We start from the raw sequence: 57671 nt of genomic DNA on the forward strand, positions 1-57671 counted from the left end.
GGACTCATGGGCGCCCACCGGGTTAAAATAACGCAGCGCGATAATGGAAAATTGCGGCTCAGCTTTGGCGAAATCCGCCAACACCTGCTCCACCATCACCTTGGAGGTACCATAAGGACTGGTTGTCCCCCCGATGGGCGAAGTCTCCACGTAGGGCACCGTCGCATTGACGCCATACACGGTGGCGGAAGAGCTGAAAATAAAACGGTGCACGCCGGCGCGGCGCATCTCTTCCAGCAGCACCAGGGTGCCGCTGACGTTGTTTTGATAATACTCCAGCGGCTTGTGGGCGGATTCCCCCACCGCCTTCAGGCCGGCGAAATGAATCACCGCCGTAATATCATGATCGTCGAAAATACGCTGCAGACAATCCGGATCCCGCACATCGCCCTGATAAAAAACAATATCTTTATCTGTTAATTCGGACACCCGGTCAAGGGAGACATCAGACGCGTTGCAAAGATTATCCAGCACCACTACCTCATCGCCCCGCTCCAGCAGCGATAAAACCGTATGCGAACCGATATACCCGGCCCCGCCGGTGACAAGAATCGCCATAAGAACTCCTGAAGTTATTTAGCGCAACCCTATTTATCACAACAGAGAGCTATGCTACAGAAGGCTTTTGATCTTCTCACGGAAATCTTTGCCGAATTTTTCATTTCTCAGGCCATAGGTCACAAATGCCTGCATATAACCCAGTTTGCGGCCGCAGTTAAAGCTTTTACCGGTGAGATACAGCGCATCCACCGGCTGATGGTTCACCAGCGACGCGATGGCATCCGTGAGCTGGATACGGCCCCAGGCGCCCGGCTCGGTTTTTTCCAGCAATGGCCAGATATCCGCCGACAGGACATAACGCCCCACCGCCGCCAGATCGGAATCGATATTGGTCAGGTCTTGGGGTTTTTCGATAAACGACTGAATCAACGCGCTGTCGCCGGGCTTGGAAACATCCTCATTGCAGCTGATCACCGAATACTCCGGCAAATGTTCCCGCGGCATGGACTGCACCAAGACCTGGCTATGGCCCGTTTCATGGTAACTCTTCACCATCGCCGCCAGGTTTTCGCTGCGATTATTATAGGTGGAATCATCAAGCAGGATATCGGGCAGAACCACCACAAACGGCGAGTTGCCCAGCATCGGTTTGGCGCACAGAATGGCATGTCCCAGCCCCAGCGCTTCACCCTGGCGAACATTCATGATGGTAAGGCCCTTCGGGCAAATGGCCTGCACTTCCTTCAGCAGGGTATTTTTAACCCGTGCTTCCAGCAGGGCTTCCAGTTCAAACGAGGTATCAAAATGGTTTTCAATGGCATTTTTGGACGCGTGCGTCACCAGCACAATCTCTTTGATGCCGGCGGCTGCGCACTCTTCAACCAGATACTGGATCATCGGCTTATCAACGATGGGCAGCATTTCTTTCGGTATGGCTTTGGTGGCCGGCAGAAGATGCATGCCCAGGCCGGCAACGGGGATCACAGCTTTTAAAATTTTCATTCAGTAAGCACCAAATTGGTTAAAAAAAGACATGTATTTATAAACCTAGTTACAATAATAGCACCGGGACAAGCGATATGATTACTCGCTTCTTAACAAATCCAGCAGGGCTGCTGTTTTTTCATGCATAAGAGTGGGATTCGCCTTGCTCTCAACGTTTAAACGCACCACAGGCTCGGTGTTGGAACTGCGCAGGTTGAAACGCCAATCATGAAATTCCAGACTAATCCCATCGGTTTGCGCCTCCATGTCACGCCTTTTCAGATTAGTTCAAATTACTCGTCCTTAAAAAGGATAAAGTATAAATACGTTAAAAATCGCATTTGCAATAAGATATATTGCCAGTAATTCCTGAGAATTAAACCCTTAATAAATAATTTTTGTCAAGGCATACATAAAATGACTTACAATGAATTTTTATGCTAATTTCGATATACAAGTAATAAGCGCTGTTGCCCAATCCGACGGGTAAATTCCATAAGACTCAATTTTATTACAATCCAGTGTTGAATATGCTGGACGATGTGCAGCAGTAGGATATTCTGATGTGCTTATCCCTTTTATTTGAGGACGACGCGGAATTAATTTTTGCGTTTCGGCAATAGTGATGATTTCTTCTGTAAATTCCTTCCACGATACTTCACGGTCCCCACAGAAATGATAGATACCTCCTGTGGTTTTTTGACAGTAGAGTTGGATGATCGCCTGAGCGATATCGCCGGCATAGGTGGGACAGCCACGTTGATCATTAACAATACTCAGGCTTTCTCGCTCACGAGCCAAACGCAACATGGTTTTGACAAAATTATTGCCATATTCGCTGAATACCCAAGCCGTACGAATAATTATAGCCTGTGGATAAATGCCCAGAACTGCCCTTTCTCCCTCGAGCTTTGTCAATCCATATACGCTAAGAGGATGGGTAGCAGCAGCTTCATTATACGGTAAGGAAGAAGATCCATCAAAGACATAATCAGTTGATACATGGACGAAAAATGCATTGACTCGCTTAGTTACAATGGCGAGATTTTCCGGACCTATGGCATTTATCAGACGGGCAAGTTGTGGTTCATTCTCAGCTTTGTCTACCGCAGTGTACGCAGCAGCATTAACGACTAAATCAGGCTTAAATTCAGTTATAACTTTTTCGACCTGGCTAATATCTGTTATATCAAGTGAATCGCTGTCAGTGGCCTTTACTTGCCAATCTGCAGGAATGCGATCTTGAAAACAACGCCCAAGCTGACCTTTGGCTCCGGTAAGTAATATCTTCATATTTATAGATCCTTCAAAAACTTGCCCAACTTATCTTTTTCAGATAACAGAGGGTTTGTTACAGGCCAATTAATTCCCACATCAGGATCATTCCATAATAAGCACCCCTCATGTTGAGGGTTATAATAATCAGTACATTTATATTCGAAATCAGCAACATCTGACAGCACGATAAAACCATGCGCCAAACCAGGAGGAATCCAAAATTGCATCTTATTTTCCTCCGATAGGATTATCCCTTCCCATATGCCATAGGTAGGAGAATTTCGTCGAATGTCCACTGCAACATCATATACTTCTCCCCGAACTACCCTGACCAGCTTACCTTGAGGATTAATTTTTTGAAAATGTAAACCTCGTAACACATTTTTTGAGGATCTTGAATGATTATCTTGAACAAAATCCAGCTCAATACCTAATAGCGATCTATAACGTTCTTTTTCAAATGTTTCTAAAAAAAAACCTCGCGCATCTCCAAAAACTTTTGGCTCGATGATTTTTACACCATCAATTTTCGTGTCATGCACTTTCATTGAGCTTTTTCCCCAGCAATTTGGATCAAATACTGACCATATTCTGTCTTACTCATCAAATTTGCTTCTTCTATCACTTGTTGTTTATTCAGCCAGCCTCTATTGAAAGCGATTTCCTCCAAACAAGCGACTTTAAAACCCTGTCGTTTCTCAATGGTATGAATAAATACTGAGGCTTCAATCAAACTCTCATGAGTGCCCGTATCTAACCAGGCAAAGCCACGGCCCAGCAACTCAACATTTAACTGATTTTGTTTTAAGTACATTTCATTAAGCGTGGTAATTTCTAATTCCCCACGTGGGGAGGGTCGTACTTGTTTAGCCATTTCCACAACCTGCTCATCATAAAAATAGAGCCCGGTGACCGCCCATTCGGATTTAGGCCTGAGTGGCTTTTCTTCAAGAGATAACACACGGAATTGCTCATCAAATTCAACCACGCCGAAACGCTGAGGATCGACTACATGATAGCCGAAAACAGTGGCCCCGGTAATTCGCGAAGCAACATTCTCTAATTTGGCGCCGAAGCTTTGGCCAAAATAGACATTATCGCCCAGGACCAATGCACAGCGATCACCATCAATAAACTTTTCGCCGATAAGAAATGCCTGTGCAAGTCCATCAGGACTTGGTTGAATAGCATAGCTAAAATTAACGCCAAAACGGCTACCGTCCCCGAGCAGGCGCTGAAAAGAAGGCATATCCTCCGGAGTGGAAATAATCAATATATCGCGAATACCAGAAAGCATTAATACCGAGATAGGATAATAAATCATCGGTTTGTCATACAGCGGCAATAGTTGTTTAGATACTCCACGGGTAATAGGATATAAACGCGTACCCGTGCCGCCAGCCAATACTATGCCTTTCATATTTATCTTTTCCTGTATGTATTATTTTAAACCAAGGCGCTCGCCGGAATAAGAACCGTCCTGAACACGTTGCCACCAACTTTGGTTGTTTAAATACCATTCAACTGTTTTAAGTATTCCACTCTCAAAGGTTTCAAGGGGTTGCCAGCCAAGTTCACGCTTGATCTTTGCTCCATCAATGGCATATCGAAGATCATGGCCTGGACGATCCGTTACATAAGTGATGAGTTCTTCGTAATGACTTATACCTTGGGGTTTATCAGGGACTAGCTTATCCAACAATCTGCAGATAGTAAGCACCACATCGATATTCTTGCGTTCGTTATGGCCACCTATATTGTAGGTTTCACCAATGAGGCCGCTAGTAACAACCGTATAGAGCGCGCGCGCATGATCTTCAACATACAGCCAATCGCGAATTTGCGCACCGTTGCCATATACAGGCAAAGGCTTGCCGCCGATAGCATTTAGAATAGTTAAAGGGATTAGTTTTTCTGGGAAATGGTAAGGGCCATAGTTATTGGAGCAATTGGTGACCAGTGTCGGTAAACCATAAGTCCGGTGCCATGCACGGACTAGATGATCACTTGAAGCCTTAGATGCCGAGTAGGGACTGCTTGGTGCGTAAGGGGTGTTTTCTGTGAAAAGGTCAACTGTGTTGTGCAGGTCGCCATAGACTTCATCGGTTGAGATATGATGAAAACGAAATGCCGTTTTGCGCACGGCATCAAGACCAAGCCAATATTTACGTGCAGCCTCAAGCAACGTATATGTGCCAACAATATTAGTCTCAATAAAGGCTAATGGCCCATCAATGGAACGATCAACATGGCTTTCAGCAGCTAGATGCATTACCGCATCAGGCTGATGTTGCTGAAAGACACGATCCAAATCTGCACGATCACATATATTGACTTTTTCAAAGCTGAAGCGAGGGTTATATTTTACTTCTGCTAACGATTCCAAATTGCCTGCGTACGTAAGGCAATCCATTACCAGAACATCGTCTTCAGTCTCTCTGATAATATATCGCACTACAGCCGAGCCAATAAAGCCAGCACCGCCGGTAACTAATATTTTCATATGAAAGTATTACCTTAATTAATATGTAGATGAATGCATTACACAAACGCGCATTCTTAAGAAGTCGAGGAAATATAGTAAGTCAAAAGGATTAATTTTTAAAAGATAAAATTTTTCACTTCTGTTTAATATATAAATACTAGTGCTCCATTTTAAAATACACTTTAGTGTTCTTCTCGAGTAATTTGTTCTAGATCAACGGATAATAAATATTTATTATTTTAGTAACCATCGAGTCAAGCCTACATTCAAACCACTATGCGTAAAAATGCACTTCAAGAAGCTCAACATTTAAGTCATACAAATTTATTCATGTTTTTATTTTAATAATCTAGTTTTATATTAACATAATGCCATTGTTACATAATGTTTAAAAATCGCATTCGATATAACCACAAGGAATATAAAATTATCTTTTTATAAAAAAATTCAAAAATATAGGCCCATTAAAATTAGATTAAAATTATCTATAGGAATATTCCATCAAATCATTTAGAATGATCAATACCCTAAAACTAAATAATAGATATTTATGATAATTTCAATCCAAATGCTCAGGGCAATAGCATCTATGATGGTTGTGATTTATCACATTACGATCAAGGCAGGTCAATATAACAATAGTGCCTTCCAATGGGTACATATCGGACAATATGGTGTAGATTTGTTCTTTATCATATCTGGTTACATTATGTGTTTTACCACCTCAGACAAAAATATTCATTTTGGTGAATTTTTAATGCTCCGCATTAAGCGAATTATCCCTTTATATTGGGCCATGACAACTGTTGCTCTTATTATTTATATCATCGTCCCATCGCTAGTAAACAGTTCTGGTGGTCAAACAAGCATTATTGCATCCTATACACTCATACCAAATGGACAGAAGCTGCTTGTACAAAATGGCTGGACTTTAAGTTATGAATTTTTATTTTATATAATTTTCGGTCTAAGCCTAAATTTCAAAAAAACAGGCTTATTAAAATTTAATGTCTTCGTAATATCACTAATGATTTTTATAGGATCTATTTATAAATTTCAAAATGTAATTATTTTATTTTTGACAGATCCGATACTGAGTGAATTTTTATACGGAATGTTGGCGTACAGAATGTTATCATCATATAAAACGCCTATCATTATTTGTATAATTTCGTTATTGATAGGAATATTTTTAATTATAATTCAAAATCAATATGGGATATTTAATACTGTTTTGGGCCGAAGCTTAAGCGGTGGAGTCCCGATGTTATTTGTTTTTATTGGTCTAGTTGGCATGGAAAAATATATAGCACGAGTTGATGGAAAATTGAAATCAATTTTATTAATATTAGGAAACTCATCCTATTCGTTATATTTAATTCATCCTTTTGTACTTTCTGCTAGCGCTTTAGTACTTAAGAAATTGCACTTGAGTTCCATTAGTCTAATTTTCGGAGTTACGCTTTTGCTGAGTTCGGTCATTTGCGGCATAATACTTTTCAAGTATATTGAAAACCCAATCAATAACATGCTTAAAGTGAGAAAATTGGAAAAAAAACCTACAACAACCACTCTCTGAAGCAATATTAAGTGCATATAAAACGTGACACACGTTAGATTATTCATAAATTTTTTAATTACTAAATCATTTATGCTCAATAAACAATAGCTTGACTAGTTTGATATATAAAAACACCCAAATTTGTAGCTTTCTATAACATTGTGGTGAAATCTCTTTTTAATATACTGCATCTTTAAGAGTTGCTCTAGCCGCATATAAAATAAATATCATAAAAAATATAAACACATAGATACAGTAAATTTTTTCATTTATTTTAGTCAAATGTCATATGTATTCATTGTAATAGTAAAATATAATTTTAAGATGACTTCATATAATGACCTACAATTACTAATTTTTTAAAAAATTTAACGTCATCATTATAGAAAATTTACATCATTACACTACTGTAATAATTTCATAATTGTTCTATTATTTTACGAAGGGGAACAAAATTTTCTTTTGATTAACATTCACCCTTTCGTATTGGAAATTAATACGCACCATCTCTTCGAAGAACTACATTAATAGTTTTAAAAAGAATAGCTATGTCATTCCATAATGACCAATTTTTTACATACCAAGCATCAAAATAAACACGGACATCGTAGTCTACATCATTACGCCCACTTACTTGCCAAAGACCCGTCATTCCAGGTTTTGCCATTAGATAATAATCTACATCACCAGCGTATCGCTCAAGCTCTTTTTCAATTACAGGGCGTGGACCAACTAGACTCATTTCTCCTCTTAAGACGTTCCAAAGTTGCGGTAGTTCATCAAGGCTTGTTTTGCGAATGAACCGGCCAACTTTTGTTATTCTAGGATCATCTTTCAATTTAAAATCTTTCTCCCATTCGGCTCTTGCTTCTGCGCTTGTTTCAAGTAACGTACTAAGTACTTCTTGAGAATTCAAAACCATGGATCTGAATTTCAAGCATTTAAATTTCCTACCATCTAAACCTATTCTTTCATGTCCATAAATGGGACTACCACCATCACGTGAAACCTGATAAAGAAGAAAGATAAATACTGGCGATAAAAACAGCAAAATCAAAGCAGAACCAAAAATATCAAATACTCTTTTTAAAAATCGGGAGCTTCGCTTTGCAAGATTATTATTAACACGAAGAATCATAACTTCATGGCTAAATATAAAAGACATATCTGTCCCATATAATGGAACTCCACGTAACGTAGGTATAACCGAAACTGATCGACAATTATGCTTTGCAAGATTTTTTAACCAATAATCCCTATTTGCATGCTGTTCAAACTCAACTGCCACTATAAACTGTGTATTTACTGTATCAACAATAGACCAAAGTTCATTCTCAGATTTTATTACGGGAATGTTCATCAAAGTCTCAGGACTGCTTTCTCCTATTGCATAAAATGCAATAACGTTAAAACCCATTATCTCTTCGCTCTGCAAAGCAGCGTAAGCATCACAGGCATTTCTATGAGAACCAATGATAATTGTTTGCTTTTTCCATAAACCAAAATAATTCAATAATCTCTTAATAATTGATCTACCAAAAGGCATCAATATTGCTGCAAAGACCCATGTTATGAACCATACATATCTTGATAATTCCCATTTGGAAAAAGCAACAATTGCTAAATCAATCACAGAAAAAATTAATAACGTCCTTAAAACCTCTTTCAATTCAAACCAGAAAGGTTTTCTGTATGTATAATGTCTTAATCTTGTCCAAAACCATGTTATACAAACTATTGAAAGAATCACATGCGAATAATATCTTGCGTGTATTTCTTCCCTGGGTATATAAATATAAATATCATTTGTGAATTTACTAATTAAAGCGATAGCAAGAACTAACGATAGATTAAAAAAAATTAAATCAGAAAGAGCTAGCCCTAATTTAGCAAAAATATTTTTTAAAGTGTTTAATTGACTCATACGTTAACTCTTTTTGTGATTATGTACATAAAAAAACAAGAAAAATATTACGTTGCAACATTTTTTGGTTTGGTTAAATCATATCAAAATAAATAAACAATGAATTATATAAACAGCAAAATTATTGAGTGCTTTATATATTAAGCGTAATGATTTGGTCAAATTTGCAATAATTAAAATTATCAAAACACAAGTTGCATTTGCCTAAGACAATTCCTCGTGAGCGGATTATGTATATTGTTGATATAAAAAGTAAACACGTGAAAATTTTGTGACATTTTTATATTTAAATAATATTAATAAAAATAGATGTTGATATCGACAAAATCATAACTAATGAAAAAGGAAATAAAAAAGAAATATACATTTTCTTTTTGGCTAAATATAAATAATAAAAAAATCCAATAAGACATTCAGCTAGAATAAAACAAAAAACAATACCTAGTGCCAATGCGTTTTCTGTAAGAAAAACGCCTGTAATAAGTGCAGCAACAAGGTACAATGAAAAGGCAAAACAATTTGCGATGAGGATAAACTTTTGGCCACCTGAAACAGAAATATAATTTGACATCGGGCCATATATAAAAACGACTAAAATAAACCATGTCCCTATTTTTATAAGTGAATACGTATTAGTATAAAGAGTTAAATTTAGAAAACTAATTACATAAGGAAAAAGAAAATATAACGCTAATGTTACCGCCAATCCCGGAATGAAAAAAATTAAAAAAACTTTATGATCAAATCGGAAATTTTTGTCATTTATAAAACGTGGCATGTAAGCCGAGACCAAAGATGATTGAATAAATAATGTAGGATTAATAAATTTAAATGCTGCTATATAAATAGCTAATACTGAAAGTTCAGAAAAATGCTTGATGTATAATATACCTAGTTTATTATGTAATGAATTAACTAAAAAAACTAAGATAAAAGTAATTAGAATTGGCTCATATTTAAATTTTGCATATTTGTAAAAAGCATTTAATGTAAATTCTTTAAAAATATTTTTTTGGTATCTATATATATATGTCAAAGAAACAAAGACAGCGGGAATTAATTGCACAATTACGACCTGTGTCACTGGAAGCCGCATTAATTTAACAGTCACGAAAATTGTCATCACTGAAACGACAGATGTAAGAATATCTTTGACAATTAGAACTACTCTTCTATTATCTGCCAACATCTTTGTTTGTAGCGGGAGAGACAATGACGTCAAAATAAACGATAGTGTTAAAGAAATACTTATAATAAAGCCTACACCATAGAGAAAATATAATAAAATGCTGAACAAACCTATGTAAAGACTACCATTCGAAATCTGATAGTAAGTTAAGTTATTCACATCGGCACTTTCGTTCCTAAACAATTGCAAATAAAAATTCCGAAAGGCTCCTCCAACCACCATTTGCAATAAAATTAACACTTCAAAGGAAAGTCCATAATAACCATAATCCGCAAGGCTGAGACTTCGCATAAGGACTATCTGGGCTAAAAAATTTAAAGCCTGAGTTATTAATGAGCCAATGGCATAAATAGAGGCAGTTCCAACGATCGACTTACTCATTATTAATTATGTCACCAAGTTTTTTGATATTGATCCGCCAGTCATTATTTTGGCTGACATATTTTTGACACCTTTTTCCTTTGTCAATGGTACTCTCAATCTCTTGTATTGATTTTAAGAGAATAGACAAAAGACTAGCCTCATTTTTGTAGATATATCCATCAGAGCATGCGACTAAATCATCTCCACCACTTCTATCTGAAAGAATTGGCATACATCCCAACCAACAAGCCTCAATCATGGATAAAGGATATCCTTCAGAATGAGATGTCATCAAAAAAATATGAGATTCAGCATATGCCTTTGCAAGTATTTGAGCATCTGAAATAAAACCCATGAATTCAATTTTATTAATGAAATCGAATGGTTTTTTACGATAGATCTCAATGAAATTATCAAATTCTTTTGTTTGCCCTCCGTAGAATCTAGCACGCCACTTTAAACCATGAGGAAGATCTGCCAAAGTTCGAATTATCAGTTCTGCGTTTTTTCTTGGATCACCACATTTGCCAACAAATATTATTTCAGCCACTGATCGACTTTTGCAAACTAATGTACTTCCAGCATAATTGTATAATTCCGCACTTACACCATTAGGCATATAAAATGTCTTGAATGCATATTGATTAAAAAATGACAAAATAGATAAATGCTCAATCAATAACAAATCAATTTTTTTTGCAAAAAATTTTATAACTCTTTCGAATATTTTACTCTGGTTTAGAAAAGGCATTTCATAATTATTAGCATCGCATTTAATCATTACAAATCCTGTTGGATTTAAAAACTTAAATATCGAGGCATATATCAATGAATATTTTCTAAAATGAAATAGCGTCAAAACATCAATTTTTTTTGCTTCTTTAACTAATCTAAAAATAATGGGCAAGTTTAACGAAAAAATTGTATTTCCATCTTTGATGCATCGAATCTTAAAGCTATTGAGATCTGTTAAGGAGTTATATTTCCCCAAATGCCAAAGTTCAACTTCATAATTCAAAATCACATTTGCGTGATAAGGTATTTGTCCAACGTCCTTTTTAAAATGGAAATCTTCGTATCTTTCAAATATTGTTACCCATTTTTTCCCCATTTAAAACTCCTAATCAAGATATAATAAAAATATAAAATAATCACGTTAATTAATCGGAATTAGAAATTTCTATACTTAATACATCTTGGATGAAAGCCCAAAAAATATATTTTTAATATCAAAAAAACAAAAGAAAATTTACCAATTATAGTATATTTAATTAAATTTTTAAAGAATATTTCATAGTGATTAAAAGAAGGATAATGTCTAGCTTGCAGGGCAATATCATATAAACGTTCGCGTATACGGTTAGTACTTATATCCCCTTCTACCCTAGATAAGGAATGATAAAGAACAGATGTACAATAAACTTTAAAAAGCTCACCTTGTTCTCTGAGACGCCAAGTCCTTCTAAAAAAACTGAAATCTACACCATAAAGAGCAAAATGTTCGTCAAATGGTTTTAATTTTTTCTTATAAAATTTTTCAATAAGGCTACTAGATATTACTAAACCTGATCCAATGGAAATTGTTTTACTAATACTTAATTCGCAATCATATGTAACAGCGATGTCATCCATGACTGGGTAGTGAACAATATCAGAATCTAAAGATGTAATGCGCGGAAGTCTAAGATCACAATCATCATCTTCTAAAGAGATGAGATCTATAAAAGATTGAGTTAAGATAGTGTCATCATCAAGAATAACGAATTTTTTAGATTTTGGGTACAATTCAATAAATCTATTATAAGCTATACTTAGAGGCATATTATCAATTTGATTGCACAACACAACTGAATCAAATAGATTATTCAAAAACGATTCGAAACTTTTTTCAAATTTCACCTCGCAAGGACCGTTATTTAAAACAAAAAGATTTACATGTTTAAATTTAAAACTCATCATGCTTTTCAATGTATTAGACTGTTCTAAGCTTTTGTTGTATACCACTACAAGTATACTGCAATTGATAGCATGCGGATCTTGCATCTTTTTTCCTTTACAAAAATTAAATTTATCAAAACGATGTGATTTTTTAGTGCGTCGAACGTTATATATTTATTTTAATGAGTGACATTTACATAAATTATTAAAAGTTTTTTAAGACATATAAAATGTTTGTAGTTTTTCAAAATATTTTTTAGGGTTATGATCTTTCCGGATACGCTCAATGGATGCAGTTGCTTTTTCATTAATGATAAATGGTTCATGATAAATTTCTAATATTATTTTTTTTAACTGTCTTATTATACTGTGTTTATACACTAACAATTCATCAGCATTTTGAATTACGATTTCATTAAATATATTTTTCTTTGTACTAATTAACCATCCAACATTATTATTGTTGATTTCTTGAAGCGCCCGCACATCAGTGGTAATTACAGGACATCCAGCCGCTTGCATCTCAAGTACAGAATAACCGAACGTATCTCCCCATGTTGGTAATAAACCGACATGGGAACATTTGATAAGATTTATTATTTTCTCATTATCTAAAAAATTATAATGTTTTATATAATCTGTATTATTGATCATTGAAGAGATGCCTAGTAATTCCTCTTCTTCTAACTGATTTGCATTGAAAACATAATTATTTGTTCTTGACAAATCCCCTACAAGTATTAATTCTATTTTTTCTTGGTCTAGGCTTTTTGCTTTAATGAGAGAATCAAATGCATATACAATTTCAGCTCCCCCCTTCCTGTAGAAATCACGACCAATAAAAATAAATCTAATTTTATTCAGTGGTAACTTTTTCTCAGAAATGTAATTCACTAATAATTTCTGGGGTGGCTGTAAAATTTCCATTTTCGAAATAATTGATTCAAAATATTTCGGGTACGCTTTCAAAAATGCACATTGAATATTATAAGAATTAGAAGACAACGCTATAATTTTTAGACAAAAGTTACTAGCCATTAACTCAACGAAAGTTTCTATACTTGATTCATATTTATAGCTAATTTCGCCATTAGCTTTGCGATGTTCATTCAACAATGCATCAGTTCTGGGGATCATTGTTTCAAAAGTACTTACCCATCTAACTTTTGCATCTGTGATATCATTAACGAAATGAAATATATCAATATGCTTAGACTCAAAAAAAAAAGGTTTAAAAAAATAATGTGTCACATTTTTTTTAAAAAAAAACGATTTAAATTTATTAATATAATATGATAAATTTAATTTCTCAAAATTAATGTATGTATCATTAATACTTTCCTTGTTAACAATACACCTAACCTCCGGGTATTTGCAACGCGATAGACCAATTCTCATTTTGTTACCTTAAAATAGCTTAGTTAAAAAATAGCAAACCCTAGCTCGTTTACTGATACAGTTGAGGTTATTCGTTCAATTTTAATTGAATATTTTATAAAATTTGTATTTGACTTAATTCTACGTCTACCAACAGTGCTAGCTATGGGTGAATTTTTATTTTTATAAAAATTGTTCATCTTTTTATTGTTATAAACATCTTTATAGTCAAAAGAAAAAATTTGGTTGTAATTTAATGACTCCTTATTAATATCATAGCATTCCAACTGAATCGTGATTTTTGGAGCATTTTCAATTTCATCGGTTCTAAGGCAGCACCATAAGCTGACAATTGAATTTGGATTAACTGAAATAAAGCTTTCATTTTGAATAATACAAAATAAATCTCCTGTTTTCCCAGCTTTTGTTTTATTCTCTGGGATGATTTCTAAAAAACCATTACTAGAGGTAGTATTCCAATTTGTATTATTACAAGTTATTTTCCATTTTTTATTATTAATATACTCATCAAAATTCCTTACTTTTTCATTCCAAATTTTTAAATTCTCGAACACATTATAAGAAGTATTTGGTATTTGCGGATAAGGATCCTTGGCATATCCACTCGCTTGAAACTCGCCTTCCTCATCGCAAGTCATTGAAATTTTTTCATTAATAGCCGGATATTCATGTCTTATTTCGAAATCTTTTAGAGAAACTGTAACTCCATCTTTTAACTTGAAAAGTGGACGAGAGGGAGAATTTAAAACATTATGATCATTGGCACGAGGAAGGATAATAGCATTCGAAATCATAACTGTTATATTATTATTTCTATTTTTGCAGTTTATTATATAGCCATCCCATTGTTCAAAATGGCAGGCCATGAATCTTATACATTGATACCCTGCTTTAACGCCAATAAAAATAATATCTTGACCCGTAAAATCAAAGCTACAATTTATAAAATTAAAGTCAAAACCAGCTGAATTGATATATATATTACTTAATCCACTACCTGCAATGACGCACCCATCGTACGAAATCTTTTCGCCACTATTATTATTAATACCAGATGTTACGATATTATATTTATTTGACTCTAATCTACAATCACGGTGGCTAATTAAAAATGTATCAAAATTTTGATAAAGATGAGCAATTCTCCATCCACTGATCACAACATTATTTGTTTTTACATCCCTACATGGAGACTTAGAGCTTTGCGTATTACCGATAGAAAGAGCAGCTGCATTTGAAGTTTTCCGGCCTTCCCCAACGATTGTTATCACACCGTTCAGCCCATTAAGGCAAGGGGCAGAATTTCCTGGCATTTTCAGGAAATCCTGAGCTAATTGAATTTCGGTATTGATCGAAAACCCAATATTAATATTTTTTGCGCGAGAAAAATCGAACGTGACACTACCTAATGATTTTATTTGTATAAAAGGATATAGTACTACCGTTGAAAGCATCGCATATGAGCCAGCTTTGATATTAATAAATGGTAATTCATATGCTTTACCTGTTTTATTCGCAATCGCAAGAATAAGATCAATAGCTCTTTGTAAAGGAATACTTTTATCTACATCGCCAAAATCACACCAATTAAAATCAATACAGTGTCGCTCAGTTCTTTTCCATCGTTTGCCTGATAAAGTTACGAAACTTAAAATATCATCCCCTTTAGTAACAGTGTCATTGCTGTCATGCCACATTTCACTGACGCCTTCAAATGTCGGGATTATCTTTCCTTGACTACTTGGATAGCTATTATTGTTTAGGAGTATTTTTTGCCCATGATACAAAGGTTCAATGCTTTTAAGTTCCTCAACGGTGTTACATCCTCCAATATATTTGTAGCCATCAGGCTGTTTTAGTATATTTTCAATTTGTAAATCAATTAATTTTTCCTTAATAACATCCTGATCTTGAAATCCCGATGTATGTGCAGTTTTTTGTTGTTCGAAAGTCTCTGGTAAGCCTTTACTTACGGATTGAACCTTGTTTTCTCCATACACATTATCTGTAATTAGAGAATTACCTATAAAAAGAAGCCCTAATTTCTTTGATAAATTTAATAAAAATAGGCGCCGTTTTATTAATACTGATGGTTTCTTAAACAGAAACATGTTCTTCTCCAATTGTTTAGTTTTGAAGATAGAGTAAAATAGATTTATCAAAAAAATTTTTATTGAGAAATTTGAATATTTATAAAGTAAAATCACTAAACTTAAAGCTATAAAATAAATATTATCTCAAAATGTAGTCAAGCTATTAACTGATATACAAACATCTATAAATTGCCATTTTATTTATTGGCGATATGTAAATTTATCTTTATTTCATGAGCAATGTTCATTTCTTTTAATTGATTTTATAAAGTTGATTTGTTAAGTCAATCATTCGATCATCTGTAAAATTTTTCAGGAAAAAATTATTGCCAGCCTTTCCAAATTGTTGCAATTTTCTTTTATCAAGACTTAGAATTATTGAGGCAAGAGAATTTTCATTTTCATTTTCAAAGAAAAGCCCTGTTTCATTTTCTTTAACCACTTCTATTAATGACGTCGAATCACTAGCTATTATAGGCAAAGAATAATTCATCGCTTCTAAGGGTACCATTGCAAATCCTTCCCAACGACTTGGTATCACAAGAGCATCAGCCTGCTGAAGGTACTCAACGATTTCGCTATTTTTTAGCCATCCTTTATATATTATATTTTTTTTAATGAGCTTCTCTCTTTTTCCATTTTCACTATCACCAATAATAATAAGTTTAAATTTATCTTCCGGAAGTAGTTGCATAGCCTTTTCAAGAATATCAATCCCCTTTTGAAAATCCAATCGTCCTATAAACAACAAATTTAATGCGAAATCATCATTATAATTTTTTTCATAAAATACTGGCTTTATGCCATTATATATGAGTACAATTTTTTTTGGATCAAGACCTGCTCGCTTTGCAGCTTCAGCTTCAAATTGACTAACACATATTATTTTTTCGGTAATAAAAGACAAGTACTTTTCTATATTGATATATATTTTATTTTTTAGCTCAGTATTTTTCATCAAAAAGCTAAACCCATGTGGACAATAGATTATTTTTGGTCTATAAATTGGACGTGCGAAAAATAATACTATACGGCATATTGCTCCTGAAAAAGTACTATGCAAATGAATGATTTCAGGTTTATAAGTTAATAATACTTTTATGAAATTGATTGTTAAACGAATCAGTGAGGAAAAATTACGTCCGGTCCTATTATAAAAATATATATTATTTTGATTTATTCCCTCTAGCTCTGAAACTTGTTGTTTTGGTATTAAACATTTAACGTTTGTCAAATCTTTGTCAGCAAGTTGTGATGTAACCAATTGCCTCATAACTGTTGCGACGCCACCTTTTATGGTTTCAGCCACATGAAGTACTTTCATTTCCCCTGCTTCCTTATTAAACTTCTGATGAACATTGTTGTTTTGCGCCCAACAAGTAAAAAAACAGATGCTCGTAAGATGCCATAATAGGGATAAATTCCGCGTCGGTAAATCTCAAAATTATTAATTATAATTTTCAACCTATTATAAACTTGCACTCTTCTCTTATTAGATGAAATGCTCGAGTAATTTACTTCATATTTTAACAAAACCTTAGGTATGTTATGCCCTTTCCCATATTTAAGTAGTCTAAAAAAAAGGTCATAATCTTCACATGCCTGAAAAGATTGGCTATACAGGCCAGCTTTATATAAAGCTGAACAACGCATCATTACTGAAGGATGAACGAAGGCATTATTTATAAACATCTGATTGGAAATATTTCGGTAATCTACGGGTGTTTTATTTATAAATAAGAATTTACCATCTTGCGTTATAAATTCTGCCCATGTTCCTACAATCACTACATCTGGATGCTCATTCAAATATTTTACTTGAGTTTCAAATCTATCAATATGAGATATATCGCCTATATCTAACCTGGCGACATATTCATACTCTTTTATTATTTGTACAAGACCTATATTCAGGGCATTTTCTATACCAACATTCTCTTCAGAACGTATAATTACTAGATTTGAATACTGGTTAAGCTCATTCCCGGTTTCATCTCTAAAGCTAATTTTGCTTCCATCGTCAATAATGAATATATTTGCATCTCTTGGCAAAGTTGAAAATGTTTTCAATATGTCTGAAAGCGAAGAATTATATGTGGGAATTAATATTGCGTATTTTTTGTTCATTGTTTTATCTTTAATTTAAGGAGTCCCGAAATACCATTTTGAATTATATATAATGAATAATAGTATATTCGATGCAGGTAATAATATCATTAGCAAAGTGTTAAATATATTACGACTATTCCCTTTCTTAGCAAGTAATGCGATAAATATTGGTATGAGAAACCACGAGTATGCAGCGAAACGATCATAATATGGCATAAATGAAAATATATTCATTAAACAATTTAATGTATAAAAGGAAACCAATAGTGTTTTTACTTGATCATCACCCCTCATTTTTTTATTTGATAGTCTATACAATAGATATGGAAAAAGAGAAAATAAAACAAAATCAGGTCGAAAGCCAACAACATAATCCGCTGATTGATTGAAATATAACTGATAGCGAACATCTAATGTATAGACATTTACATAACCTGCTATCAATTTCTCAAATACGTTTGCAAACGATAAGATTAGTGTAAAAAGCCATGCCAATCCTACTATTTTTGATAATTTATTTTGGTTAATATGAAGGAATATCGGTATATATAGGGCCAAAAGGACTATTGCTGTATTATGAAACATAACAGCAATAAATAACCATATTAGACTATGTGTTTTCTTCTTTTCAATAATGTAACTAAAAAAAATCAACATAGCACCCAACGCTAGTCCTTGCCTAATTCCTAAAGCAGTATATGAAGAGAAGTAGGGATACATTGTATAAGAAATAATTGCTATTGAACCATAAGCTAGACCAAGTGTTCTCACGCAACCAACTGCTACCATTATAAATATCAGCCCTGATATAAATGAAAAATAAAAATGAACATTTGATACTGTATGAGCTAATATCCACGATAAAATTTTGAAACCTGGCATATAACCAATACTATACGGATCGTTGTATGCTTGTACAAAGCTCCAATTTACTAATTTGCTAAAGTAATTTGCGTAGTCTAGTGAGTCGGAAAATATTTCTTTATTATATGCTAAAATAATAGTAAAGAAGAAACAATAGATCACAGGGAAAATCAAAATATCATTATAATAGCTTTCAGATTTCGCATTTTTTAATATTATAAATATAATAGAAATTATTGATATAGTTGTGAATGACAAATAAAATATAGTCTGCATCTCAAGATAACCAATATTATTAATTATGTACGAAGAGATTATGCATAAATTTATGTCATTTGAATCATTCTAAAAATCTGTTCAATTTATTTTTCAAATTAAATAAAAATATTTTCATCCCGGCTTTAGGCGCATTCAAAAGTAACGTTTTTAATGCGCCTATTTTATCACCTTCATTTAGATACTTAAACGGTAAAATATAAGCATTAAAACAGGAAATCTCTCTTTCCGTCAGGTATCCCTTCATATCTTTAACCCAAAATTTTGAATAGCTTATAGACTCTTTTTTTACTGAGATATTAACATTATGACTGACATGATAAATGGATAAAGACTCATTAATCATTATGAAATCGAAACCCAAAACGCTCGCCCTAACGCAAAAATCTAAATCTTGGTGTCGTCTATAATTTTCATTAAAGAGAATACTTAATGCATATTCTCTTTTCAAAACAATCGTGCTAGTTTGGATCATTCCCGCATAGCCAAACATGTACAACGCAGCAGATTGACCGTCTCTTATCGGATGTTTTGGTAAAATGCGATTACTTTTTTTTCCATCGGAGATAATTTCAATTTGACTGTAATATATTTTTTTGTCTGTTTTTTCTTTTAATATAATGTCTTTATATTTTAACAGCTTATCACGTGCCCATTCATCGTCAGAATCGAGAAATGCAATATATTTTCCTGAGGATTTTTTAATTCCATAATTACGTGCCGCCGCTCCATTTTTATTTTCCTCGAAATGATGAATCTTTATATCCAAATTAAATTTTCTAAAATCTTCTATCACTTGAGCTAAAGATAAAAAATCATCCGAGGCATCATCTACGACGATAATCTCAAAATCCTGCGTTGTTTGTTTTTGAATAGATTTCAGTGTCCTCGCAATTGTTTTCGAAGATTTATAAGTAGGAATAACAATAGAAAAAAAAGGTTCAGACACTCTTTGCTCCAGTCCAATACAATAATCTATGTTGTGATATTCAAATTACTCGTTTCACTTCTAACCCTAATGTATCCAAAGTTACTCTTTTTTTGAGTCGTATGTATAATGGTAATAGCCATATTCACCATAATAGCTACTGGCTTTCTTCTCGATCGCGTTCAAAATAACACCTTTGATTTGGGTGCCAGTAGTTTCAAATCTTCGAATACATACTTCCATCTCCTTTATTGTATTAACTCCAAATCTAGCTACTAATAGTGAGGTGCCAACGTACCTTGAAATAATAGATGCGTCAGTGACAGCTAAAATTGGGGGTGTATCAATCAATACTATTTCGTAATTTGCGCTAGCCCAATCCAAAAGGTCTTTAAAGTTTTTTCTCATTAACAGCTCTGAAGGATTTGGAGGAATAGAGCCCCTAGAAATGAAATTCAATCCTTCGATTGTTGTTTCTTTGATTGCTGTAACGTAATCACTTTGTCCTGAAAGAATTTCTGACAAACCCTTATCATTTTTAATGCTTAATAATTCATGCGAATAACCTTTTCTCATGTCAGCATCAATGAAAAGGATCTTTTTTTGGCTTTGTGCAATTACAGCAGCTAAATTCATGCAAACAAAAGTTTTTCCGCTAGCAGGACTCGCCCCTGAAATTAGAATGACATTATTTTTTGCCTCAACTAAGGCAAAATGAATACTAGTTCTTAAACTTCTGATTGCTTCCATAGCAAGGTCCGTCGGATTTCCTACGGCTAGCAATTCAACTGTTCTGGTATTGCTTTTTACCCTATGTCGACTCAAAAACAAATCGTTGTCTTTACTCTTTTGCCATTCGGATAAAGGAATACTAGCATATACACTAATCCCCCTTTCTTCCAAAGCATCAGGACTTTCTATACCACGGTGTAATATGCTCTTTATTAAAACAAAAGTAATTGATAATATAGCACCTAATAAAGTCGTTATTAAAATTATTAGAGTTTTCTTTGGCTTAACCGGAGACGGATCTGTCATTGCAGGATCAACAATACGAACATTGCCAACGGTGCTAGCTTTATTAATGCTTAATTCGGATTGCTTATTAAGCAGTTGCATATAAATTGCCTGTCCAGACTCAACATCTCTTGTTAGTTTTATTATTTCCTGTTGAGTCTTTGGCATATGGTTAACACGTTGATTTAATTTTTCTTTCTCATCTTCTAATGTCTGTCTTTTCTCAAGCAACGCTTTATATGCCGGATGTTCCTTTGTGTACAACTGTGAAATTTCTGCCTCCTTGAAAGTTAATTCATTAAGTTGTGCATCAGTAGCTGCAATGGTATCTAAAATTGATTTTGCTTCGAGGGGTACGTCCACTGAATCGTTTTGCTGCCTGAATAAATTTAATTTATTTTCAGCTTCATCAAGATTACTTCGGACGATTGGTAGTTGTTGTTTCAAAAAGCTTAAACTTTTCGCTGCTTCTTCTGATTTTCTCTCAATATTTTGCATTAAATAATTAGTCGTAATACTGTTAAGTACTCGTTGTACTTGATCTTTGTTATCGCCAATTAAACTCAGCGTAAGTACTCCAGTATCTTTTCCCTTATCTTGTACTGTGAGTGAGTTAAGCAAATTGTTATATTGTGAAAGCTCAGAATTTCTTACTATTTCGAATTCTGTCCCAGAATCCGCTTTTATTCCAGTAACAAGTATATTATATTCAGAATTTTGATTTTTTTGCCCCAGTTTCCCATTAACAATAGTGCCGTTAGGAGATTCCAAGGTAAAATTTTCGCTATCTTTAACCTTAAGTATGAATGGCTGTCCATATAAGGATGGGTCGACATCAAAATTACTCAATACTAGGTTTGCTGGCTCTTTATTTAAGATACGCGCTAATCCTTTACCAATAACGGGGAAATATTTCTCGCTGATTGTGGTTTCAAGTCCTAAATCTTTTATGGTTTTACCAAGAATCATCCTAGACTGGATTAATTCAATTTCTGTAGTAGATTCAGGCTGATTATTTGGAAGCATTTCAGCTATATTTGTTATTAAAGAAGTGCTTGTATTTTTTTCAACCTGCACTAGCGAATCAGCTTGATACATAGGCTGCGCAAAAATTGAATATAGAATAGCTACTAACGCAAATAATGAGGTTACCCCAATTATTAGCCAGCTATTGTCAATCAATGTACCAATCAATCTAGCGGTATCGAATACATTGTTGTTATCGTTGCTCGCAGTCGTTATTGTTTGTTTTTCTGACATTAGTTTTCCCAACTATTTGCCCAACACTTTGGCCCATTGATATGCTGATTTATCTAACATATTAAAAACAGCTTCAAAAACTTCCTGGTTTTTTCGATAGGGATCATAGATTTCTACATCTTTATCCCAATGTCCAAATAGCATCGTTTTACCACGTATCTCTGGAAATAAATTACAAAGAGAAGCTAAATGTTTTTTTTCCATTACTAAAATCAGGTCATTCCTTTTACACATTTCGAATGTAACTTGTCTCGCAATGTGACCTTCAAGTGAAATGCCATGTTGTTGAGCTACTCTTTGCGCTGTGTCGTCAGCACTGTGACCAGCTACTGCATTTAACCCTGCTGATTCAACAATTTTATATGAAAGATAATTTTTCAATATTCTTTCACCCACCGGGGAGCGGCATATATTCCCTACACAAACTACTAATATAGAATCAAACATTTTTTCACCTATTAGCAGTGTCACTTATGTTGTTAACTCCTGATATGGTAGGTACAAGTTGCGATATTACGCGATTCCAGCGAGCCACTGGAGCCGTGGTCACATATACTACGTCGTAAGGCTGTAGTTGAAATTCTGTTCCAATTACAAGAGCGGTAGCATCTGCTGTGTCCAACTGGTATATATTAGCAATTTTGCCTCCTTGCTTACCTCGTAACGGCCTGATCACAAATATACCCGTAGCGTCAGCTGTAATCTGATTTACACCCTCTGCATTACCCAATGCTTCCGTTAATGTCATACCACTTCGATCCATTTTGAGCGTTGCTTGCTTATTAACTTCACCCATGACAAACACTTTCAAATCATCATTTCTTGGAATAAAAAGAATATCACTCGGGTAAAGTAAATGATTTTGAGTCAAATCCCCGTTTTGCATTAGTGCTTGTAACGAGATAGATTGTTCCTTTCCGTCATGGGTTAAGATAATATCACGCCAATCTGCGTCTACAGTTAGACCCCCTGCATTATTAATGGCATCTAGCACGGTCAAAGGAACATTCGTAATCGGTTGTGGACCAGATTTCAAAACCTCACCTGTAACATAAGCTCTCTGAGATCTAAAGGTGGCAATACTCACGTCCACTTGGGGACTTTCGATATATTGTGCTAGTCTATTCGAGATTTCATCCCGCACTTGGCTAATAGTTCTGCCAGCTACAGCAACCCTTCCTATGTAGGGATAAAATATTGTGCCATCCGAATGAACCCAATTCCCTGCATCGCTAGCACTACGATATGTTCCAGCTGGGGTAGTCAATTCAGGATGATCATATACAGTGATCGTAAGTACATCTCCCGCGCCAATCCGATATTCATACTGTTGTATTTGTTGTTCGAGTGAGGCATTTGCTTTGGCGATATTCGGTTTCGCTCGCATATCTTCAACCAGTTTTGGCGTTAATGGGAAAACATTAACAAAACGGCTAATATCTATGTTCGAATCGTCTTGCTTTATCACCGTTTTGCCACTTGTCGTCAAATTCATACCCGGAACAACCGTACAGCCACTGATCATGCTCAGAGACACCAAAAGCGGCATCAACTTAAGTTTTGTTTTCATCATTGAGTTATCGTCACTCTCGTTGTTGCTCGGCTAAAAAGCGTATCCATGTCTTTGATACCGCCTTCCGAAAGGGGGTTAGTGCCAAAAAGGTCCCAAAACATCGCGCTATGTGTCCAGGTACTTCGGTTGCAAGGGTTGTTCCGTGTCATCGCCTCACATCTCTTAAGAACGTCATCCACTGTAAAGATAGAACTACTTGAGCAAATATAGCTGAAAAATACAACTATAGAACTTATCATTATGATCCTGTTTGATCTAGCGCTCAAGCACGGCAGCGCTTGGCGGAAGTATTATCGGTAGGTAGGAGTGAAGCTTTAGTTATGGATTGACTTTGGCCGGCCGTCACTGCGATTGCGACATAACTTAATGAGGACGGTTCAGCGCGTCCGCTCAAACACCGATTATAATTTTAAAAGGCTATGAAGCGGTTTGGCTGTGATGTGCGACACATCATGCCGGCCTGCCAAAGATGAGCAGACTTGGTGTGCAATTGCAGCAAGCCGATTCAGGCTTGTACACTTCAGTGCGCGTGAATTATGCCGAGGCACGCTACCGCCCTTGGCTTGCAGCAACCAATGCGCACTTCTTCATCTCTCACAAAACTGCCTTTAGTTGTTGCTTTGCTATAGGCTGTAACACCATCACAATGTTAGCTTTGTCACAAATCCAATCTGCCTTAGCGTTTTTTTATTCAAAAAAGACAGTATTGGCACAACATATGCCTCATCATTGTTATACTAATTATTAATTATCTCTTTACAAGGTTTCCATGTCCACTGCCCTGAGTTTTAGGAATAAGACTACCCGTTTCGGTAGAAGTGACTGGCGCAGAATGGTGTTTTACTTACAAAAAGTGGGCGTTTATTGCCGGACCTCCTTGAAAAATAACAAAAACTTATTATATCCCTTCCTGTGGCCTGTTAAAGGCCAATGTGGATTAAGGTTTTTTTTAATTCAAGTTTAGAATGATTAATATACAAACCATTCACTAAGATTTAATTGTAGCGAGTTACAAATCAATAAATGAACTTAATTATTTTGTCATTAGCCTTTCATAGTGATCAAAATCGATTAAAAAATACCCAATTTTGATTAAGCAATTATTGAGTTTTCTCCGGTTAACTCCCATCATTCCCTTCTGAACCGCTAATACATAAGGTAAAACGCCGATTATGGAATGGATCGCTGATCCGACAATGTGGGCCGGTCTGGCAACGCTGATAGTGCTGGAGCTGGTGTTGGGCATCGACAACCTGGTGTTTATCGCCATTCTGGCGGAGAAGCTGCCCGCGGGTCAGCGCGATCGCGCCAGATTAGTGGGATTGGCCCTGGCGCTGGTGATGCGGTTATTGCTGCTGGCGTCCATGTCGTGGCTGGTCTCTTTGACATCTCCCCTGTTTAGCGCCCTGGGGCACCCCTTTAGCCCGCGTGACCTGATCATGCTGGCCGGAGGTATCTTTCTTATCTTCAAAGCCACCATGGAGCTTAATGACCGGCTTGAGGGCAGTGACGAAGAATCAGAATCGGAGCGCAAAGGAGCGCGATTCTGGCCGGTGGTGGTTCAGATCGTTATTCTGGATGCGGTATTTTCCCTGGATTCGGTGATTACCGCCGTGGGCATGGTGGATCATCTGGCGGTGATGATGGTGGCGGTGGTGGTGGCCATTGGCGTGATGATGCTGGCCAGCAAGGCCCTGACCCGCTTTATCAATGCTCATCCCACCATTGTTATCCTCTGTTTGAGCTTTTTGCTGATGATTGGCTTTAGCCTGGTGGCGGACGGCTTCGGTTACTCTATTCCGAAGGGTTATCTGTATGCCGCCATCGGATTCTCCATCGGGATTGAATGTCTTAATCAGCTGGCGCAGTTCAACCGGCGGCGCTTTTTATCTTCCTCGGTGCCGTTGCGCAAGCGTACTGCCGAGGCGGTATTGCGTATGCTGAACGGTAAGCATGAGGAAGCGGAGCTGGATGCCCAGTCATCGTCGTTAATCGCCGATAACGAGGGAGAAGGCCAGGAGGTCTTCAATGAGCAGGAGCGGCGCATGATTGAGCGGGTACTGGGCATGGCACAGCGCACCGTCAGCAGCGTGATGACCTCTCGCCATGATATCGAGCATATCGATTTGCGGGATCCGCCGGATAAAATCGTTTCCCTGCTGGAAAACAACCAGCACACCCGGCTGGTGATTACCGAGGATTCGGCGTCCAATGAGCCGCTGGGGGTGGTACATGTGATTGATCTATTGACCCAGCAGCTGCGTCAAGAGCCGTTGGATATCCGCTCGCTGATCCGCCAGCCGTTGGTGTTTCATGAGCAGTTGTCGCTGTTGCTGGCCCTTGAGCAGTTCCGCGAGGCCCATACCCATTTTGCCTTTATCGTCGATGAGTTCGGTTCGGTGGAGGGGATTATCACCCTGAGCGATATCATGGAGACCATTGCCGGCAACCTGCCGCTGGAAAATGAGGAGATGGATCCCCGCCATGATATACGGCAGCACGACGACGGTACGCTGATTGTCAACGGCTACCTGCCGCTGGAGGATTTGGCGGGGTATATCGATATTTCCCTGGCCGAACGGCGGGAGTATCACACCCTGGCGGGATTATTGATGGAGCATAGCCAAACCATTCCCCAGGTGGGGGACCGGATTTCTATCGATAATTACCTGTTCGACATCCTGGAAGTGGAGAGCCACCGGATTTTGAAGGTGCTGATTACGCCGGTGAGCGAAGCGGAGTACGAAGTGTAAGCTGTCGCGATGGGCATGCCGCTACCTTTATCTTCGGCACAGCCTGCGGGGGATAAAATTTATCACCCGGCGATACGCTGATTGCCGGGTGATATGGTCGAGCTGTGACACTGTGGGCGGATACCCGCGTTATAGCTTCTCCAGCAGCTTCTGGACATTTTTGTTTTGCGGGTGGTTCTGGTTTTTCTGCGCCCAGTCGTTGAGGCGGCGCTTCACTTCATACTCGAGCTGTTTGCGGATAAGCTGATCCACATGCAGCTGATAGCTAAGGGCATCCCAGGGGCCGTAGACGCGCAGCGGGATGGGGGTGGCCACCAGGGCCGCCACCGTTTGCGGATCGCCCTGCCAGCCTTGCAGTACCCTGATATTCAGGTTCACGTCGCACTGCCGGCCCGGCAGATTGAGCGTCCCGTTGCCGCTGAGGGCTAGCAGGTCGGAGTCACCCGCCAGGTTGTCCAACTGCAGGCTGCCGTGGTTCAAGGTGGCCTGGGCGGTGAGCTGTTTCACTTCGGAATAATTTTCCGTGCGCTGCTGCGCGCTGACGCTGCTGTTGCTGCGCGCAACCGCCCGCTGAATCAGCTGCTGGATATTCAGCCCTTCCAGTCGGGCATTGTCCAGCGCCATGCGGCCGGAGCCCTGCCAGTTCTGCGCAAAATCATCGGCGGTGAGCGATCGGCCGGTTATTTGCCCTTCCACCGACAGCAGGCCGGTAAGGGTCTGCGGCAAGGAGAAGGCCTGCATCAACGGTCCGAGCGCCACCCGTTTGATATCGGGATGCAGTTCGAATTTGGGCTGCGGTCCGGTAACATCGACGGTGCCGGGCAGGTTAAACTCCCCTTCCCCCAGCTTGCCGTTCAGGGTGTTGAGGGACAGGTGGCCGTGGCGATTGTCCGCCTGGGTCTTGAAGCTGGTGATATTCAAACCGTGATAGATGACCTGATCCGCCGTCAGGTTGAGCTGGCCGTTGAAGGCGTTGAGGAATGACGGATTATGGACCTCCATGGCGGAGACGATGATCGGCCTGCCGTTGCTTTGATGGACCGCTGACTGGCCGTTATTGTCGGCGGCGTTGTCCGGGGTAAAGCCCATCAGGTTGTCCAGATTGAGATGCTGCGCATTCAAATCCAGCTGATAGACCGGCACCGCATCCATCTTGGCGCTGGCTTGGCCCGAGAGGTGGCTGTCATTGGCGCTGAGGGTCAGATTGCTGATTTCCAGCGTTTGGTTGGTGCGGGAATAGTCGGCGCTGAGTTTGCCTTCGCCCTTGATGCCGTCCGCCGGCAGTCCGGAACCGTGCAGTTGGTAGTCAACGCTGTCGAGGCGGGCGGTCATCTGGCGCGGATAATGGCTTAAATCCACATTGCCTTTGAGGGATACCGTCAAATCCCGCTGGTCGCGGTTGATGCGGCTGGAAAAGGTGATGTCGGCCTGCCGGGTGGCGCTTTGCTCTACATCCAGGTTTAAATCCCGCAGGTTGATCTGTTCGTTGGGCTGCCGCTGCCAAATCATCAGGCTGTCGGTGAGTTTCAGGCTGGCGATGTCATAAGACCAGCCCGGCTGGCTGACCGGGTTCGGGGTGTCGGCCGGCTCGATAGGGGCGTTTTCCGGCCGGCGGGCGGAGCTGTCGGGGGTGAGGGTGATAACCGCCCCTTTCAGCATGACCTGCTTGATGGCGAGCTGATGGGACAGCAGAGGCCAAAGCTCGACGTCGAGGCGCATATTTTCCGCGCTTACCACCGCCACGCTGGCTCCGGGCGCGGTAAGCGTCATATGTCCGGCCAGGATGCTGAGCTGCGGCCAGACATGCCAGCGCAGATCGCCGTCAAGGGCCAGGGTATAACCGCTGCGCTGTTTAACCTTGCTGACCATATAGTGACGAAAATCATTAGGGTTGATCAGCACCACCAACGCGGTGATACCGACAACCAGAACCGCCAGCAGTATGACCAGCGTAGTCAGTAATCTCTTCATGAAATCCCCATCTGTTGTCTCTGCCCTAACCCTGCGTCCGGCGGGATTAATCCTTATCGATACGGCTGGCAACGGCTCCCTGTTGATTGCGGTATTTGGCGTCTTCGCGGCGATTGTACGGACGCGCCGCCGGACCGCTTAAGGGCTCGAAGCTCAGCGCCCCAATCAACATCCCGGGGCGCAAAGCCAGTGGTAGCTTTCCTGAATTATAGAACTCCAGCACGATTCTACCCTGCCAGCCGGGATCGATGCGATGGGCGGTGACATGCACCATCAAACCGAGCCGGGCCAGGGACGAGCGGCCGTCCAGCCAGCCCACCAGGTTATCCGGCAGCGTGACGGATTCCAGGGTGACCGCCAGGGCCAGTTCGGCGGGGTGCAGATAAAACGCGCCCCCTTCGGGCAAGACGATTTCATCGCTCATCACCAGGTCCAGCGCCGCGGTCACTTCATCCTTGGGGCCGCTCAGGTCGATAAAAGCCGCATTGTGTCCCTGAAATACCCTGAACTGATTGCCGAGCCGGACATCCACCGTGGCGCCGTTAATGCGCTCCAGGGGAGGACGGGGGCTGATTACCAGCCGGCCATCGTCCAGCCAGGCTTCTATGTCTCGATCGCACAGTCTCATCGCGGGTTTCTCCGTAAGACGCTAAAAGGGGCCGTCATCCTCGCGGGCGTCCGTTGCGCGGGTGGGGCGTTTTATTCAAAAAACTGACTGATCTTGGCCTTCAGTATATCGATGGCAATACGGTTTTTACCGCCGCGTGGGACAATAATGTCCGCATATTGCTTGGAAGGCTCGATAAATTGCAAGAACATGGGGCGCACGGTCTTTTGGTACTGCTCCATCACAGTGTCCATGGATCGTCCGCGTTCATTGACATCGCGTTTCATGCGCCGCAGCAGGCAGATATCCAGCGGGGTATCGACAAAAATGGAAAAATTCATCTCTTCTCGCAGGCGAACATCGGTGAGCAGCAGGATCCCTTCCAGAATAATCACTTTTTTCGGCGCCAGGTGCAGGGTTTCCGGACGGCGCGTATGCTCCAGATAGCTGTATACCGGCATTTCGATGGCCTTGCCGGCCTTGAGCATCTGCAGGTGCTGGAACAGCAGATTATGATCCATGGAGCTGGGATGATCGTAGTTGGTTTTTACCCGTTCGCTCATGATCATATGGCTTTGATCTTGATAATAGCTGTCTTCGGGGATGATGCCGATGTGTTCGTCCCCTACCTGTTCACATAATTCGCGGTACAACGTGCTGGCAATGAGACTTTTTCCAGAGGCAGATGCGCCGGCAATGCCGATAATAACGCACTGGTGGGGCTTGTCAGTCATACAATAAGTGGCCTGGTAAAAAAAGAGAAGGGATACGCGTTTGCGGCGCGTTTGACGCGGCAATTATAGAGTGCCAGTGAAAACGATACCAGTGTTTGCGGCGGGTTCCCTTTCTCTGGAACATGTATTTTGTGCTTTGCAGCGAGTTAAGTCACAGAATTAAGATAATTCAAGCTGGAGCAAACACGCGCGCTTGCGTAAAGTATAACCATAGTTTTATTCATCATCCCCATACAATCAGACTGAGCGTTATTGAATGAATTGGCATTGGCTGACTTTTTTTGGCGACACCATGCTGTTGCTGCCCTGCGCGGTCATTATCGTCGCTTTGCTGCTTTGGAAGGCGGAAACCAGGCGTACCAGCCTGCAATGGCTGCTGCTGATAGGCTCGGCGGGGGCTGTGGTTATCGTGTCGAAGCTGGCCTTTTTGGGCTGGGGCATCGGCAGCCGCGCCTATGATTTTACCGGCTTCAGCGGTCATTCGGCGTTATCCGCCAGCATCTGGCCGGTGTTGATCTGGATTCTGGCCAGCCGGGCGTCCCGGCGCTTTCGTCTGGCGGCGGTGGCCTTTGGTTATCTGCTGGCGCTGGCCATCGGCGTGTCGCGGGTCATTTTGCATGCCCATTCGGTTTCGGAAGTGATTGCCGGGCTGGCGCTGGGCTTTACCATCAGCACGTCGTTTTTGCTGATGCAGTATTCCCGCGGTACCCGTATCCGTCATCTGTCGGCGGGCCAGCTGTCGGCGGTGCTGCTATTGCCGCTGCTGCTGGTGATGCAGGGCAAAAAAGCGCCGACCCAGGATCTGCTGGAGCGCATCGCGCTGACTATTGCGCCGATTCAGCATGTGTATACCCGCGCGGACCTGCTTAAGGGCCGGCTAGATGCGGATACCTCACTTATTACCCCGCAATAAACCCGGCTGGCGATAGCTGTGCCCGCCGGGCTGGGTGGTTCACTAAAGTCAATCCAATAAAGCTCTACTTAATCCTGCGGTTTAGGGACGGTTTTTGTATTATCGTCGGCACGCGACTCCTTCACCGGCGCAGGACAAATTTCGTCGAATCCGCGTAATGTTGCCTTGTCAATCGCGCCAAGTTTATACAAAAGGGCCATATCTTCTCGTAGAGATTCAATTATCTTACTAGTCACAGTTTTCCTCCTGTTGGGACAGAACATTAGATCGTAGCTAAACGCTCCGGGCGTTTTGGTCCATGGCGCGTAAGGTTCACTCTTCTATCATTCTGTCCCGCCTTGTTGATTTCGAGTACGTTTGTCCGCAACCTCACGCCCCCTAAGGCGGGTTGTTATTTTCAGGGGATCCAGTGTTCCTTCGACACCTCCACTTCTTCTATAATTTTTACCCCATCGGCGGTACGTATCCAACGCGGTGCCCGCAGTTCATCCGCGAGATAGTTCACCAGCTCAAACAGCAGTCCGATAATGGTTGGTTCCATATCTTGCGATATCGTCCGGTCCGTCAACAGCCGCACTAAGACTTGACAATATTCGCACAGCAGATCGGATTCCGGCTCAAAGCGGGGTGAGCTCGACGGCGGCTCATCCACTGTTAGCCTTTCAACCAAGTGCGGCGGAATAGGATTTCCCATCGTGGACTGCAACAGGGCCAGACAGTGGGCCAGCTTGGCGCAAAGTAATTGCCGCTGAGCGGGATTGCTGCTTTCCAGCAATATTTCGGCGAACTGCTCACAGTGATCGGCCAGCACGGTGAAATCCGTGATTGAACTGAGGGGGCTGGAAAATAACGCGCGATTTTGGGTGGGGATTGTAGCCATAAAGGCAGCCTCCAACGAGTGATTGATATAACCGCCACCGAAAGAGACCAATCTTGCGGGTGGTGGACTGAACGGAGTTGGTCTTACCGGCCTCGTTGGCTACCGGCGCACCTTGCGGTGCCCCCGCCCAGCCCACCATTGAGGTAAGGAAGCGATAAGATACCGCAGCCAGAGCCGGACGCAGACAAAAATGACGCATAAGCGCCTTTATGTCCACAACGAGTAGTATTCAGGAGACCAATCCCGACGCCTGAATGTGCAGACGCGGTTGAATGATACCGTTAACGCTACTGAGCCGCAAGGGATATTGTCACAGGGAAATGAGGTTACATGCTGATATTATTATTATTTATGTAATCACCTCGTTGAACAAACAATGATCTTAATCGGTAAACGCCGCAAAATTGAAGTGAGCTCGCAGTTCGCTTACTCATATCCAATGCGTATATAAATTTTACGCTAAGATATCGACATGATTTGACAATGAGACATTTGTGTAGCAAATCCGATCTGATCTCATTCTTCCTTAAAAAGAACATTGGCTCCCCTAATCCAGAGTCGTCCATCCTTATCCTATGCAGCGCTTTTACGCCAGACACCCGCAATAGGAGCCGGATGCGTTAGCAGCGCACGTCAGGATCTGTGCGGGGGAGAGCCGGTAACGGCTATTCCTGCCGCAACCGCATCACAGAACTAAATAGCTTTAAGCTGGTTGATAATAAAAGGGTTGGTCTGCAGCAGCAGCAACAACTTTCGCGGCGCACCGGTTGGCTGACGCCGTTTTGTTTCCCAGCTTTTTACAAGGTCATAGCTGACGCCAACAGCGACTGCAAAATCCTGTTGTTTCAACCCAGTCGCTTCACGAATGGCTTTAACATCAATCGGGCTAAACGTATGAACATGCTCCGATTCCGGTGTCTGCTCCCCCTTTTCAATTCTTACCATTTCTTCTGCACTGGCCAGCAGATCGGCAAATAATTCGTCTTTCATCTGTACCTCATCGCCCCCGTTGACGCCGCATTGGGCCTTATAGTTCGCCCATATGGGAGTTTCAGAACCTCAACGTTACACGATCATATCGGATAACTGCTTCAGAACTTTCTTTTGCTCTTCCGTTAAATCATCCTGCTCATTTTTGGGATATACCAGAGCCAGATATATTCGTCCTTTACTCGTCAAATTGTAGTAAATCACACGCATGCCACCACGCTTGCCCATACCCGGACGGCTCCAGCGGATTTTCCGAAATCCCCCAGTCCCTGCGATTGTGTCTCCGGCTTCAGGATCTTCGATTAATACCTCCTGGAAGGCCCGAAACTCGTCATCCGGCAAAAGTCCTTGACGCCGTTTACTGAAACCGAGCAGCTCAATAAAAGTGTACATCTCACTCCCTGACGTTATCGTGGCTTTTAAAGCATTGTAAGTGTACAGGGTACAGGGTAAATCAATCAAGTCATTTAATGTACCCTGTACATATCTAAAATAGCTGTAGTATTTCTAACTTGAAACATCTGGGCTACAAACCGATTTCTTCACTCTTCGCCCGCGAATCCCAATGATTCCGGCATGAGCTACGCAAACCACCCAGCCAATTTCGCCGATCTGCACCGTCGCATTGAGAACCTAGCGGAGGCCTCTACCGAGCCGACCTTCGGATGAACACCAAACTTGCCTTGGCGATAAAGCTGGCGCCAATTGAATAATAAATTGTCGTTGATACCATTAGCCCGCGCCAACTGAGCAATTGAAACACCAGGCTTAAGCGACTGTTCCACGAAGCTAATTTTGAATTTCAGAGGAAAATTGAGGCGATGGCGAGAAGATGTTGAGGGTTGCTTATCCACGGTGAATTGCGTCCATTAAAATAGATGATGGACACTATCTTCACCAAAACTGAAAGTCATTAAAAGACGGCGCAGGCGTGACGCTTACGGTTGAGGTCAGGAAGCGATTAGAAATCGCAGCCAGGGCCGGATGCTGACGAAAAGACGCCGATGCGCCTTCTTGTCTTCAACGAGTAGTATTTAAGAGACCAATCCCGACGCCTGGATGTCCAGACGCAGTCAAACGATATCGTCAATGTTACTGAATCGAAAGGGGTTTTGTCGGTGTCAAATTCCTTTATTCATAAACTGCGAGGCTTTTCCCATTCGGCAATGTAACGTCACGAATCTTGTCGTGAGTGATTTGGCGCCGAATTTCTTCGACCCGGGCGGCGATTCTCATACGGCTTTTTGGGGTACGTTTCGCCAACAGTTCGTCTAAGGTTGCCATTTTTATCCTCCAGGATCGTTTAGTTACGCATTTATCGTAAATCAGCCGGCCTACTCTGTATAGCCACGCGCTCCGTTTCAAGATCAAGAGATATACCCTCGGGCGGTAACAGCGCATCGAATATGCTGTTACCCGCGTCACTTTTCCGACGACACGACACAGGCAAACCTTCGTCCGTGCCAGGAAGGGCATTAGCCGTATTGATTCGGGTTGGGATAAACACCGGGCCTTTTGCACACATTCCGTCTCGTTTCGGCGAAATTTTGCTTAAATTCCAGTATTGAGATGCAGAACACAATCATTGTTATCCTCATTAAAAATGAGCGAAAGATGCCGGGTTTAACATTCAATCTCTATGTCACCCAGGCACCATCGCCCTTCCTCTTAAACCGCCTTAAACGCAATCTCGGTGGGGATCACCTCACCCTGCCAATAAAGCTGGGCCGCCACCTGCCCCGCCAGCTGGCGGTAGAGGTCGGTGAATTCGCTGTCCGGGCGGCTGACCACCGTGGGTTCGCCCCGGTCGAGATCTTCCCGCAGGCTGATATGCAGCGGCAACTGGCCCAGCAGGGCGCAGTTAAACTGTTCCGCCAATTTTTCAGCGCCTCCGGAGCCGAAGATGGCCTCCAGATGCCCGCAGTTACTGCAGATGTGCATGCTCATGTTTTCCACGATACCCAGCACCGGCACGCCGACTTTCTCAAACATGATGATGCCTTTGCGGGCATCGGTCAGGGCGATGTCCTGGGGCGTGGTCACCACCAGCGCGCCGGTGACCGGGATGTTCTGCGCCAGGGTAAGCTGGATATCGCCGGTGCCGGGGGGCATATCCAGCACCAGGTAATCCAGCTCCGGCCAGAGGGTATCCTGCAGCAGCTGCAGCAGCGCCTTGCTGGCCATAGGACCGCGCCAGACCATGGCGTTGTCGTCGGTGACCATATAGCCGATGGAGTTGGTGGCCAGGCCGTGGGCCATGATCGGCGCCATATGCTGGCCGTCCGGCGAGGTGGGACGTTCATGGGCGGCGCCGAGCATGGCGGGAATGGAAGGACCGTAGATATCCGCGTCCAGCAACCCGACGCGTCCCCCTTCCGCCGCCAGCGCCAGCGCCAGGTTGACCGCGGTGCTGGATTTGCCGACGCCGCCTTTGCCGGAACTCACGGCAATCAGGTTGCGCACGCCATTGACCCCCGGCTGATCCTTGACCCGGCGCAGGGTGGCGATATTGTGCGACAGCTTCCAGTCGATGGCGCCGGCGCCGGTGACCCGCAGCAGCTCGGCGCTGAGGCTCTCTTTCATTTCTTCAAAGGCGCTCTGCCAGGCAAAGGGCATGGTGAGCTCGATGTGCAGCGCGCCGTCCAGCAGGGCGCAGTGGTTCAGCGCCTTAAGTACGGTGAGGTCGCGCTTGAGGGTCGGATGCCGATACGCGGCGAGGACCTGGGCAACCTGGGCGCGCAGCGCGTCGGGGGTTGATTTTTCGGGTGATGGAGTAGTCATCCCGGCTCCTTATAGGGTTTATAATCGATGGGCATAGGATAACAGAACTGGCCGAGCTTGTTTACGCGGGGTGTCGCTATCGGTTACCATCGGAATTCTTTATGACATCCAACAAAAGCACATTCCCAACATGACTCAAGTCGCGAAAAAAATATTGGTAACCTGTGCGTTACCATACGCTAACGGTTCAATCCATCTAGGCCATATGCTGGAGCATATCCAGGCGGATATTTGGGTCCGTTTTCAGCGAATGCGCGGCAATCAGGTTTATTTCATCTGCGCCGACGACGCGCACGGCACGCCGATCATGCTGAAGGCACAGCAGTTGGGCATCCCGCCGGAAAAAATGATCGATGAAATGAACCATGAGCATCTGACGGATTTCAACGGTTTCGGCGTCAGCTATGATAACTACCACTCCACGCACAGCGAGGAGAACCGCGAGCTGTCAAACCTTATCTACCAGCGGTTGAAAGCAAAAGGCTATATCAAAAACCGGACTATTTCCCAGCTGTACGACCCGGAAAAAGAAATGTTTTTGCCTGACCGGTTCGTCAAGGGCACCTGTCCGGTGTGCAAGTCGCCGGATCAGTACGGCGATAACTGTGAAGTCTGCGGCGCCACCTATAGCCCCACCGATCTGATCGACCCGAAATCGGCGGTGTCCGGCGCCACGCCGGTGATGCGAGAGTCGGAACATTTCTTCTTCGACCTGCCGGCCTTCAGCGACATGCTCAAGGCCTGGACCCGCTCCGGCGCGCTGCAGGAGCAGGTGGCCAACAAGATGCAGGAGTGGTTTGAATCCGGCCTGCAGCAGTGGGATATCTCCCGCGACGCCCCCTACTTCGGCTTTGAAGTGCCGGATGCGCCGGGGAAATATTTTTACGTCTGGCTGGATGCGCCCATCGGCTACATGGGGTCGTTTAAAAACCTGTGCGACAAGCGGGGCGATATCGATTTTAACGATTACTGGCGGGTGGGTTCCGATGCGGACCTGTACCACTTTATCGGTAAGGATATCGTCTACTTCCACAGCCTGTTCTGGCCGGCGATGCTGGAAGGCAGCGATTTTCGCAAGCCCACCAATCTGTTCGTGCACGGCTACGTGACGGTGAACGGCGCCAAGATGTCGAAATCCCGCGGCACCTTTATCAAGGCCAGCACCTATCTCAAGCATCTGGACCCGGATTGCCTGCGGTATTATTACGCCGCCAAGCTCTCGTCCCATATCGATGATATCGATCTGAACCTGGAGGATTTTGTCCAGCGGGTCAATGCGGATATCGTCAATAAAGTGGTGAACCTGGCTTCCCGCAACGCCGGCTTTATCGCCAAGCGCTTTGCCGGCCGGTTGTCCGATACCCTGGCGGACCCGGCGCTCTACCGCACTTTTACCGATGCGGCGGCGAGCATTGCCGAGGCGTTCAACAGCCGTGAATCCGGCCGGGCGATCCGGGAAATCATGGCGCTGGCGGATGTGGCCAACCGCTATGTGGATGAACAGGCGCCGTGGGTGGTGGCGAAGCAGGAAGGGGGCGATCAGCGGCTGCAGGATGTCTGCTCCATGGGCATCAACCTGTTCCGCGTGCTGATGACTTACCTTAAGCCGGTGCTGCCGTCATTGGCGCAGCGGGCGGAAGCCTTCCTGAACGTCACCCTTGAATGGGATGCCATGCAAACGCCGCTGACGGGCCATAACATCAGCACCTTCAAGGCGCTGTTCAACCGTATCGATCCGGTTAATGTGGAAGCCATGATCGCGGAGTCGAAAGAAGAGGCCGCCGCGTCCCTGCCCGCATCCGGCGACAAACCGGCCGCCGGTCCCCTGGCGGACGAGCCGCTGCTGGACACCATCAGCTTTGATGATTTTGCCAAGGTGGATATGCGCATTGCCTTGATTAAACGGGCGGAGCTGGTGGACGGTTCGGATAAGCTGCTGAAGCTGACGCTGGATTTGGGCGGCGAGACCCGCCAGGTATTTTCCGGCATCCGGGCCGCGTATCCCGATCCGGAACTGCTGGAAGGCCGTCTGACGGTCATGGTGGCCAACCTGGCGCCGCGCAAGATGCGGTTCGGCGTTTCCCAGGGCATGGTCATGGCGGCCGGCCCGGGGGGGGAGGATATTTTCCTGCTCAGCCCGGATGCCGGCGCGCTCCCGGGCATGGCGGTGAAATAAAGGACCCCCTCGCCGGAATGACTCTCCGGATTAGCCTGTAGACATACCTGTCCGGCCTTCGTCAGGCCGGGCATTTTAAGGTTTTACCATGGAAGCCCCGTTGACCAAAAAAGGATTCCCGCCGGTTATCAACGCCCTGGTCTTGACGTCCGTCGTAATGACCATCGGGCGCGGCCTGACCCTGCCCTTTCTTGCACTCTATCTCTCCCGGCAACAGGGCATGATGCCCGGTGAAATCGGCCTGGTGCTGGGGGCGGGCCTGACCCTGGGCATTGTTTTCAGCCTGTACGGCGGTTATCTGGTGGACCGGTTCAATCAGCATCTGCTGATATTGGGTTCACTGGTCCTGTTCGCCCTGTCGTTTTTCCTGCTGCCGCAGTGCCGAGCCGTTCCGGGACTGGTGGTGCTGATCGCGCTGATTAACAGCGCATATGGGCAGTTCAGCATTACCCTGAAAGCCACCATCGCCCAGTGGCTGCCGGTGGCGGCGCGCATCAAGGCGTTTTCCGTCAACTATACGCTGGTGAATGTCGGCTGGGCGGTGGGCCCGCCGCTGGGTGTGGTGGTGGCCGAAACCAACCCGACCCTGCCCTTTTATCTGTCCGGCGCCTTAAGCGCGGCGGCGGCGCTTATCATGGCCTGGTTCCTGCCCCGCTGCGGCCGGCCGCCGGTGGATATCGACGGCCAGGAAGGGATGGCGGATGAAGCACCGGCCCATGAAAAACCGGCGGTAAACCCGATCAATTTCCGCCAGGTGTTTTATGTGCTGAGCCATGATAAACGGCTTATCTATTTCACCCTCGGCGGCGCCCTGGGCAGCCTGGTGTGCAGCCAGTTCGCCAGCTGTCTTTCCCAGTTTCTCATGGTGGCGTTCAACGGTGAGTTCGCCTACCGGGTGGTGGGCTGGACACTGCCCACCAACGCCGCCATCGTGATTACGCTGCAATACCTGGTGAGCCGGAACATCAGGCGCGAGACCCTGATGCCCTGGCTGGTGGCCGGCAGCCTGTTTTTTATCATCGGCCTGGTGGTGTTTATGTTTGCCCGCCACTCGCTGCCGCTGTGGATAATCGGCGTCGCCATCTTCTCCCTGGGGGAAATCATTATCATCCCGGTGGAATATCTGTTTATCGATTTTATCGCCCCGCCGCACCTGAAGGGCAGTTATTACGGCATGCAGAACCTGAGCAGCCTGGGCGGCGCGGTCAACCCGATGCTGACCGGTTTTGTGCTCACCTATGCGCCGCCGGCGACGCTGTTTTGGGTCTTGATCCTGGCGACGCTGGTAAGCCTTGGGCTGTTTTACCGCGGTTTTCGCTATTCGCGGCGGACTGCCGCCGACATGGGCTGAACGCTTCAGGCCGCCCCATGCTTTGCCCGCCGCCATAAACGCCCTGTTCACAGACGTGAAAGCACAAACCAGGTTCTCTTTGCTGTCTGACCGGGGAATGGGGTCGGACTTAAATCACCTCGCTTCGCCGCAGCGCCGCCTTGATCTTGGCTTTCAGTTCATCGCTCAGGGGCGAGGCGGGCCACAGTGCGTTCACCGATACATTCACGCCCACCAACTGAATGGCGTATTTCACCACGTTATAGAAAGGCAAATCGTAGTTATACAGCTCGGGAATAAAGGAGAGCCGCTGCTGCAATCTCACCGCTTCGGCGTAATCCTGCCGCTGCCAGGCCTGATAGATGCCGCAGGTCAGCTGGGGCGCGAAGTTGGCGCTGGCGGGGATGCAGCCGTCGCCGCCGAGGATCAGCGTGCCGAACAGATACTCGTCGTAGCCGGAGAACACCGCGAAATCGGGCCGTACCGGCTTAACGGCATGAATGGTTTCGCGTATATGGCTCAGGGTATCCACCGTATCCTTCAGGCCGACGATATTTTCACAACTTTCCGCCAGACGGCGGATAATCGGCACCGGAATGGATTGGCCGGTCAAGCCGGGAAAGTTATAGATAAGGATCGGCAGTTCAAGCGCGTCGGCGAGGTGTTTATAATGCAAATACAGATTTTCCTCACTGAGGGGATTGTAGTAAGGATTAACCGCCACCACGCCGTCGGCGCCGATTTTTTGCGCATGCAGGCCGAAACGGATGGCCTCACGGGTGCCGGAATGGGCAATGCCCACCAGCACCGGCTTGCGCTTGTTGACATAGTTAACGCAAAACTCAGCGGTCTGAAAACGCAATGCTTCCGACATATGGGCGAATTCGCCGGCGCTGCCCAGGAAGAATAGCCCGTTGACGTCCGATGCAATCAGGCTGTCCAGCAGGTTGGCCATGCTGGCTTCGTCTAATTGCTCGTCTGCGGTAAACAGGGTGGGTACCGGCGGAATAACACCATAAAAGCGTGGGTTCGGCATAATAAAACACTCTCCTGACAGCTGAAATGAATCCGACCCGCAACAGCGGTCGCATAAAAAATCTTATAGCCTAAATAATTCCCGTGGCCGAAAGACGGCAACGTGAAGTATGACAGGTATAGTTGTTAACAGATTAGCCGGCTCTGTTTCGTGCGCCAGTTCAAAAAAATTGCCCCTCATTACCCGTGCAGCAGCCCCTTCAGCCAGCTGCTTAAATTGCTGTTCAGACACTGGATCATGAGCTGCCACAAAGGTCCGCAGGGCTCGGTGCTGTCCAGGCCGCGCACCCCGCGCAGGTGATCAAGGGCATCTTTCAGCGTCGGGTAGCGTTCGGTGAGGGCCAGATGTAAAAACAGCGCCAGCACCGCCACCCCGCGGCTGCGTCCGCCCCGGCAGTGCACCAGGATATTGCCCGGCCGGTGGGCGGGATAACCGGCCTTGCCGGGACTGGCCTGGGTAAGCAGGCCGGCCAGCGCCAGCATCGCCGCCATCAGATGGGGAGCGGTGTTGCCCCGGCCGTCGATCAGGCCCACATGGCTGCGGCGCAACAGCATGCCGTCCGGCAAAATCAACGGCGCCAGCGGCAAGTTCACCGCCACGTTCAAGGCGCTGGTAATGCCCCGCCCGGCCAGCAACTCCCCGTCGCAGGCCGCCTGGCCATTACCGAGAAACAGCGTGGCATCATAAGGCCCGACATGCTGTTCCACCAGCCAGAGCAAAGGCCGGCTGTCTTCATATTGCTTTGTCGATAGGGGAGGTTCCGACGTGATAAGATTCTCCTGAAGCGGAGCCGGTTTCACCTTCATAGAGACCTCATGCGGTTGGTTACGACGGACAGGCCGTCAATGAAATGCACAGGTTATTAATGATAGGACAGCAATAATCATGCCGAGCGGCAGAATTACCGGATTACCTTAGCCATGATCTATGACAATGTCATTAAAACCTTTCACCGGGATAAGCAGCCCGCGGTAGCACGTCCTGCAGTTTAATTGTATGATGAAAGCATTCAGCAATAAGGTTAAAACAATGGGCAATTTAATTTTAAATGGCTGGGCCTTAATCCGCGCTTTTGCCTTGATCTACCTGTGTTTATTTATCGGTAATTTCCTGTCCTCGCTGCTGCCCATTACCATTCCCGGTAGTATCCTCGGCATGCTTATCCTGTTTTTGCTGCTTTCGTTTCAACTGTTGCCGCCGACGTGGCTCAAGCCGGGCTGCCATTTGCTGATTCGCTATATGGCGCTGTTATTTGTGCCCATCGGGGTCGGCGTGATGAATTACTATCAGCAGCTCTCCTCGCAGTTCGGTCCCATTGTGGTGTCGTGCATGGTCAGCACGCTTATTGTCATGCTGGTGGTGGGCTACAGTTCTCATTATATTCACCGCGATCGCCCGGTGGCCGGTGAGCCGCCCAGACCCGGCGAGGATAAATGATGTTAGCCAATATCTGGTGGTCGTTGCCGTTGACCCTGCTGGTCTTTTTCGCCGCGCGCCGTTTGGCGGTAAAATACCCTATGCCGCTGTTGAATCCGTTATTGGTCTCGATGGTGGTGATTATTCCCTTGCTGTTAATGACCGGCATTCCTTATGAGCGTTATTTTGCCGGCAGCCGGGTGCTTAACGATTTATTACAACCGGCGGTGGTGGCCCTGGCCTTTCCTCTTTATGAGCAATTGCACCAAATCCGCGCACGCTGGAAATCCATTATCAGCATTTGTTTTGTCGGCAGCCTCACCGCCATGATAACCGGTACCGTCATCGCGCTGTGGATGGGGGCTACGCCGGAGATCGCCGCATCGATACTGCCCAAATCGGTCACCACCCCCATCGCCATGGCGGTATCGCAGTCCATTAAGGGCATACCTGCCATCAGCGCGGTCTGCGTGATTTTTGTCGGTATCCTCGGCGCGGTTTTCGGCCACACGCTGCTGAATCTGCTCAAAATCACCACCAGGGCCTCGCGCGGCCTGGCGATGGGCACCGCCTCCCACGCCCTGGGCACCGCCCGCTGCGCCGAGATGGATTTCCAGGAAGGCGCGTTCAGTTCGCTGGCGCTGGTGATCTGCGGCATTATTACCTCATTGATCGCTCCCTTCCTGTTCCCGGTATTACTGGCGGTGTTCGGCTGAATGAGGGAGGGATGTTACCGATCTTGCCTACGGTTTAGACTAGCATGGTAGTGGGATAAGATATTGATCATATTATTTTTGCCTTAAGCGTTTAAAATGACTCTCCCTAGGCATTCCGGGAGAATCCCCACCATGCACGCACGCTTTGAAACACCGCTGGCAACCCTCGAACCTGGGCTGCGGGCGGCACTCGCGCCCATACTCGCCGAACCGTCATTCAACGGAATGCTGAGCGCCCGGCAGGTTATGGCGCTGATGAAGGCCGGCGGCCTGGACGAAGACGGTCTGTGCCTGGCGTTATTGCCCTTGGCGGCCGCCTGCGCCCTGGCGCCGGTTTCTCACTTTAACGTAGGCGCCATTGCCCGGGGCATCGGCGGCAATCTTTATTTCGGCGCCAATATGGAATTTCCCGGCGTTCCCCTGTCGCAAACCGTCCATGCCGAACAGAGCGCCATCAACCATGCCTGGCTGCGCGGCGAACAGCGGCTGCGGGGCATCACGGTCAACTACACCCCCTGCGGCCACTGCCGGCAGTTTATGAACGAATTGAACAGCGGCGTGGATATCATGATTCACCTGCCCGGCCGCGCGCCGGCTACCCTCGCCCACTATCTGCCCGATGCGTTCGGCCCCCGCGATCTGTCTATCCAAAGCCTGCTGATGGATCGGGTCAATCATGGCTACTCGTTGGCAAAAGAGCTGCTCTCGCCGGACACAACGCCCCTTAGGGGAGGTTTATCCGTTGAAACAGCGCAAGGAGGCACCTCGAAAGTTTCATGTGTAACGGCAGCGCACAGTAGCACCCCGGAAGCTTCATGCGTAACGGCAGCGCACAGTAGCACCCCGGAAGCTTCATGCGTAACGGCAGCAAAAACAGCCTCCCCAATGAACGGGCTCAGCGCCGACGACCCGTTGTTACAACAGGCCCTGCAGGCAGCCAACCAGAGCCATGCGCCCTACAGCCGAGCGCACAGCGGTGTGGCATTGCAACTGGCGGATGGCCGGATTTTCGCCGGCCGCTATGCGGAAAACGCCGCCTTCAACCCCAGCCTGCCGCCGCTGCAATCGGCGCTGATTTTACTCAATATCACCGGCGGAGATTGCCGGGATATCCGTCGGGCGGTATTGGTAGAACGCGAGGCGTTATCGCAATGGGATGCCACCTGCGCCACCCTGCTCGCCCTAGGATGCGGAGAAATACATCGCCGGACGCTGGGGGGATAGGCCCGCTATCACCGAACGTGCAACGAACCGGTTAAAGGGCGACCGCGCGTCCCTTACTCCTTCGGCATCGGCCCGAGCTTCACGCCGTCCGGATAGTATTTCCAGCCGTCGCGGATACGCACACTCTTATCCCACGGCAATTTATATTCCCCGTTGGCCAAATCCTTCACCCAGGTCAAATAATTCTCCCGCTCGCCTCCAGGCTTGCCCACATAGCCCCGGCAGCCCAAGTTGAAAATATTATTCTCCAGCGCCCAGTTTTCCCGCGCCTTATCCACCAGCCGCGGGAAAAGCTCGGCGGTAACTATTTCCCAAGGATTGCGCTGCCCCTGCTGAATAACATTGCCGTCGTAATTACAGACGGTGCCTTCGCCAAAATAATAGAAAACCTCATCGTAACCCGCCAGATTCACCGAAATGGTGTACATCAGGTTTTGCCAGGCATTGGTGCGGTTGGTCCATATCCACTGATCGTTCACCTGGGTGGAATAACCGGAAATGCGGATATACACGTTACAGCCTTTATAGGCCGCCTCCCTTGCCAGTTCCGGGAACATACCGTCATGGCAGATGCACACCGCCAGCTTCGAGCCTTTCGGCCCGTCGCATACCGGCATGCCGAAGTTACCCGGCATCCAGGGTTCGATGGGCACCCAAGGCTGCAGCTTACGATAGTGAAGGGCAATCTCCCCCTGGTTATTGATAATGATGGCCGTATTATAAGGAGGCAGCGCCGGATCCTCATTGCGCTCCATTAACGAAAATACCCCCCAGACATCGCTTTTACGGCAGGCCTGGCGGAAACAGTCGATTTCAGGACTGTCGATGGTGAGCAGCATTTCATCATAGGTCCAGATACCGGTATTCAATCCCTGCGTGGAATATTCAGGGAAGACAATCAAATCCAGATCGGGATAGCCGGCTTTGGTATTGGCCAGGGCTTTACATATCTGCTGTACCTGAACCTGGATATCCTCAGGTCCTTTTATCACGGGAACGGGATATTGAATCATGGCGACCAATAACGCTTCTTCCCAGGCACTGACACTTCCGGTACTTCCCATAAATCACCCCTTTTAGCTTTCGATTGACAATACTAACGGTGGCCGAAACAGCGTTGTTTCAGCGTTAAATACGACGATGTGTACTGATTAATAGATCCTGTTACCCGCTAACCTGCCCATGCCCGGCAATAGATTGGCGAAATCATTTACCGGCGCTCCCTAAACGGATAAATAGCCCGCAATGGTTTTTTCATCGATGGTTTGCCTTTCCTCTTGATGTACGACGGCGCCCTTTTCCATCACCAGCACGCGATCCGCCACATCAAGAACAAAACTCAATACCTGTTCGGATACCACAATGGTTAATCCCCGCTGGTCGCGAATCTTGCGCAGCGTCTGGGCCATTTCTTTAATAATGGAAGGCTGAATTCCCTCGGTGGGCTCATCCAACAGCAATAAGCGCGGATTGCCCGCCAAAGCACGGGCAATTACCAGCTGTTGCTGCTGACCGCCGGAAAGATTGCCCGCCAGCCGGGTTTTCATTTCTTCGAGCACCGGGAAAATGGCATACAGCGCGGCGGGAATTTTGCCCTTTTCTTTGGCGGACAAACCGGTTTTGATATTGTCTTCCACCGTCATGGTGGCAAACACCATTCTGCCCTGGGGCACAAAACCCATGCCCCTGCGCACGCGCTGATAGCTTTTTTCGGCGAACACATCGCTGCCCCGGAACAGCACCTGGCCGGACTGTGCGGGTATCATGCCGATCAGGGATTTCATCAGGGTGGTTTTGCCCATGCCGTTGCGGCCAATCAAGGCCACGATTTCATTTTCTTTTACCTCGATATTGAGGTTTTCGATAATACGGCTTTGCCCGTAGGCAACGTGGTAATCCTGTATTTTCAGCACGGTTCCCCCCTTAATGCCCCAAATAGACATCGATAACCCGCGGATCTTGCTTCACCTTTTGCATGCTGCCCTCGGACAGCGACTTGCCCTGGTGCATCACCTGAACGTGATCGGCGATGTTTTCCACAAACTGCATATCGTGTTCAATCACCAACACCGACCGTCCGGTGGCGATGCGCCGCAGCAGTTCGGCGGTCTGCCGCCGCTCCGCCACCGACATGCCGGCCACCGGTTCGTCCAGCATCAGCAGGCTGGGGTTCTGGATCAGCAGCATGCCGATTTCCAGCCACTGTTTCTGGCCGTGGCTGAGGAAATCCGCCTGCACATCCAGGAAGTCGGCCAGGAAGATTTGTTGCGCAACGTCGAGAATGCTGTCGGTCATGGCCTGGTCGCGCCGGGCGAACAGGGCGCTGAGGGCCGTTCTCGCCTGGGGATAGGAGAGCTCCAGATTCTCGAAAACCGTCAGGTTTTCATAAATCGACGGGTTCTGGAATTTGCGCCCCACCCCGGCGTGGACAATCTGGTTCTCGCTTAATTTACTAAGCTCGCGGCCTTTGAATTTAATACTTCCCGCCGTGGCGGCGGTTTTACCGCAAATCAGATCCAGCACCGTGGTTTTACCGGCGCCGTTGGGTCCGATAATCACGTATATCTGCTCTTCGTCCACATACATGGAAAAATCGTTTACCGCTTTAAACCCGTTAAAAGAGACGGTGAGTCCTTCAACGGCCAATATGATGTCTTTGGTTTTCATCAGCATTCACCGTGGAGAAACTTTATCGTCTACCGCATCGGTAGCCAGACCAGTGATGGCCGGGGGGAGGGTTTCCACCCGCCGGGGAAAGAGCAATTGTTTTGCCCTGGGTAGTAAAATATCGCTGTAAATGCCCGCCAATCCTTTTGGAAAGCCCAATACCACCAGGATAAACAACGCCCCCATGGCAAAAGGCCAGACTTCCGGGAAGGATTCCGATATTTGGCTTTTGGCGCTGTTCACCAATAAGGTGCCGTATATCGCCCCCAGGATGGATAAACGTCCGCCCACCGCGCAGAAAATCACCATTTCGATGGAGGCCACGGTGCCGATAAAACCGGGGGACATAAAGCCCACCTGCAGGGTGAACAGCGCGCCGCCGATGGAGGAGAATATGGCGCTGACGCAAAATATCATGGTCTTGATATTCGCCACGTCATAACCGGAAAAGCGGACGCGGTCCTCTTTATCGCGAATGGCCACCAATAACCGGCCTAGTTTGCTTTTCAGGATAAAATAGGCCATCAGCACCACCGCCAGTAAGCAGCCGGCATTGATATAGTACAAAACGTATTTGGCGTAATCGGTTCTGATATCCCAGCCCAGCAGGGTCCGCAAATCGGTAATGCCGTTGATGCCGCCGGTGTAGCCCTGCTGGCCGATAATCAGGATGGTCATGATGGCGGAAATCGCCTGGGTGATAATGGCGAAATAGACGCCGCCCACCCGGCGTTTAAACATCGCGATGCCGAGAAGGTAGGAAAATATCAGCGGCACCACCACGATGGCCAGCAGGGTGAAGCTAAAAGAGTGAAACGGTTGCCAGAACGCCGGCAACTGCGTCAGCTGGTTCCAGTCCATAAAATCGGGAATGCCCGGCGTGGTTTGAATTTTAGTGGCGGCAGGGGTGGAGGCCTCCAGCTTGAGGAACATTGCCATGCAATAGCCCCCCAGGCCGAAAAATATGCCCTGGCCGAGGCTTAATATGCCGCTATAGCCCCAGCACAATACCAGCCCCACCGCCACGAAAGCGTAAGTGAGGTATTTACCCACCAGGTTGAGGCGGAAAATATCCATGGTCAGGGGGAACACGACGGCAATCAGGATAAACAGCAGCAGGATGCCCGATACTTGCCGCTGCGCCGCCAATCGTTTGATAGATGCAAACATGATAATTCTCCTAACGGCGTATCCGGCTGGCAAACAGGCCTTGGGGACGCAGCATTAAAATCACGACGACAATCAGCAGGGTCATGACCTTGGCCATGGAACCGCTGAGGAAAAATTCCAGCGTCGACTGCGATTGCGAGATGGCGAACGCCGAGGCGATGGTGCCTATCAGGCTTTGCGCGCCGCCGAACACCACCACCAGGAAGGTGTCGACGATATATTGCTGTCCGGCGGTGGGCCCGGTGGAGCCGATCATGGTAAAGGCGCTGCCGGCGATGCCCGCGATACCGCAGCCCAGGGCGAAGCTGTGGTTATCCACCCGGGCGGTATTGATGCCCACCGCGCCGGCCATGGCCCGGTTGGCCACCACCGCGCGCACGTGAATGCCCCAGGGGGAGCGGTACATCAGCCAGCCCAGCAACAGGGTAATGACCAGGGTCAACAGCATGACAAAAACGCCGTTGATGGGAATTTCGATATTGTCGCCGAAGTGATAGGACCCCATCAGCCAGTCCGGCAAATCCACTCCGACTTCCCGCGGTCCGAACAGGGTACGGTAGGCTTGCTGGAGTATCAGGCTCAGGCCCCAGGTGGCCAACAGGGTATCCAGTGGCCGGTGATAGAGATGGCGGATTAATATCCGCTCGATAAACATGCCCAACAGGGCGGCGCAGATAAACGCCAGCACCACCGCCACAAAAAAGTAGCCGCCGAATAAGCCCGGCAGGAAGTTTTTGAAGAAGAGCTCCGTCAGCCAGGTGACATAGGCGCCCAGAATCATGAATTCCCCATGGGCCATATTAATGACGCCCATTTGGCCGAAGATAATCGCCAGCCCCAGCGACATCAGAACAAAAACCGAAAACAGGCTCAGTCCGGCGAAACCCTGCATGACAAAAATAGAGGTCAGGTCGGCAAAGCTGTAGCCACTAAACATGCTGTATCCCCCTCATTTACCCGCCATATTTCGAGTTGCAGGTGCGCTGTCTTTCCTGCAACACGAATGATTCAGGGTAAAACGTCGATAATTCCCCCGTCCTGAACGGGGGAGCCTGTGGTTAATCTTTCGGAAACGGATTGGGTTCGATAAGGTTGGGGGTCTGGTAGATGACGTCATATTGTCCATCCGCCCGGGCCCGGCCAATCACCGTTTTTGACCACAGATGATGATTTTCGTGAATTCGCACATAGCCTTCGGGGGCATCTTTCATTTCAATACCCGGCGAGGCGGCGCGGACTTTATCGATATCAAAGGAGCCGGCTTTTTCCACCGCGGCTTTCCATAGCCAGGGACCGAGATAGGCCGCCTGCGTCACGTCGCCGATGACGATATCGTTGCCCCAGCGCTGCTTGAATGCCGCCACGAAGGCTTTATTGGCCGGGTTATCCATGCTCTGGAAATATTTCATCGAGGCGTAGGCGCCGACGATATTTTCGCCGCCGATGCCGCGGATTTCATCCTCGGTCACCGAAATGGTCAGCAGCAGCGGTTTTTCCTTGGTCATGTCGATACCCGCCGCCTTGAGCTGTTTGTAAAACGCCACGTTGGAGCCGCCCACCACGATGGCGTAAATCACATCCGGTTTTTTCAATTTGATCTTGTTGATGACCGAATTGAACTGGGTATTGCCCAGCGGATAATAATCTTCGCCGATGACCTTCAAGCCCAGCTTTTCAATATGATGGCGGGCAATTTTGTTGGCGGTGCGGGGCCAGATATAGTCCGAACCCAGCAGATAGAAGGTTTTGGCATGTTTGTTTTTAACCACCCAATCAATACCGGCGATAATTTGCTGGGTGGCCTCTTGGCCGGTGTAAATCACATTAGGCGATTGTTCCAGTCCTTCGTAAAAGGTCGGGTAGTAGAGCATGCCGTTATACTGCTCCAGCACCGGCAGCATCGCCTTGCGCGAGGCGGAGGTCCAGCCGCCGAAAATAGCCGCCACCTTATCGCTCACCAGCAGCTTCTTGGCCTTCTCGGCAAAGGTCGGCCAATCGCTGGCGCCGTCTTCCTGAATAAAGTCGATTTTCCTGCCCAGAACGCCCCCGGCCTGGTTAATCTGGTCGATTGCCAGCTTTTCCGCCTGAATGGAGCCGGTTTCGCTGATGGCCATGGTGCCGGTGGAAGAGTGCAGTATGCCGACTTTCACCGTACTGTCGGTGACGGCAAGGCCGGTGGTATTGACGGCGGCGGTAGCCGGCGGCGCGGCGAAGACCGGCGTGAAATGACCGGCGGCCAGAAGTGCCGCGGCCAGCAAGGGGGTGCGCCAAAAGCGCCCCGCCCTGCTGTTACCGCCCCGGTATGCGGCGCGAATGGCGTATTGGCCCGCCGCCTGCTGTTGGTTGAGCATAATTTGGTATCCCCTGATAAATGGCTGTCTGTTTTGTAAGGTCTCCATACTGTGTTCAGGAGGGAAAAGCGGCAATGGGCCAATCTACGCAGTCTCTACGTCATTTGACGTATAGGCCGGCTGCGGCCGGGCGCGCACAATAACGTCATCGCGGGCGCGCAGGAATAATGCGATGCAGAGTGGCACGGGCATTGCTTATGTATTTGATCGGTGGTGCCCGCATCCGGGCGCTCAACCGATTACACGGAAATGGCGTACACAGCGGGATATTTCATGACAGCGCAGCAAAAAGCCTTCAAGGCCAGACGCCAGTACAACCAGTGGGTCACCAACCAGACGCTGGAAGATTACGCACTGCGTTTTACGCCCCACTCGGCGCGCCGCTGGAGCTCGGGCCGGGTGGTGCTCACCGCTATCAGCGCCATTACCTTCCTGGCCCTTGAGGCCATCGGCGGCGCGCTGACCCTGACTTACGGTTTTCATTACGTCGCCATGGCGGTGCTGCTGGTGAGCATCATCATTTTTTTACTGGCGCTGCCCATCAGCTGGTATGCCGCCCGCTACGGGCTGGATATCGACCTGCTGACCCGCGGGGCGGGTTTTGGCTACATCGGTTCCACGGTCACCTCACTGATTTATGCCTCTTTCACCTTTATCTTTTTCGCCCTTGAAGCGGCCATCATGGCCATGGCGCTGAATATGCTGTTCGGCATGCCCCTGCATTTTGGTTATCTGGCGGGATCGCTGGTGGTTATCCCCCTGGTGACCTATGGTTTTACGTTTATCTCCCGCTTTCAGCAGTGGACCCAGTTCGTCTGGCTCATTATGCAGCTCATGCCCTTTGTCCTGATCCTGTTGCGGGACGGCGGGACCTTTCATTCCTGGACGGCCTTTACCGGCCTGATGCCCCCCGATAACGGTGGCTTCGATATGCTGCGGTTCGGCGCGGTGTGTTCGGTGCTGCTTTCCCTGGTGGCTCAGGTGGGGGAACAGGTGGATCAGATCCGTTTCCTGCCGCAAAAACAAGCCGGCCACGGCTTACGCTGGTGGTGCGGCGTCATCGCCGCCGGTCCCGGCTGGGTAGTGGTAGGGGCATTAAAAATCATGCTGGGCTCTTTTCTGGCGGTATTGGCGTTCCGTTACGGACTGGACGTGGATTCCGCCAGCGAGCCGACCCATATGTACCTGGTAGCCTTCAGCTATGTGACCCACTCCTCCACCTGGCTGTTTGCCCTCACCGGGATTTTTGTCGTACTGTCGCAGCTCAAGATCAACGTCACCAACGCCTATGCCGGTTCCATTGCCTGGTCCAATTTTTTCCTGCGCCTGACCCATCGCCATCCCGGCCGGGTGGTGTGGCTGTTTTTTAACGTCGGCATCGCGTTGTTGCTGATGGAGCTGGGCGTGTATCACGTGTTCGAGGATATCCTGGGCATCTACGCGGTGGCGGCCACCGCCTGGCTGGGCACGGTGGTGGCGGATCTGGCGGTGAATAAGCGCCTGGGATTAAGCCCGCCGGGCATCGAATTCCGCCGGGCCTATCTGTATGATATCAATCCGGTGGGCATGGGGTCGATGCTGCTGTCCATGGCCCTGGGGCTGGCGGCGTATTTCGGCTGGCTGGGGGCCGGTTTGCAGGGATTCGCCTCGCTGCTCACCCTGGGAATGACCTTTGTCTTTTCGCCGTTGATCGCCTGGTATACCGGGGGGAAATATTATCTCGCCAGGGTGGAAACCCACGGGGTGGCAGGCGTCTGCTGCGTCTGCGGCAATCATTTCGAACCACCGGAAATGAGCTTTTGTCCCCTTTATGAAGGGGCGATTTGTTCATTGTGCTGCTCGCTGGATGTCCGCTGCAATGACGCCTGTAAGCCCCAGTCCCATTATTCCGATCAGATCCGGCATCTGGCCTTCAGCTTTCTGCCCTTCTCGTTCCTGAAAAGATTCGACCCGAAAATCTGGAGTTTCCTCAGCATATTGTCCTTGTTCAGCAGCATTATCGGCATTTTGCTGATGTTGGTTTATGTGCAGATGCGCAGCGAATTCGGCGAGGACTATCCTATCCTGGCCGCCACCCTGTGGAAGGTATTCTTTATCCTGCTGATTATTACCGGCATCACCACCTGGCTGTTTATCCTGACCCATAAAAGCCGACAGGTGGCGCAGGAGGAGCTGCGGCTGCAGAGCGAACGCCTGCTGGAAGAGATCATCGCCCACGAAGCCACCGACAAACAGCTGCAAAAGGCCAAGGAGTCCGCCGACGAAGCCAATCTGGCCAAAAGCCGCTACCTCACCGGCATTACCCACGAGCTGCGCACGCCCCTCAACGCCATGCTCGGCTATGCACAGCTGCTGGAACAGGCACAGGACATCCCGCTGCCGCGGCGGCATGGGCTGAGCGTCATCCGGCGCAGCGGGGAGCATCTGGCCAATCTCATCGAAGGATTACTGGACATCTCCAAAATCGAAGCCGGTAAAATCGATATCCAACGGGAAGAAGTACGTATCGGCGAACTGATGCAGCAGTTGGTGGAGATGTTCCATCACCAGGCGCTGGACAAGGGATTGCGTTTTATCTACAACCCGCCGCCCACCTTCCCCGAGGTGGTGCTGACCGATGAAAACCGGCTGCGGCAAATCCTGATCAACCTGTTGTCCAATGCCATCAAGTTCACCGACAGCGGCACGGTCACGCTGGATTTCAAGTATCGCAGCGAAGTGGCGTTTTTTGCCATCCATGACACCGGCGTCGGTATCGACAGCGTCAACCTGGAACGCATTTTCCGCCCCTTCGAACGGGTCGCGCAGCGCGGAGGCCGTGCCGGTACAGGGCTGGGTTTGACCATCACCCGGCTGTTGACCTATGTGATGGGGGGCGATTTGCAGGTGGAAAGCATTCCCGGCGCCGGCACGACTTTTACCTTGAGCCTGATGCTGTCGAGCCAGAATGCCGGCGGTTATCTCCCCTCGGTACCCCGGCGCATCGTCAAATACCGCGGACCGACCAAACGGCTGATGGTGGTGGATGACGACGATGCCCATCGCCGGCTCATGGCCGATATGCTGACGCCGCTGGGTTTCGAGGTCTTGGTGGCCGAGAGCGCGTCTGTGTGCCTGGCGCAGCTGGACCACACCGCCGTGGATCTGTTTTTGCTGGATGTGGCGATGCCGGAAATGAACGGTTGGGAACTGCTCAATCACCTGCGGGCCGAAGGAAAGGAACAGCCGGTGCTGATGATTTCCGCCGAGGCGGACGAAGGTAAATGGCGGCAGATCAAAAAGCGGGGGGAAATCCGTTTTCAAACCAAACCCCTGCGAATGTCATTACTGCTGGATAACATCGGCTCGCTGCTGTGTATCGAATGGATTAGAGAAACCGATAAACCGGTGTCGCAATCCCTTTCGGCGGGCAATAGCCGTTTGGATGCAAAGGCGCCGCAGCCCCTTCCCGCGGGCAATAACCTCCTGGATGAAAATGAGTACCAAGAGCTTATCGGACTGGCGCGGCTCGGTTATGCCAAAGGGTTTCGCGAGCGGCTGCGGCAACTGACGGCCCAAGGCAAGGTGAACACCCCCAGCGCCGAAAACCTGGATCTGCTGGCCAGCCGTTTCCGTTTTGAATCGGTGGTAATGGAATTAGCCTTACTGGAGAAAGAAGATGTCCCCCGCTGACAAGCCGACGGTACTGATTGTCGATGACGATATCAATACCGTCAGCATGCTTAACGACAACCTGGATAATGCCGGCTTTACCGTATTGGTGGCCCTCGAAGGCAGCCAGGCGCTGTCCATTACCCAGCAAATCGTGCCTAATATCATTTTGATGGATGCCATGATGCCCCACCTGGACGGATTTGAAACCAGCCGTCGCCTGCGCCTTAATCCCACCCTGCGCCATACGCCGATTATCTTTATGACCGGCCTGAGCGAAACCCGCAACGTGGTGGATGCCTTTGATATCGGCGTGGTGGATTACGTGATCAAACCCATCCGCATTGAGGAGCTGCTGGCGCGGATGCGCACCCATCTGCATAATTCGCAGCTCACTTCCAGCGCCTACAACGCCCTTGAATCGGTGGGACAGCTCACCTGCGCCTTCAGCCCACAGGGCCGGCTGCTGTGGGCGACGCCGCACTCCTATCGCCTGCTGGAACAGTGTTGCGATAAGGAGTTCACCCTCAGCCGGCCCTTTGTCAACCGGCTGCTGGCCTGGCTGCGGTCGGCTCCCGCCCAGCCGCTGGTATTGTCCGGCCTGGCGCTCCCGCTGCGCCTTCATCTTATGCGCACCACCGACAACGGCGAACTTTTATTGCGCCTTGAGGAAACGGCAAAAAAGGACGACGAATGCGCCATTCTGCGCCGGCATTTTGCTCTTACCCAGCGGGAATCGGAGGTGATGTCCTGGATTGCCAAAGGCAAAACCAACCGGGAAATCGGGCAGATACTCTCCCTGAGCCCGCGCACGGTGAACAAGCATTTGGAACAGATTTTCCGCAAGCTGGCGGTAGACAACCGCACCTCCGCGGCGGCCCTGGCGTTACGGATACTGGAGTCCTCCCCCGCCCACTCCTGACGGCCGCGTCGGCGGCAGGATATTGCTCCGCATTTTTTGCGGCCAGCAGCGCAATTTACCGACTTTAAGGCTTTCAACCGGTTACGCTCCTTGCTTCAGCTTCACAGGTAAAGTAGCCTGAGGGCATGACATTGCAGCAGGATCCGGTTAAGGCTTACGGCATGTGGAAGCGCCTGATATATTTCCTGATTGGTATTGCGGGCGTGTTGCTGTTTACGGCGTTCGGCTTGGATCGCTGGATCAGCTGGAAAACCGCCCCCTATATTTACGAAGACTTAAGGCTTTTGCCTCACCGCCAGGTCGGTGTGGTGCTTGGCACGGCTAAATATATCCGCACCGGGGTTATCAACGAATACTACCTCTACCGAATCCAGGGGGCGATTAACGTCTACAACAGCGGCAAGGCCGATTATCTGCTGTTAAGCGGCGACAATGCGCTGCAAAGCTACAACGAACCGGTGACCATGCGGCGGGATTTGCTTTCCCACGGCATGCCCGCCGGGGATATCGTGCTGGACTATGCCGGGTTTCGTACCCTGGACTCGATTATCCGCACCCGCAAGGTATTCGATACCAACGATTTCACGATTATCACCCAGCGTTTTCACTGTGAGCGGGCGCTGTTCATCGCCCAGCATATGGGCATCCAGGCGCAGTGCTACGCGGTCCCCTCCCCGAAAAACATGTTCTCGGTGCGGATGCGCGAGATCGGCGCGCGGTTGGGCACCCTGGCGGATCTTTATATCATGAAGCGCGAGCCCCGTTTTCTTGGCCCGCAGATTCCCATTCCCGCCCGGCAGGAAGAAATTCCCCAAGGCGCGCAGGACTACCCCGCCGTCTCTCCCGAACAGCTGCTGGAAATCCAGCCAAAACCGGACGGCGCCTCCGCGGACGTATTACAGGATATGCGATAACGTAGGCAGGCCAAACTCACCATCACCTGTCTTGCAACAAACAAATCTCAGGAAATACCCGTCAAAGCGAGAACGAGGTGAAGCGAGCATGTGTTAAAGGGAGCGACTGAACGAGTGGCAAGGAGGACGCGTGTTAAAGGGAGACCGTGCTGATGGGGTCGAATCGGGCATGGTTTTCCTGCCCGACCGAGCGCCCCACAGCGCGGTAGGCCCGCCAGCACCAAGTCTTAAAGTGAGAACGTGTAAAGGGAGACCGTGCTGATAGGGTCGAATCGGGCATGGTTTTCCTGCCCGACCGAGCGCCCCACAGCGCGGTAGGCCCGCCAGCACCAAGTCTTAAAGTGAGAACGTGTTAAAGGGAGACCGTGCTGATGGGGTCGAATCGGGCATGGTTTTCCTGCCCGACCGAGCACCCCACAGCGCGGTAGGCCCGCCATCACCGATCTTGACAGCGAGCCCGCCAACGTGAGACCGCGCCACGAGGCGCGGACTTCAGGCTTATTTCTTCTTGGCGTACTTCAATGAATCCAGCGCCACCGCGAAGATAATGATCGCCCCCTTGATAATATACTGCCAGTAAGGGTTAACCCCGATATAAGTCAGCCCATAGTTGATAACCGTAAAGATAATCACCCCGGTAATCACCCCGGCGATAGTCCCCACCCCGCCCGAAAACGACACGCCGCCCACCACGCAAGCCGCGATGGCATCCAACTCATACATAAAGCCCAGATTATTGGTGGCGCTGCCGATACGGCCCGCCTCCAGCAAACCGCCGAAAGCATAAAACGCCCCGGACAAAGCATAAATCAAAATCAGGTTAAGCGGCACATTCACGCCCGACACCTTCGCCGCCTCGGGATTACCGCCGATGGCGAAAATATTCTTGCCAAAACGGGTCTTATTCCACAATATCCAGACACAAACCGTGGCAATGGCCGCGTAAAAGGTAATATACGACAGCTTGAACTCGCCAAATTGCAGAAATCCCTGCGTAAATTTCGAGAAATGACTATCAAAGCCGGCGATAGGCGATGCGCCGACAAAGTTGTAATACAGCGAGTTGATACCATACACAATGGTCATGGTACCCAAGGTGGTAATAAACGGCGTCACGTGCAGGTAAGCGATAACCAGACCGTTCACCAGCCCGATTATCGCGCCGATAATGCAGACGGTCAGGATAACCAGTGGAATCGGCACGGTATGCAGATCGGGGAACACCTTATTGACGTTATCCATGGCCTGAAGCAACGTGGCCGACACCACCGCCGCCAGACCCACTTGGCGCCCGGCCGACAGGTCGGTCCCCTGGGTAACAATCAAGCCCGCCATGCCCAGGGCGATAATAACCCGCACCGACGACTGGGTCAGGATATTACTCAGGTTAATAAGGCTTAAAAAAGTGGAATCCTGTATAATAATCAGCGCCAGTAATACCAACAACACCACATAAATACCGCCCTCTTTTAAGTAAGTGAGCAGGCTTTTCTTATTTAACGCATTCATAATAAGAACCCTTAAAATTAAAGATGCACGGAAGCAAGACGTAAAATTTCGTTCTGGGAGGTCTCTTTGGTATTGACAATCCCCGCCATCAGACCATTACTCATTACCAAAATACGGTCAGTAATTCCCAACAATTCCGGCATCTCCGACGAAATAATAATAATGCCTTTACCCCGCTTTGCCAGTTCAGTAATCAATTGATAAATTTCAAATTTTGCGCCAACGTCAATACCGCGGGTCGGTTCATCCATCAGCAGGATTTCCGGCTGGGTCAATAGCCAGCGGCCGATAATCACCTTTTGCTGGTTGCCGCCGGACAACGAACCGATATTGGTTTTATGACCGGGGGTTTTCACCCGCATTGAGTCTATTACCCACTGTATATCGCTTTTCATGCGGGTATTGCTTAATAATCCGATTTTGTTTTTATAATTACGGATATTGGAAATCAATGAATTAAAACCCACGTCCAGGAACGCGTAGATGCCGGTGGCCCGCCGCTCTTCGGTCACCAGGGCAAAACCATTATTGATGGCCTCGTTGGCGCTCTTGTTTTTAATGGGCTTGCCGTGCAGGGTTATGGTGCCGGAGGATCTTTCTCGGATACCGAACAGCGCCTCGACGATATCGGTGCGTTTGGCCCCCACCAGTCCGGCGATGCCGAGGATTTCCCCTTTATGCAGATTGAAGCTGATATTGCGTATGGACGGCTGGCGTAGCGAGGTCAAATCCTTGACTTCAAGAATCACTTCCCCCTGCTCTCCTTCAACACGATCCGGGAAACGCTGGCTGAGTTCGCGTCCCACCATCATCGCGATAATCTGATCCATCGTCAGGCCTTCCACCTGCCGGGTAGCAATCCACTGCCCGTCGCGCAGTATGGTTATTTCATCGCACAGCTGAAATATCTCCTCCAGCTTGTGGGAGATGTAAACGATGCCGCAACCCCGCGCCTTCAGTTTACGAATGATGCTGAAAAGATGGCTGACTTCCCGTTCGGTCAACGATGACGTGGGTTCGTCCATAATGACGATTTTGGCATCGTAGGAAAAGGCTTTGGCGATTTCCACCATTTGCATTTGTGAAATAGACAAGTTGGCGACTTTTTCGTAGGGATCGATATCGATGTCCAGCTCTTCGAATATAGTCTTGGTATCGCGGTACATTTTTTTCTGATCGACGAACATGCCCTTGAGGGGATAACGGCCTAGCCACATGT

General features: G+C 46.8%; 49 protein-coding genes and 2 pseudogenes (2 of these 51 cut by a window edge). 11 read left to right on the plus strand and 40 right to left on the minus strand.

Annotation, left to right across the window (positions count from 1 at the left end):
- The 7 genes and pseudogenes from galE to rfbB all read right to left on the minus strand — a co-directional run.
- Positions 1-558, minus strand: the 5' portion of a protein-coding gene (gene galE, locus ACL2XO_RS18575; RefSeq protein ID WP_413725037.1) for a UDP-glucose 4-epimerase GalE. It extends 459 nt beyond the left edge of the window; 558 of the gene's 1017 nt are visible here — the first part of the coding sequence; the start codon lies at positions 556-558; its stop codon lies beyond the left edge, outside the window.
- Positions 559-612: 54 nt separating this feature from the next.
- Positions 613-1503 carry a sugar phosphate nucleotidyltransferase gene (locus ACL2XO_RS18580; RefSeq protein WP_132927502.1) on the minus strand — a complete coding sequence of 297 codons (891 nt, stop codon included), beginning with the start codon at positions 1501-1503 and terminating at the stop codon, positions 613-615.
- Positions 1504-1584: 81 nt separating this feature from the next.
- A pseudogene (locus tag ACL2XO_RS18585) lies at positions 1585-1743 on the minus strand (phosphomannomutase CpsG); the annotation flags it as partial.
- 177 nt (positions 1744-1920) lie between these two features.
- The gene (rfbD, locus tag ACL2XO_RS18590) at positions 1921-2778 is read right to left on the minus strand and encodes a dTDP-4-dehydrorhamnose reductase (RefSeq protein ID WP_413741254.1); all 858 of its coding nucleotides are present in this window, start codon (positions 2776-2778) and stop codon (positions 1921-1923) included.
- Between the two features lie 2 nt (positions 2779-2780).
- On the minus strand, positions 2781-3311 hold the full coding sequence (gene rfbC / locus ACL2XO_RS18595; protein ID WP_413741255.1) for a dTDP-4-dehydrorhamnose 3,5-epimerase: 531 nt from the start codon (positions 3309-3311) through the stop codon (positions 2781-2783).
- Positions 3308-4183: a glucose-1-phosphate thymidylyltransferase RfbA gene (gene rfbA / locus ACL2XO_RS18600; RefSeq protein WP_413741256.1), complete on the minus strand. Its 876-nt coding sequence runs from the start codon at positions 4181-4183 to the stop codon at positions 3308-3310. Before rfbA ends, rfbC begins: the two co-directional genes overlap by 4 nt.
- A 21-nt stretch (positions 4184-4204) precedes the next feature.
- Positions 4205-5266 carry a dTDP-glucose 4,6-dehydratase gene (gene rfbB, locus ACL2XO_RS18605; protein ID WP_413741257.1) on the minus strand — a complete coding sequence of 354 codons (1062 nt, stop codon included), beginning with the start codon at positions 5264-5266 and terminating at the stop codon, positions 4205-4207.
- A 550-nt stretch (positions 5267-5816) separates the two neighbouring features.
- Here rfbB and ACL2XO_RS18610 point away from each other — a divergent pair.
- Positions 5817-6827: an acyltransferase family protein gene (locus ACL2XO_RS18610; protein ID WP_413743089.1), complete on the plus strand. Its 1011-nt coding sequence runs from the start codon at positions 5817-5819 to the stop codon at positions 6825-6827.
- A 475-nt stretch (positions 6828-7302) separates the two neighbouring features.
- On the opposite strand, the gene wbaP is transcribed toward ACL2XO_RS18610, so the two are convergent.
- The 13 genes from wbaP to ACL2XO_RS18675 all read right to left on the minus strand — a co-directional run bounded on the left by wbaP (position 7303) and on the right by ACL2XO_RS18675 (position 23741).
- Positions 7303-8733: an undecaprenyl-phosphate galactose phosphotransferase WbaP gene (gene wbaP / locus ACL2XO_RS18615; protein ID WP_413741258.1), complete on the minus strand. Its 1431-nt coding sequence runs from the start codon at positions 8731-8733 to the stop codon at positions 7303-7305.
- A gap of 286 nt (positions 8734-9019) precedes the next feature.
- On the minus strand, positions 9020-10303 hold the full coding sequence (locus ACL2XO_RS18620) for a hypothetical protein (protein ID WP_413741259.1): 1284 nt from the start codon (positions 10301-10303) through the stop codon (positions 9020-9022).
- Positions 10296-11396, minus strand: a complete 1101-nt coding sequence (locus ACL2XO_RS18625; RefSeq protein WP_413741260.1) for a glycosyltransferase family 4 protein — start codon at positions 11394-11396, stop codon at positions 10296-10298. Before ACL2XO_RS18625 ends, ACL2XO_RS18620 begins: the two co-directional genes overlap by 8 nt.
- A gap of 59 nt (positions 11397-11455) precedes the next feature.
- Positions 11456-12328, minus strand: a complete 873-nt coding sequence (locus tag ACL2XO_RS18630) for a glycosyltransferase family 2 protein (protein WP_413741261.1) — start codon at positions 12326-12328, stop codon at positions 11456-11458.
- Positions 12329-12439: 111 nt separating this feature from the next.
- Entirely contained in the window at positions 12440-13621 is a 1182-nt protein-coding gene (locus ACL2XO_RS18635; RefSeq protein ID WP_413741262.1) for a glycosyltransferase, read from the minus strand.
- 23 nt (positions 13622-13644) lie between these two features.
- A complete protein-coding gene (locus ACL2XO_RS18640; RefSeq protein ID WP_413741263.1) occupies positions 13645-15732 on the minus strand; it encodes a hypothetical protein in 2088 nt (695 codons plus the stop codon).
- Between the two features lie 235 nt (positions 15733-15967).
- Complete coding sequence (locus ACL2XO_RS18645) at positions 15968-17038, minus strand: glycosyltransferase (protein ID WP_413741264.1); 1071 nt, start codon at positions 17036-17038, stop codon at positions 15968-15970.
- Positions 17035-17841, minus strand: coding sequence for a glycosyltransferase (locus ACL2XO_RS18650; RefSeq protein WP_413741265.1), 807 nt, complete (start codon positions 17839-17841; stop codon positions 17035-17037). Before ACL2XO_RS18650 ends, ACL2XO_RS18645 begins: the two co-directional genes overlap by 4 nt.
- Positions 17842-17856: 15 nt before the next feature.
- Positions 17857-18963: an EpsG family protein gene (locus ACL2XO_RS18655; protein WP_413741266.1), complete on the minus strand. Its 1107-nt coding sequence runs from the start codon at positions 18961-18963 to the stop codon at positions 17857-17859.
- A gap of 64 nt (positions 18964-19027) precedes the next feature.
- On the minus strand, positions 19028-19912 hold the full coding sequence (locus ACL2XO_RS18660; RefSeq protein WP_413741267.1) for a glycosyltransferase family 2 protein: 885 nt from the start codon (positions 19910-19912) through the stop codon (positions 19028-19030).
- An 81-nt stretch (positions 19913-19993) separates the two neighbouring features.
- On the minus strand, positions 19994-22168 hold the full coding sequence (wzc, locus tag ACL2XO_RS18665; RefSeq protein WP_413741268.1) for a tyrosine-protein kinase Wzc: 2175 nt from the start codon (positions 22166-22168) through the stop codon (positions 19994-19996).
- A gap of 12 nt (positions 22169-22180) precedes the next feature.
- Positions 22181-22615 (minus strand): protein tyrosine phosphatase, encoded by a 435-nt coding sequence (locus ACL2XO_RS18670; protein WP_413741269.1) that lies wholly within the window; start codon positions 22613-22615, stop codon positions 22181-22183.
- Between the two features lie 4 nt (positions 22616-22619).
- The gene (locus tag ACL2XO_RS18675) at positions 22620-23741 is read right to left on the minus strand and encodes a polysaccharide export protein (RefSeq protein ID WP_413741270.1); all 1122 of its coding nucleotides are present in this window, start codon (positions 23739-23741) and stop codon (positions 22620-22622) included.
- 1172 nt (positions 23742-24913) lie between these two features.
- On the opposite strand from ACL2XO_RS18675, the gene ACL2XO_RS18680 reads away from it, so the two are divergent.
- The gene (locus tag ACL2XO_RS18680; RefSeq protein WP_413741271.1) at positions 24914-26494 is read left to right on the plus strand and encodes a TerC family protein; all 1581 of its coding nucleotides are present in this window, start codon (positions 24914-24916) and stop codon (positions 26492-26494) included.
- Between the two features lie 129 nt (positions 26495-26623).
- On the opposite strand, the gene asmA is transcribed toward ACL2XO_RS18680, so the two are convergent.
- The 3 genes from asmA to udk form a co-directional block, all read right to left on the minus strand.
- Positions 26624-28465, minus strand: a complete 1842-nt coding sequence (gene asmA / locus ACL2XO_RS18685; RefSeq protein WP_413741272.1) for an outer membrane assembly protein AsmA — start codon at positions 28463-28465, stop codon at positions 26624-26626.
- 46 nt (positions 28466-28511) lie between these two features.
- A complete protein-coding gene (dcd, locus tag ACL2XO_RS18690; protein ID WP_132927436.1) occupies positions 28512-29093 on the minus strand; it encodes a dCTP deaminase in 582 nt (193 codons plus the stop codon).
- A gap of 71 nt (positions 29094-29164) precedes the next feature.
- The gene (udk, locus tag ACL2XO_RS18695; RefSeq protein ID WP_413725056.1) at positions 29165-29806 is read right to left on the minus strand and encodes a uridine kinase; all 642 of its coding nucleotides are present in this window, start codon (positions 29804-29806) and stop codon (positions 29165-29167) included.
- Positions 29807-30062: 256 nt separating this feature from the next.
- Between udk and ACL2XO_RS18700 the strand changes: the two genes are divergently transcribed.
- On the plus strand, positions 30063-30719 hold the full coding sequence (locus ACL2XO_RS18700; RefSeq protein ID WP_413741273.1) for a phosphatase PAP2 family protein: 657 nt from the start codon (positions 30063-30065) through the stop codon (positions 30717-30719).
- 397 nt (positions 30720-31116) lie between these two features.
- On the opposite strand, the gene ACL2XO_RS18705 is transcribed toward ACL2XO_RS18700, so the two are convergent.
- The 7 genes and pseudogenes from ACL2XO_RS18705 to apbC all read right to left on the minus strand — a co-directional run bounded on the left by ACL2XO_RS18705 (position 31117) and on the right by apbC (position 35370).
- Positions 31117-31599, minus strand: a complete 483-nt coding sequence (locus ACL2XO_RS18705; protein ID WP_413741274.1) for a hypothetical protein — start codon at positions 31597-31599, stop codon at positions 31117-31119.
- Positions 31511-31798, minus strand: coding sequence for an ash family protein (locus ACL2XO_RS18710; RefSeq protein WP_413725059.1), 288 nt, complete (start codon positions 31796-31798; stop codon positions 31511-31513). The genes ACL2XO_RS18705 and ACL2XO_RS18710 overlap by 89 nt, the downstream gene beginning before the upstream one ends.
- A gap of 494 nt (positions 31799-32292) precedes the next feature.
- On the minus strand, positions 32293-32589 hold the full coding sequence (gene nadS / locus ACL2XO_RS18715; RefSeq protein ID WP_413725060.1) for a NadS family protein: 297 nt from the start codon (positions 32587-32589) through the stop codon (positions 32293-32295).
- A gap of 75 nt (positions 32590-32664) precedes the next feature.
- Positions 32665-32982: a type II toxin-antitoxin system RelE/ParE family toxin gene (locus ACL2XO_RS18720; RefSeq protein ID WP_413741275.1), complete on the minus strand. Its 318-nt coding sequence runs from the start codon at positions 32980-32982 to the stop codon at positions 32665-32667.
- A gap of 188 nt (positions 32983-33170) precedes the next feature.
- Positions 33171-33413: pseudogene (locus ACL2XO_RS18725) on the minus strand (transposase); the annotation flags it as partial.
- A gap of 307 nt (positions 33414-33720) precedes the next feature.
- Complete coding sequence (locus tag ACL2XO_RS18730) at positions 33721-33873, minus strand: hypothetical protein (RefSeq protein ID WP_413725062.1); 153 nt, start codon at positions 33871-33873, stop codon at positions 33721-33723.
- 384 nt (positions 33874-34257) lie between these two features.
- Complete coding sequence (gene apbC, locus ACL2XO_RS18735; protein WP_413741276.1) at positions 34258-35370, minus strand: iron-sulfur cluster carrier protein ApbC; 1113 nt, start codon at positions 35368-35370, stop codon at positions 34258-34260.
- A 130-nt stretch (positions 35371-35500) separates the two neighbouring features.
- Here apbC and metG point away from each other — a divergent pair, with 130 nt between their 5' ends.
- The gene (metG, locus tag ACL2XO_RS18740) at positions 35501-37546 is read left to right on the plus strand and encodes a methionine--tRNA ligase (RefSeq protein ID WP_413741277.1); all 2046 of its coding nucleotides are present in this window, start codon (positions 35501-35503) and stop codon (positions 37544-37546) included.
- An 88-nt stretch (positions 37547-37634) separates the two neighbouring features.
- A complete protein-coding gene (locus tag ACL2XO_RS18745; RefSeq protein ID WP_413725064.1) occupies positions 37635-38897 on the plus strand; it encodes an MFS transporter in 1263 nt (420 codons plus the stop codon).
- Positions 38898-39006: 109 nt separating this feature from the next.
- Here the strand turns inward: ACL2XO_RS18745 and ACL2XO_RS18750 are convergent, their stop codons facing one another.
- Both ACL2XO_RS18750 and ACL2XO_RS18755 read right to left on the minus strand, forming a co-directional pair.
- Positions 39007-39912, minus strand: a complete 906-nt coding sequence (locus ACL2XO_RS18750; protein WP_413741278.1) for a dihydrodipicolinate synthase family protein — start codon at positions 39910-39912, stop codon at positions 39007-39009.
- A 179-nt stretch (positions 39913-40091) separates the two neighbouring features.
- A complete protein-coding gene (locus ACL2XO_RS18755) occupies positions 40092-40718 on the minus strand; it encodes a protein phosphatase (RefSeq protein WP_413741279.1) in 627 nt (208 codons plus the stop codon).
- A gap of 223 nt (positions 40719-40941) precedes the next feature.
- On the opposite strand from ACL2XO_RS18755, the gene ACL2XO_RS18760 reads away from it, so the two are divergent.
- The 3 genes from ACL2XO_RS18760 (at position 40942) to cdd (ending at position 43268) form a co-directional block, all read left to right on the plus strand.
- Positions 40942-41349, plus strand: a complete 408-nt coding sequence (locus tag ACL2XO_RS18760; RefSeq protein WP_203523431.1) for a CidA/LrgA family protein — start codon at positions 40942-40944, stop codon at positions 41347-41349.
- Positions 41349-42044, plus strand: a complete 696-nt coding sequence (locus ACL2XO_RS18765; RefSeq protein ID WP_132928076.1) for a CidB/LrgB family autolysis modulator — start codon at positions 41349-41351, stop codon at positions 42042-42044. The genes ACL2XO_RS18760 and ACL2XO_RS18765 overlap by 1 nt, the downstream gene beginning before the upstream one ends.
- A 132-nt stretch (positions 42045-42176) precedes the next feature.
- Positions 42177-43268, plus strand: coding sequence for a cytidine deaminase (gene cdd / locus ACL2XO_RS18770; protein WP_413741280.1), 1092 nt, complete (start codon positions 42177-42179; stop codon positions 43266-43268).
- 53 nt (positions 43269-43321) lie between these two features.
- Here cdd and ACL2XO_RS18775 read toward each other — a convergent pair whose 3' ends face one another.
- The 6 genes from ACL2XO_RS18775 to urtA all read right to left on the minus strand — a co-directional run bounded on the left by ACL2XO_RS18775 (position 43322) and on the right by urtA (position 49456).
- The gene (locus ACL2XO_RS18775; RefSeq protein ID WP_413725067.1) at positions 43322-44332 is read right to left on the minus strand and encodes a formamidase; all 1011 of its coding nucleotides are present in this window, start codon (positions 44330-44332) and stop codon (positions 43322-43324) included.
- A gap of 159 nt (positions 44333-44491) precedes the next feature.
- Positions 44492-45181 (minus strand): urea ABC transporter ATP-binding subunit UrtE, encoded by a 690-nt coding sequence (gene urtE / locus ACL2XO_RS18780; RefSeq protein WP_203523434.1) that lies wholly within the window; start codon positions 45179-45181, stop codon positions 44492-44494.
- Positions 45182-45191: 10 nt separating this feature from the next.
- Positions 45192-45935, minus strand: coding sequence for an urea ABC transporter ATP-binding protein UrtD (gene urtD, locus ACL2XO_RS18785; RefSeq protein ID WP_132927411.1), 744 nt, complete (start codon positions 45933-45935; stop codon positions 45192-45194).
- A gap of 6 nt (positions 45936-45941) precedes the next feature.
- The gene (gene urtC, locus ACL2XO_RS18790) at positions 45942-47105 is read right to left on the minus strand and encodes an urea ABC transporter permease subunit UrtC (protein ID WP_413741281.1); all 1164 of its coding nucleotides are present in this window, start codon (positions 47103-47105) and stop codon (positions 45942-45944) included.
- Positions 47106-47115: 10 nt separating this feature from the next.
- The gene (gene urtB, locus ACL2XO_RS18795) at positions 47116-48042 is read right to left on the minus strand and encodes an urea ABC transporter permease subunit UrtB (protein WP_203523437.1); all 927 of its coding nucleotides are present in this window, start codon (positions 48040-48042) and stop codon (positions 47116-47118) included.
- 121 nt (positions 48043-48163) lie between these two features.
- Positions 48164-49456, minus strand: coding sequence for an urea ABC transporter substrate-binding protein (gene urtA / locus ACL2XO_RS18800; protein WP_413741282.1), 1293 nt, complete (start codon positions 49454-49456; stop codon positions 48164-48166).
- A 273-nt stretch (positions 49457-49729) separates the two neighbouring features.
- Between urtA and ACL2XO_RS18805 the strand changes: the two genes are divergently transcribed.
- The 3 genes from ACL2XO_RS18805 to sanA all read left to right on the plus strand — a co-directional run bounded on the left by ACL2XO_RS18805 (position 49730) and on the right by sanA (position 54943).
- Positions 49730-53128: an ATP-binding protein gene (locus ACL2XO_RS18805; RefSeq protein ID WP_413741283.1), complete on the plus strand. Its 3399-nt coding sequence runs from the start codon at positions 49730-49732 to the stop codon at positions 53126-53128.
- The gene (locus tag ACL2XO_RS18810) at positions 53115-54029 is read left to right on the plus strand and encodes a DNA-binding response regulator (protein WP_132927403.1); all 915 of its coding nucleotides are present in this window, start codon (positions 53115-53117) and stop codon (positions 54027-54029) included. Before ACL2XO_RS18805 ends, ACL2XO_RS18810 begins: the two co-directional genes overlap by 14 nt.
- Before the next feature lie 161 nt (positions 54030-54190).
- Complete coding sequence (gene sanA / locus ACL2XO_RS18815; RefSeq protein ID WP_132928074.1) at positions 54191-54943, plus strand: outer membrane permeability protein SanA; 753 nt, start codon at positions 54191-54193, stop codon at positions 54941-54943.
- A gap of 498 nt (positions 54944-55441) precedes the next feature.
- Here sanA and mglC read toward each other — a convergent pair whose 3' ends face one another.
- Positions 55442-56452, minus strand: a complete 1011-nt coding sequence (mglC, locus tag ACL2XO_RS18820) for a galactose/methyl galactoside ABC transporter permease MglC (RefSeq protein WP_132927401.1) — start codon at positions 56450-56452, stop codon at positions 55442-55444.
- Positions 56453-56469: 17 nt separating this feature from the next.
- A protein-coding gene (mglA, locus tag ACL2XO_RS18825) for a galactose/methyl galactoside ABC transporter ATP-binding protein MglA (RefSeq protein WP_413725073.1) crosses the window boundary here: on the minus strand, positions 56470-57671 show its 3' portion. Its footprint extends 322 nt past the window's final position; 1202 of the gene's 1524 nt are visible here — the last part of the coding sequence; its start codon lies off the right edge, out of view — the gene reads right to left on this strand; it ends in the stop codon at positions 56470-56472.

The sequence above is a fragment of the Sodalis sp. RH15 genome (assembly GCF_047324255.1).
GTDB lineage: Bacteria > Pseudomonadota > Gammaproteobacteria > Enterobacterales > Enterobacteriaceae > Acerihabitans > Acerihabitans ligni.

What these genes read in the sequence shown, in the direction of transcription:
- ACL2XO_RS18580 (WP_132927502.1), bottom strand. Translation starts at nt 1,503, where the DNA reads ATGAAAATTTTAAAAGCTGTGATCCCCGTTGCCGGCCTGGGCATGCAT.
- rfbD (WP_413741254.1), bottom strand. Translation starts at nt 2,778, where the DNA reads ATGAAGATATTACTTACCGGAGCCAAAGGTCAGCTTGGGCGTTGTTTT.
- rfbC (WP_413741255.1), bottom strand. Translation starts at nt 3,311, where the DNA reads ATGAAAGTGCATGACACGAAAATTGATGGTGTAAAAATCATCGAGCCA.
- rfbA (WP_413741256.1), bottom strand. Translation starts at nt 4,183, where the DNA reads ATGAAAGGCATAGTATTGGCTGGCGGCACGGGTACGCGTTTATATCCT.
- rfbB (WP_413741257.1), bottom strand. Translation starts at nt 5,266, where the DNA reads ATGAAAATATTAGTTACCGGCGGTGCTGGCTTTATTGGCTCGGCTGTA.
- ACL2XO_RS18610 (WP_413743089.1), top strand. Translation starts at nt 5,817, where the DNA reads ATGCTCAGGGCAATAGCATCTATGATGGTTGTGATTTATCACATTACG.
- wbaP (WP_413741258.1), bottom strand. Translation starts at nt 8,733, where the DNA reads ATGAGTCAATTAAACACTTTAAAAAATATTTTTGCTAAATTAGGGCTA.
- ACL2XO_RS18620 (WP_413741259.1), bottom strand. Translation starts at nt 10,303, where the DNA reads ATGAGTAAGTCGATCGTTGGAACTGCCTCTATTTATGCCATTGGCTCA.
- ACL2XO_RS18625 (WP_413741260.1), bottom strand. Translation starts at nt 11,396, where the DNA reads ATGGGGAAAAAATGGGTAACAATATTTGAAAGATACGAAGATTTCCAT.
- ACL2XO_RS18630 (WP_413741261.1), bottom strand. Translation starts at nt 12,328, where the DNA reads ATGCAAGATCCGCATGCTATCAATTGCAGTATACTTGTAGTGGTATAC.
- ACL2XO_RS18635 (WP_413741262.1), bottom strand. Translation starts at nt 13,621, where the DNA reads ATGAGAATTGGTCTATCGCGTTGCAAATACCCGGAGGTTAGGTGTATT.
- ACL2XO_RS18640 (WP_413741263.1), bottom strand. Translation starts at nt 15,732, where the DNA reads ATGTTTCTGTTTAAGAAACCATCAGTATTAATAAAACGGCGCCTATTT.
- ACL2XO_RS18645 (WP_413741264.1), bottom strand. Translation starts at nt 17,038, where the DNA reads ATGAAAGTACTTCATGTGGCTGAAACCATAAAAGGTGGCGTCGCAACA.
- ACL2XO_RS18650 (WP_413741265.1), bottom strand. Translation starts at nt 17,841, where the DNA reads ATGAACAAAAAATACGCAATATTAATTCCCACATATAATTCTTCGCTT.
- ACL2XO_RS18655 (WP_413741266.1), bottom strand. Translation starts at nt 18,963, where the DNA reads ATGCAGACTATATTTTATTTGTCATTCACAACTATATCAATAATTTCT.
- wzc (WP_413741268.1), bottom strand. Translation starts at nt 22,168, where the DNA reads ATGTCAGAAAAACAAACAATAACGACTGCGAGCAACGATAACAACAAT.
- ACL2XO_RS18670 (WP_413741269.1), bottom strand. Translation starts at nt 22,615, where the DNA reads ATGTTTGATTCTATATTAGTAGTTTGTGTAGGGAATATATGCCGCTCC.
- ACL2XO_RS18675 (WP_413741270.1), bottom strand. Translation starts at nt 23,741, where the DNA reads ATGATGAAAACAAAACTTAAGTTGATGCCGCTTTTGGTGTCTCTGAGC.
- ACL2XO_RS18680 (WP_413741271.1), top strand. Translation starts at nt 24,914, where the DNA reads ATGGAATGGATCGCTGATCCGACAATGTGGGCCGGTCTGGCAACGCTG.
- asmA (WP_413741272.1), bottom strand. Translation starts at nt 28,465, where the DNA reads ATGAAGAGATTACTGACTACGCTGGTCATACTGCTGGCGGTTCTGGTT.
- dcd (WP_132927436.1), bottom strand. Translation starts at nt 29,093, where the DNA reads ATGAGACTGTGCGATCGAGACATAGAAGCCTGGCTGGACGATGGCCGG.
- udk (WP_413725056.1), bottom strand. Translation starts at nt 29,806, where the DNA reads ATGACTGACAAGCCCCACCAGTGCGTTATTATCGGCATTGCCGGCGCA.
- ACL2XO_RS18700 (WP_413741273.1), top strand. Translation starts at nt 30,063, where the DNA reads ATGAATTGGCATTGGCTGACTTTTTTTGGCGACACCATGCTGTTGCTG.
- ACL2XO_RS18705 (WP_413741274.1), bottom strand. Translation starts at nt 31,599, where the DNA reads ATGGCTACAATCCCCACCCAAAATCGCGCGTTATTTTCCAGCCCCCTC.
- ACL2XO_RS18710 (WP_413725059.1), bottom strand. Translation starts at nt 31,798, where the DNA reads ATGCGTCATTTTTGTCTGCGTCCGGCTCTGGCTGCGGTATCTTATCGC.
- nadS (WP_413725060.1), bottom strand. Translation starts at nt 32,589, where the DNA reads ATGAAAGACGAATTATTTGCCGATCTGCTGGCCAGTGCAGAAGAAATG.
- ACL2XO_RS18720 (WP_413741275.1), bottom strand. Translation starts at nt 32,982, where the DNA reads ATGTACACTTTTATTGAGCTGCTCGGTTTCAGTAAACGGCGTCAAGGA.
- ACL2XO_RS18730 (WP_413725062.1), bottom strand. Translation starts at nt 33,873, where the DNA reads ATGGCAACCTTAGACGAACTGTTGGCGAAACGTACCCCAAAAAGCCGT.
- apbC (WP_413741276.1), bottom strand. Translation starts at nt 35,370, where the DNA reads ATGACTACTCCATCACCCGAAAAATCAACCCCCGACGCGCTGCGCGCC.
- metG (WP_413741277.1), top strand. Translation starts at nt 35,501, where the DNA reads ATGACTCAAGTCGCGAAAAAAATATTGGTAACCTGTGCGTTACCATAC.
- ACL2XO_RS18745 (WP_413725064.1), top strand. Translation starts at nt 37,635, where the DNA reads ATGGAAGCCCCGTTGACCAAAAAAGGATTCCCGCCGGTTATCAACGCC.
- ACL2XO_RS18750 (WP_413741278.1), bottom strand. Translation starts at nt 39,912, where the DNA reads ATGCCGAACCCACGCTTTTATGGTGTTATTCCGCCGGTACCCACCCTG.
- ACL2XO_RS18755 (WP_413741279.1), bottom strand. Translation starts at nt 40,718, where the DNA reads ATGAAGGTGAAACCGGCTCCGCTTCAGGAGAATCTTATCACGTCGGAA.
- ACL2XO_RS18760 (WP_203523431.1), top strand. Translation starts at nt 40,942, where the DNA reads ATGGGCAATTTAATTTTAAATGGCTGGGCCTTAATCCGCGCTTTTGCC.
- ACL2XO_RS18765 (WP_132928076.1), top strand. Translation starts at nt 41,349, where the DNA reads ATGTTAGCCAATATCTGGTGGTCGTTGCCGTTGACCCTGCTGGTCTTT.
- cdd (WP_413741280.1), top strand. Translation starts at nt 42,177, where the DNA reads ATGCACGCACGCTTTGAAACACCGCTGGCAACCCTCGAACCTGGGCTG.
- ACL2XO_RS18775 (WP_413725067.1), bottom strand. Translation starts at nt 44,332, where the DNA reads ATGGGAAGTACCGGAAGTGTCAGTGCCTGGGAAGAAGCGTTATTGGTC.
- urtD (WP_132927411.1), bottom strand. Translation starts at nt 45,935, where the DNA reads ATGAAAACCAAAGACATCATATTGGCCGTTGAAGGACTCACCGTCTCT.
- urtC (WP_413741281.1), bottom strand. Translation starts at nt 47,105, where the DNA reads ATGTTTGCATCTATCAAACGATTGGCGGCGCAGCGGCAAGTATCGGGC.
- urtB (WP_203523437.1), bottom strand. Translation starts at nt 48,042, where the DNA reads ATGTTTAGTGGCTACAGCTTTGCCGACCTGACCTCTATTTTTGTCATG.
- urtA (WP_413741282.1), bottom strand. Translation starts at nt 49,456, where the DNA reads ATGCTCAACCAACAGCAGGCGGCGGGCCAATACGCCATTCGCGCCGCA.
- ACL2XO_RS18805 (WP_413741283.1), top strand. Translation starts at nt 49,730, where the DNA reads ATGACAGCGCAGCAAAAAGCCTTCAAGGCCAGACGCCAGTACAACCAG.
- ACL2XO_RS18810 (WP_132927403.1), top strand. Translation starts at nt 53,115, where the DNA reads ATGTCCCCCGCTGACAAGCCGACGGTACTGATTGTCGATGACGATATC.
- sanA (WP_132928074.1), top strand. Translation starts at nt 54,191, where the DNA reads ATGTGGAAGCGCCTGATATATTTCCTGATTGGTATTGCGGGCGTGTTG.
- mglC (WP_132927401.1), bottom strand. Translation starts at nt 56,452, where the DNA reads ATGAATGCGTTAAATAAGAAAAGCCTGCTCACTTACTTAAAAGAGGGC.